Genomic DNA, 56913 nt, shown 5'->3' with positions numbered 1-56913 from the left:
TATGCTAAAGATGATCGTATCGGTCCGATCGCCGGCTGGCCACCGCATCAATCAGAAGTTGAAAGTTTAGAGATTATTCAAACAGTTTTTGCCGCTCGAGAAGTTTACGCCATTACCCTAAAGGATGATTTAGCAAAAGGTCAGGACCATGTCATTGGCATGGTAGGATTACTTATTGGCGAAGATAGTAATTTTGCTATTGCAAAAGATGAAGCAGAATTAGCCTATTGGATTGGTGTCCCTTATTGGGGGAAAGGTTTAGTCCTTGAGGCTTCTAAAGCTGTGATTAAACATGCTTTTAATCACCTTGGGATGCGTGCATTATGGTGTGGTTTTTATGAAAATAACGCCCAGTCTTTTAGAGCACAGGAAAAATGTGGCTTTAAGATCATTCGCACGGAGGAGAATCAATATAATCAGTTTATGGATGAGTATCGAAAAGAGCATATTAGCTTCTTATCTAAAGAAACATGGCGAGGCTCTCGATAATAGTGATAAAAAAGCGAAGGTTTGTTAAGACCTTCGCTCTTTATATAGGGATGTTTATTGGGAATTAGTGTTTGTTATTTTGAATTTTGCATTGTATAGCTTGTCATTAAGTTTTTATAATCAGAGATATATTTGGTAAAGAGCGCTCCTAATCCTTCCACATCATTACGCCAATCTCTATGCAGCTCACAAGCAACGCCAAACCATGACATCATCTGGGCACCATTGGCGATCATTCTCTCCCACGCAGCATCACGCGTTATTTGATTAAATGTTCCTGAAGCATCTGTAACGACAAATACGTCATAGCCTTCTTCTAATGCAGAAAGGGCAGGAAAGGCAACACAGACTTCGGTGACAACGCCGGCAATAATGAGTTGTTTTTTTCCTGTAGCTTTAATCGCTTTGACAAATCCCTCATTATCCCAAGCATTGATTTGACCTGGTCTTGCGATAAATGGGGCATTAGGGAACATCTCTACTAGCTCAGGGATTAAAGGACCATTAGGACCATCTTCAAAGCTGGTAGTTAAAATTGTCGGGAGATTGAAATATTTGGCAGATTCAGCAAGCGCTAGAACATTATTTTTAAATTTATCAGGCTCAATATCACGGACTAAGGATAATAATCCCGCTTGATGATCAACAAGTAACACAACAGCATCTTCTCTATTTAAACGAACGTACTCTTTTTTCATAATCTTATTCCTTATATGATGGTATTTAATGAATATCTAAGAAGCAGAGTAGCATCTGATAGTGCGGAGAAAATATAGGCAATTGTGAAAACAGTAATGCTTGTCAGTCATCAATCTGTTTTAATAAAACATTAGAACGAGAAACAGAATAAAAGTGAGGTTGTATATGGGAAATATGCCAAAATTAGAGACAGAGCGTTTGGTATTACGTCCGTTGGTATTAGATGATGCCCTGCGAATTTTTCATAATTTTTCGCAAGATTGTGTAACAGAATTTTATGATCTAGCAACCTTTACTCAAATAGAAGAAGCGATTGATTTGATTAAAATTTGGAATCAAAGAACCGCTTCAGGTGAAGGTTTACGTTGGGCAATTGCTTATAAAACATCGCCAGAATTCCTAATAGGAACCTGTGGTTTTCATAATTTTTCTAAAGAGAATAATCGTGCTGAGATCGGTTATGAATTATCCCCAGAAGAGTGGGGGAAAGGTTTAATGACCGAAGCGATTCAAGGTATTATTGCCTATGGATTTGAGACTCTAAAGCTTCATCGTATAGAAGCTTTTATTGATCCTTTAAATCATGCATCACGAGCATTGCTGCATAAAAATGGAATGCAAACAGAAGGCATTTTACGAGATTACTTCTTTGAAAAAGAGCGATTTGTAGATGCAGAAATGCTCTCCATTTTAAAGTCAGAATATCAAGTCGATTAAAATACCATTAAAAGATTTGCTTTATTCTACGATTTAGGCACGACTTTTCTTAAATCTTTTTATGAATATCAATCCGGCGAATAATGGTATCCATTTTCTCCGGATTTGCTTATTTCTTGATAGGTGTTTATTGAAATAGCATTACGGCAAGAACAATCATTAAGAGAAATGGGTAAGCACGGGCATAGATCTTATCGGGGATAAAATGTTGGATTTTAGCCCCTATTTTAATGCCGATCCAAGCGCTCAAAATTAAAATGCCAGCAGCTTTGAGGTAGAGAAACCCTAAAAAACCACTCCCAAATTGAAGCCCTTCTGAGGTGGAAATTAGAAGGTAAACGATAGTGGTAGTAATCGCCATCGGCAAGGTTAGGGGATTTGCCATGGCTGCGGCTTCTTGCATTAAGGCGCAGCGTTTTCGCATCAGTGGAACCGTCATGATACTTCCGCCAACACCAAGAAAAGCGGCGATTGACCCAATAAAAACACCTAAAATAGCATCATATTTTCTTTTAAGATTGCGAGCCATATTGGGGTTTTGAGTGGTAAAACTTTTAGAAAAAAGAGCATCTAAGATTGTGATTGCAAGATAGATAATAAAGATCCAGCGAATCCACTCTCCTTGAACGATGGATGCAATAAAAGCCCCTAAACATCCGCCAAGAGAGATGCTAAAGAGGAGTGGTTTAATAATTTGCCAATCAATCAACCCTTTTTTATGGGATTGAAAGCTTGAAATAGAGGCGGAAAAAATCATAATAAGGGCAGAGGTGGCCACCGAGATCTGCATGGCATAGAGTGGAATATCCCCATCAGGATAGTGTAATAAAAGATAAGTATAAAGAAGGGGAACCGTTACAAATCCGCCACCAAACCCAAAGAGGATAGTGGTAATGCCCGAAAGAATGCCAAAAAAGATGAGAATCGTCATAAGTATCCGTAAGTTTTTGTTTAAAAGCAGTTCGCTTGAAGAAATGGGGATAAGTCTTATCGTGAAACAGGATTAAGAAAGCCTTGGATGTCAATTGTGGGCAAGAGATAGTAAAAAGCGTGTAAGCATTCCTTCTCGCCGCAAGAGCAACATTTTTAAACCAAAGAGGCTATATTTTAGAAAAAAGCAGCTCGGCTTTCATTCGAGGATTAGACAACTATTATCGAATTTATGCCATAATAAAGGCTAGAAAGGGGATGGGTATTAACGATAAGCGCAATAAGGGGAGAAAATCGTATGATTCATGAATTAGAAGATACCCCAAGAAGGGTTGTGGCTTTAGCGACAGATTATGAAGACGGTACTTATCTAAAACCTCATGCCCATCGGCGCTCACAGTTTCTTTATAGTATGCAAGGCATGATGGAGGTAGAAACGTCTGCGGGTAAATGGTTGGTATTGCCTTATCGTGGTGTTTGGATTCCTGCAGGAGAGATCCATTCTGTGATGATGCTAAATGCATCCACTAGAAGTCTGTATATTGATACTACTGAGGAGATGATACGAGGAGATATCTGTGAAGTCGTGACCGTTTCCCCTTTATTGCATTCATTACTGCTTGAGGCTGTAAAATTACCCCGTTTATATGATCTTTCAGGAAGAGAGGGCGCATTAGTCACACTTTTATTGCATGAAGTTCATTTAGCAAAATCACTCCCTTTTTATACCCCTTTACCTAGTCATCTAGGGTTACTTTCGCTGTGTCAGGCATTTATCCAAAACCCTACAATAACAAGTTCTCCCCTTGAATGGGCAAAGAAGCTTAATCGTTCTCCTCGCACCTTTACCCGCTTTTTTCAAACAGAGCTTGGGATGACATTTAGTGAGTGGAGGCAACATGTGGTGTTAATGTCTGCATTGATAAGGTTAGGAAAAAAAGAGCCGATCACAACAATCGCTTTAACACTTGGTTATGAGAGCCCTAGCGCTTTTTCGGTAATGTTTAAAAAAGCGCTAGGAACTTCTCCTAGTGAGTTTATCAAGTAGGTTAGAGCATTATGTGCTTATGGATTTTGCTTAATCGGAAGAAGCTGAATCATCATCGCAATGCCGGCAAATATTAAGAGCGCAATGCCAAGGGATGTCATCATTCCTACAAAGATTAATCCAAGTCCAATGAGGCAATAATAGATAAAACCTAAAATTGCCCCTGCCGTGCCTAAGGTATGTTGATAGTTTTTTAAAACAAGCGATAGAATATTTGGAATCGCCATACTATAAGCAAGCATAATGCCGGTCATAGGGAGCATAAAAAGCCAGCTAGATTCAAGCATTAATAATAAAATCGCAGAGATCAAGGCCAGTGTAGTAGCGAGGGAGATTAATTTTTCTCCGCTTAGCTGATAGCGATTGATTAAGCGATTATTTAAAAAAGCACCTAAGAAAGTCCCAGAGCCTAATAAGATGCCACTAAAGCCATAGAGCCTATTATCTAATTGCAATGTTTCAAAAATAAAAGGCGCTAATTGATAATAACTAAAGAGCATAATGTTAAAGGCGGCGATTAATGAGGCATATTGCCAAATCATACGATCTTGCATCATCGCTTTTAGAGTTTGCCAAAAAGGATGGATGATATGATTTTCTGGCATGGTTTCTGGTAACTTTATCAAAGACCAGATCAAAAGCACTGTACCGATAGCGGTTAAGAGCGAAAAAACAGCATGGTAACCGCCTAGTTGTACCATGAGAACGCCTAAAATGAGTCCTAAAATAGGGCTTATTGCCAGCGCAATGCCAATAAGGGAAAAGATATAGCGGAGTCTATCCCCACTAAATTGATCTCGAATTATCGTTTGAGTGCCGATAGAGCCGATGGCTGCGGCAAATGCCATAAGAATCCTTGCGCTAAGGAGTAATGTGAAATTGGGTGACAATAGCGCAAAAATGGTGGCAAAGATATAGAGCGTGAGCGCAATCATCGTAGTCTTTCGCCGGCCGATTCGATCCGATAGTAATCCCCATACGGTAACGCCAAATGCAAAAGCGATAAAGTAGACCGATAGCGTTTGTGCCGCAATACTTTGTGAAACGGTAAATCCCTCAGCAATGAGTGGTAGTGCAGGACTATAAATAGTTTCCACAATTTGGGGAAACATTACTAGCATTATTAAGAGTAATAGCGGTAATTGCTGAGTGAATGTTGCTTTGATGTTGTTGTTCACAATAACCTCTTCTAGATATTTATTAATAGATAAAAAAATGCATGGTTTGCATGAGCGACTATCGTAATGAGTTTTGAATTTGCGTATTATTTATAGAAAGACTATTTATGTTTGTAATCGGACAAGAATTCATGAGGAGATTTATATGGCGTGGATAGAATCAGATGCAAAGTTTGATGCAGATAAGATGATGCAGCCCATTATCGGAATCGCCTCGAAGCTTGTTCGGCATGATTCAGGGCTTCATCAGCATCAAAAAGGGCAGTTCCTCTTTTCAGAAAAAGGGGCGATGACTATTATTTTAGGGGATTCAATGTCGGTCCTACCGCCACAGCGTCTTGCATGGATTCCGCCCGGGCTTATCCATCGGGTGCAATTGCGGGAAGTTGTGAATTATCGCTCGATCTATATTGATGCAAGCATTTTTACGCATCTTCCAAAGGGTCATACAATTTGGCATGTGACCCCTTTGTTGCGTGCAGTATTAGAGATGATTGCGCTATCAGATTGGGATACCAACTGGGAGCTTGGTACCCGAGAAAACCATTGGCTTCAAGTATTATGGGATGAGTTAACCTTTGGTAAAACAGAAAATATTCAACTTCCGTTACCAGAAGATTACCGTTTTCAGAAACTTAATTTTTCTGCATTACCACCAGAGCTTAAGGAATTGACGAAAATAGTGGGCGCTAGTGAAAAGACGATTACACGTATTTTTCAGAAAGAGACCGGTCTAGGTTATCAAGCGTGGCGCCAGCAGTGGCGATTACTCAAAGCCATCGAGCTTTTAAGTGATGAATTGCCCTTAATGGATATTGCAATTGAATTAGGATTTTCCAATGATAGTGCTTTTGCGCAGTTTTTTAAAAGAATGACTGGCAAAACGCCGAAGCAGTATTTGTAATAATAAGAGTTGTTATAATATTTTAATCCTCTTAAAAAGAGAAAATGCCAAAACGGATGATTTATACTAAAATAGAGCCTCGACCATGATAAAACATGGGACTTACAGATAGTGTTTAGAGAGATCTATGGGCTATTTGGGATGATTAATGAGGATTTAAAATGTCTAAGAAAAAAGGACAACAAGGTAGCGCGCAGATTGCCGGCAATCGCCGCGCTTATCATGATTATTTTATTGAAGAAAAGATTGAAGCCGGTGTTGAGCTTCAAGGCTGGGAAGTAAAGAGTCTACGAGAGGGGCAAGGGCAGCTATCAGAAGCGTATGTACAAGTTAAAAATGGAGAGGTGTTTTTGATAGGATCAAGAATTACGCCATTACTTTCTGCTTCTACCCATATCTTTGCCGATGATACAAGAACTCGAAAGCTCTTCCTTCATCGTCGAGAGATTGACCGCTTAGTAGGTGCTGTGGATCAAAAAGGATATACCTTAGTGCCATTAAGCCTCTATTGGAAGAAGGGAATGGTGAAGGTTGAAGTTGGCCTTGCGAAGGGTAAGAAAGACCATGATAAGCGGGCAACGATTAAAGAGCGTGACTGGGATCGTGAAAAACAGCGCTTAATGCGCCACGAGCATCGCTAGTTTTCAGAAAAGCTATAGAAAGAGAGGTTTCTATAGCTTTTTTTTGTAATGATCATAATAATGAAGGTTTCATTAACGATAAATAATAACGAATGGGGAGTAGAGAATGAAAAAGATTGTTTTTCTAGATCAAGGAACATTAAGCCGTTTTAAGTTGGATTTTAATTTTCCATATGAATTAACCAATATTGATAATTGCCCGAAAGATGAAGTAGCTAAGGCACTCGAAGGGCATGAGATTGCGATTACTAATAAAGTTGTGATTGATCGAGCAGCAATGGTTGCAAATCCTCAATTAAAACTTATTGCAGTTGCGGCAACAGGTTATAACGTTGTAGATATTGCGGCAGCGAAAGAGCTTGGCATTATGGTTTGTAATGTTGCGGGGTATAGTACAACTGCTGTTGCAGAACATGCTTTTATGATGATGATCTCTTTGATGCACCGTTTACCGCTTTATGAACCCCGAATGCGTGATGGTGAGTGGCAGCGATCTGAGTTTTTCTCAATTTTTGGGGCGCCTATCTTTGAGCTTAAAGGCAAGACGTTAGGGATCTTTGGTAAGGGAAGTATTGGGTCTCAGTTTGCAAAGTATGCACAGAGTTTTGGCATGAAAGTCCTCTTTTCAGAGCGTCAAAATGCAAGCGAAGTTCGTGAAGGGTATACGCCATTTGAAGAAGTTTTAACATCAAGTGATGTTTACTCGCTTCATGCACCCTTAACGCCAGAGACTAAAGATATGATTTCAGAGGCAGAAATTGCGCGCATGAAAGATGATGTGATTTTGTTAAATGTGAGTCGTGGTGGGTTAATTAATGAGGCTGCTTTAGCAAAAGCTCTACGTGAAGGACGCGTTGGTGGTGCAGGCGTTGATGTTTTAACAACAGAACCGCCAAAGCCTGATAATCCATTACTTGCAAACGATTTAGGAAACTTTATCATTACACCACATACCGCATTTGCAAGTGAAGAAGCGCTCGATCAGCTTGTGGCTCTTTTAATGAATAATATCAATCAGTTCGTTGCGGGAAAACCGATAAATATCGTTAACTAAAATAAGGAAATAGTAATGTTAGCAGAAGCCTATATGGGAATAAAACATACGCATATTATGTTGGCCGCTTTTTCAATCATCTTTTTTAATTTTCGTTTTTGGAAATATTTTTTAGTAAAAAGACCGAAATGGACACGCATCGTGCCGCATGTTGTTGATACGTTTCTTTTGTTAACAGGGATTTTATTGGCTGTAACATTAAGCATTAATCCATTTAGCGCAAATGGTAGTTGGCTTGGTGTTAAATTGCTTTTTGTCGTACTCTATATTGTCTTTGCTTTCTTCGCAATGAGACAGCGTTTGGTGCTTTCTAGTCGTTTAATCGCTTATTTAGTGGCTAACTTTATGGCAATGGGCGTTGTATATATGGCGCTCATGAGACCATATCTGTTTTAAGATGTTGAGAAACGGGGATTGTGAATAAAGAGTTTGCAGAATGTTGCGAGCGATCTAATATGATGTATACTACACATCTTAGTTAAGCGCCCATAGCTCAGCTGGATAGAGTACCTGGCTACGAACCAGGCGGTCGGAGGTTCGACTCCTTCTGGGCGCGCCATATAGATAACCCTAATGAAGCAATTCATTAGGGTTTTTCTTTGCCTGTTATTTCCTATTGGTCGTTTTGCTTAGTATGGATTTTTACGAAAGGTGAAGGAGGAGGGTTTCTAGCAGGTGTTAAAATCTTTTTAAGGCTGATGCAGGGCTGGGGAGAATGCTTGCAGCTTTTTATCAATCCCGTGCCAGCAATGATGAACCTACTTCTATTAAAATAATGATCTCAATGAGAAAAACAACAATGCCGGCATATCAACAGTGAAAAGTACATGATCATTCTATCCGGCATCATGCAAAGTGTATTTGGATCGATATTAAGACTCAAGAAGAGAGTGAAAGAATATACTTAAAGCTAACTCACTGCTAGCGCATCAGTAATGAAAAGCACATGATCATTCTATCCGGCGTCACGCAAAGTGTATTTGTATCAATATTGAAATCTAAGAAGAGGGAAAGCGGAAATCTTGAAAATTCTTATGCCGGCACTTCAGCTATCAGAATCACATGATTGTTCTATCCGGCATCGTGCAAGCGTATTTGGATCAATATTAAGACCTTAAGAAGTGAGTGGGAGAAAATACTAAAAACTAACTCAAGACCGGTATATTGACAGTGAGAAGCACATGATCGTTCTATCCGGTATCATGCAAGCTATTTTGAATAACTTTTAATCGAAGTTTGACAGGATTTTCAAATGATGTATACTACTCATCTTAGTTAAGCGCCCATAGCTCAGCTGGATAGAGTACCTGGCTACGAACCAGGCGGTCGGAGGTTCGACTCCTTCTGGGCGCGCCATATAGATAACCCTAATGAAGCAATTCATTAGGGTTTTTCTTTGTGTTTATATTTCAATATTTATTGGCTTTGTTTGGGAAATATGGTCGTTGAAAGTAAAGCGGTGTATGTACAAATCAGCAGCATGATGTTGAGTAAAATGGCTGTTACGCCTTCTCATTACCGATGTGCAAGAATCTGGTTCAGTAGCCTTTCAATCGACTATTATAGGTTTGACTACATAAGACAGATAAATCGATGAAGCATTAAAAAAGCCCACATTTTGTGGGCTTTTAAGTGTTAGTTTGTATTTTTAGGGAGATTATTTTTCAATCAATTCATATTTATAACGTGGGCGATCACCAATACGATAGTAGAGGAAATCTTGTTGGTATGAATCTAAGAATTTTTGGCGAGCTTCGGCGCTATCAAACCATCTTTCTGCACTAAAATCACTTCCTAAAAGATTCTCTCTAAGGTAAGTAGAATGCTTTGGAAGAGTCATTTTTACACCATATTGCTTGTTCATTTTCCACTCCGTAATTTTTAATAATCTGGAATCTATTTCGCTGCCAATTGTTATGATTATAAAACAATCCGGCATTTATAATCTATCTTCGCTTAGTGTAGCAAGTTAACCGCCGGTCATCGACATAATTCGTTGAATTTTTGTAGCATCCGTTGTGAATTCATGTTTGTGGGGTTTAAGGTCAACAGCTTTACGAATGGCTGTTTGTAACTCTTCATCTGTGCAGTTATCTCGTAGCATTTCTCGAAGAGGGAAGGCTTCTTCTTGTCCTAAGCACATATAGAGCGTGCCATCTACAGACATACGAACCCGGTTGCAAGCATCACAAAAATGCTGACTCATAGGGGTAATAAGACCAAAGGTGAATGAGCCATCGGGGGATTCATAATATTTAGCAGGACCTTGTCCTAGTGATTTTGTAGAATCGATTAAGCCATATTTGTGACGCAGAGATTCAAGGAGTATTGTTAAATCCTCACCTTCTGTATTTTGCCCCGTGCTTCCCATTGGCATCGCTTCGATAAGGCGTAAGATTAACCCATTATCCATACAGAATTTAATCATGGCATCAATGTCTTTATCATTAACACCAATCATTGGCACCATATTGATTTTAATGGTTTCAAAGCCAGCATCTTTCGCCGCAAAAATCCCCTGTTTTACTTTTTCTATACAATCATTGCCGGTGATCTGATGCACGGTTAAGGGATTGATAGAATCAAGGCTAATATTTAAGCGATCAAGCCCTGCGGCTTTAAGTCCTTTTGCATGTTTTTCAAGCTGCGTTGCATTTGTGGTCATGGAGAGATCTTTAATAGTTGGGATCTCTTTTATGTGGCGAATAAGCTCAGTCACATCTTTGCGAAGAAGTGGCTCGCCTCCTGTGATTCTATAATGGTCGGTTCCCATTGCTGAAAATGCGGAAACAACACGAATGATCTCATCGAAGGTGAGCCAGTTTTTGTTAACCTCAAAGCCTTTAAATCCTTTAGGAATACAGTAAGTGCAACGCAGATCACAGCGATCTGTGACTGAGATTCGCACATAGTCAATTTTTCGTCCGAACTGATCAATTAACATCTGATTCTTCCTTGAATATACTGTTGGTTTAAAGGTTAAGATCTTGAATACATTTCGCAATTGTCTCAATTTTGCGCATCTGTGTAAATTCTTTCCGATAAACAAGTGCCACTTTTCGGGTAGGAACTGGTTCTGTGAAAGGAATATAATGCAAGAGCTCCCCTAGATGGTCATCTGTTAAGGCGTACTTAGGCAGTACAGAAATTTGATGCCCTGCAGCCACAATATTACGAATCGTCTCTAAAGAGTGGTGATGAGAATTTGTCGCATTAATCTCTTTACAGCGATCTAATACCTGATCTCTAAAGCAGTGTCCTATATTGAGAAGTAAGGGATCATACTCATGGATCTCATCCGGAGAAATTTCTGTTTTCTCATTAAGCGGATGATTTTTTGGGGTAATCACATAGAAAGGCTCTTCATAAAGCTCGATCACTTCAAAAGTAGGATCAGCAATTGGAAGTGCTAAAATCGCCGCATCAATTTCCCCTGTTTTTAACATCGGTAGCAAGCTATCTGTCATGTTTTCAAAGAGGTTAAGCTGTAAATCTGGTGCGGCTGCTCGTAATGATGGAATCATTTTCGGGAGTAAGTAAGGCGCGATCGTAAAGATGATGCCAAGGTTGAAGCGACCATCGATCGAATCGGATTCTTTACTAAGAGATAGGAGTTCATCAACGAGTTCAAAAATTCTTCTAGCCTTAGGTAGTGCTTTTTCGCCTTCAGGGGTGAGAAGAACTTCATTTGTGGTTCGCTCAAAGAGCGATACATCCATAGATGCTTCTAAGTTCTTAATACCAATGGATAAAGCAGGTTGAGAGATGAAGCATTTTTGAGCTGCACGCCCAAAATGTCTCTCTTCAGCAACAGCGATAAAGTACCGAAGTTCATTTAATTTCATGCGTTATTCCCATAAGTAAACATTAATATAGTGAATGATTTACATACTAACACATTTGCATTAATGTAATTTTAAATAAACATTTCAAATCCTATTTTTAACCGTCATAAAAAAAACAAAAAATGCAGGGGTTAGCGTAGCGGACTTATTGCACGAAATTGAGAAAAATCGGGTATAATGGGAACAATTTCTTTCTTTTTAATTTCCTATCAATTTTAGACTACATATATGTGAGCGATAACTATGAAACTAATAGATGAGTTTAGAGAAACGTCGGCACTAAATGGTGCCAATCAGACGTATGTCGAAGAAATGTTTGAGTCCTATCTTGAAGATCCTACTACTGTCTCAAAAGAGTGGCAGGATTATTTTGCGCAGTTTAAGGGCGAGCAAGATATTGCACAAGGACCTATTAAAAGAGCGTTTGAAGAGATGCGACGACAGCACGGTCATTCTCAAGGTGGCAGTGTTGATGAGGCATTTTTAGAAAAACAAGTTGCGGTATTAAACTTAATTGGGGAATATCGCCGTAGAGGGCATCAAGTAGCAGACTTATGCCCTCTTCATTTACGTGAACTTCCCAATGTTCCAGAGTTAAACCCTGGCTTTTTTGGTTTAACAGAAATGGATATGGGAACGGTTTTTAGAACAGGCGGCTTAGCTGGTAAATCTGAGATGACGCTTCGTGAGATTCTTGATACTGTTCAACGTACTTATATCGGACACATTGGTGTTGAGATTGAGCACATCACAAAAGATGAAGAGCGTATCTGGCTTAGAAAGCGACTTGAAGAAGTTCAAGATAACTACCGCTTTACAGATGAAGAGCGCAAAGAGACGTTAAAAGAGCTTGTCGCAGCCGATGGTTTAGAGCGCTATCTTCATACCCGTTATGTGGGGCAAAAACGATTCTCATTAGAAGGTGGGGATGCATTGATCCCAATGCTTCATGAGATGGTTGTGGGCGCTTCAAATTTTGGTGCAGAAGAGATCGTTATTGGTATGGCGCACCGTGGGCGTTTAAACACGCTTGTGAATATTTTAGGTAAAGCGCCTAAATTACTCTTTGATGAGTTTGATGGTGTACCTACCTTTACTAAAGGTTCTGGGGATGTGAAATACCATATGGGTTTCTCTTCATCAGTACAAGCAACGCCTAATAACCCACCAGTGCACCTTGCATTAGCGTTTAACCCTTCTCACTTAGAGATTGTTAATCCTGTGGTTGAAGGTTCTGTTCGTGCGCGTTTAGAGCGCCGTATTTCTGCCGGCACACCTATCGGGCAATTACCCTTTAATACGGTATTACCAGTATTAATTCATGGAGATGCAGCATTTGCAGGCCAAGGGATTGTACTTGAAACACTTCAAATGTCACAAGTTCGTGGTTATACAACAGGGGGAACCGTTCATATTGTTGTTGATAACCGCGTTGGATTTACAACTTCAAATCTTTTAGATGCGCGTTCTTCAGAATACTGTACAGATGCTGCAAAAATTGTTCAGGCGCCAGTACTTCATGTGAATGGGGATGATCCTGAAGCGGTAAAACATGTGATGCAATTAGCATTAGGTTACCGTAATACCTTTAATAAAGATGTGGTGGTTGATCTTGTTTGTTACCGTAAACTTGGCCATAACGAAGCAGATGAGCCAAGTGCAACACAGCCAATGATGTATAAAAAAGTGCGTAAACATGCAACCCCTGCACGTATTTATGCAGATCAGCTTATTGCTAAAGGCATTATTACAGAAGATGATTTCAAAGCGTATACAAAAGAGTATCGTGACAAACTTGAAGAGGGTAAACCTGTAGGTTTCCCAACGGTTGAATCAATCAATAGTACCTATAAGCAAAAATGGGAAAAAATCTCAAAAATGCATGACCGCTTCGATGAAGAAGGTCCTGTAGTTCCAGAAACAGGTGTTGTCACCTCAAGAATTACAGAGATTGCACGTATTATGGATAAGCTTCCTGAGGGCTTTAAGTTACACAATCGAGTGCAACGTATTCATGAAAACCGGCTCAAAATGGGAGAAGGTGAGATTGAAATGGATTGGGGCTTTGCAGAAATCATGGCTTATGCAACGCTTTTAGAAGAAGGTTACCCAATTCGTATTACAGGGCAAGATTCAGGTCGTGGAACATTCTTCCATCGTCACGCGGTTTATCACAACCAAGAAGATGGTAATACCCATATTCCGTTGCAGCATTTAACTCATGATCAAGCGAACTTCACGGTTATTGACTCGATCTTGTCAGAAGCGGGAGTTCTTGGTTTTGAATTTGGTTATGCCGCGACAGAGCCCAATGCACTTGTGATTTGGGAAGCGCAATTTGGTGACTTTGTGAACGGCGCGCAAGTTGTGATTGACCAGTTTATTGCCGCAGGTGAAACAAAATGGAATCGTTATAATGGTTTAGTGATGCTTTTACCACACGGTTATGAAGGTCAAGGACCTGAGCATTCATCTGCAAGACCTGAGCGTTTCTTAGAGCTTTGTGCTGAGAATAATATGAGTCTTGTGGTGCCAACAACGCCAGCACAAGCATTCCATATGTTCCGCCGTCAAATGCATCAAGATTATCGTAAACCACTTGTTGTGATGACGCCAAAGAGTCTTCTTCGCCATCGCCAAGCAGTCAACGTTCTTGAGGATTTAGCACAAGGAACATTCCGCTCTGTGCTTCCTGAGATTGATGCCATTGATGCTGCGAAAGTAGATCGTGTTGTGATCTCTGTAGGTAAGATTTTCTATGATATTAGAGATCGTCGTGAAGCGGCTAAAGATGAGAAGACAGCAATTATTCGTTTAGAAGAGATCTATCCATTCCCAACGAAAGTGCTAGCAGCAGAACTTGCAAAATATCCAAATGCAAAAGAAGTGATCTTCCTTCAAGATGAGCCTTTGAATCAAGGTTATGCAACATTTGTTCGCCCTTACTTAGAAGATATTGTTGTGGCAACAAAAACATTAACCTTTGTAACAAGACCCGCAGCAGCAGCGCCAGCAGTAGGTTACAGCCATGTTCATGCGGCACAAGAGAAAGCGCTTTTAGATGCAATCATTCCATTAGCCGAATAATTGGGGTTTTAGAAGAGGGTAAGCGAGTACCATTCCGCTCGCTTACTAATTCATAAAATCGATATAAAGCTATTTAAAGTTCACAATTTAAAAAATTAAACTTATTTATTAAGCTTCAGAATTATTTTACATAGGAGAAAATCCATGAGTATTGAAATTAAAGTTCCGGTATTACCAGAGTCAGTTGCAGATGCGTTGTTATCAGCATGGCATAAACAGGTTGGCGATTTCATTGAGGAAGGTGAAAATCTTGTTGATCTTGAAACTGATAAAGTTATGCTCGAAGTTCCTGCGACAGTTAGTGGCGTGATCAAAGAGATCAAAGTTGAGGAAGGCACTGACGTTACAGAAGGTACTGTACTTGCAATTATCGAAGAAGGTGCAGCGCCAGCAGGGGATGCAGCGCCTGCTGCAGAAACAAAAGCAGAAGCAGCGCCAGCAGCGGCACAAGCAGAATCAAATGACGATGTAGGTATGTCACCGACCGTTCGCCGTTTAGTGGAAGAGAATAAATTAGATATCTCAAAAATCCCAGCAACAGGTAAAAATGGTCGTCATTTAAAAGAAGATATCGAAAACTTCATGAAAAATGGCGGTGCAAAATCAGCATCGGCAAAAGCACCATCAGTGGCAGCAGTACCAACAGGTGAGCGTGTAGAAAAACGTGTACCAATGACACGTTTACGTGCTCGTATTGCAGAGCGTCTCCTTGATGCAACGAATACAACCGCAATGCTGACAACGTTCAATGAAATTAACATGGAACCTGTCATGAGTATGCGTAAGAAGTATCAAGATCGCTTTACAAAAACACATGGTGTGAAGCTTGGCTTTATGTCATTCTTCGTAAAAGCTGCGGTTGAAGCGCTTAAAAAATACCCAGCGGTGAATGCATCGATTGATGGTAACGATATTATCTATCATGGTTATTTTGATATCGGGATTGCAGTATCATCACCACGTGGACTTGTCGTACCAATTATTCGTAATGCAGACCAATTAAGCTTAGCGGATATTGAAAAGCAAATTATCGAGTATGCAACAAAAGCAAGAGAAGGTTCATTAACACTTGAAGAGATGACCGGTGGAACATTCACGATTACCAATGGTGGTGTATTTGGTTCAATGCTTTCAACACCAATTATTAACCCACCACAAAGTGGTATTTTAGGTATGCATAATACTTATGAGCGTCCAATTGTGAAAGATGGTCAAATTATTGCAGCGCCAATGATGTATGTTGCACATTCATATGACCACAGAATTATCGATGGTGCAGAAGCGGTTGGTTTCTTAGTTTCTATTAAAGAGTCGCTTGAAGATCCTGCAAGCATGCTTTTAGAGCTGTAATTCTGACCTGATACTTCATAGAAATATTAAAATATTAAATGGATCCTTTATTATTTTAAATGATGATAAAGGATCTTTTGTAAGGAGAATATATAGATGGCAGCGAAAGAATTTGATGTAATTGTAATTGGTGGTGGTCCTGCAGGTTATGTAAATGCTATCCGCGCAGCGCAGCTAGGTCTTAAAACAGCGTGTGTTGAGAAGTGGATTGGTAAATCAGGAAAGCCCGCGTTAGGTGGAACTTGCTTAAACGTAGGTTGTATCCCTTCTAAAGCTCTCTTAGAATCATCAGCGCTCTATGTTAATGCAAAAGATGCATCAGCTGAGCATGGTATTACGGTAGGTGATATCAAGATGGATCCTAAAGGTATGATCGAGCGTAAAGATAAGATCGTTACTGAATTAACCTCTGGTATTGCAATGCTATTCCAAGCGAATAAAGTAGAGTGGTTACAAGGTGCTGGCAAACTTCTTAAAGATAATGTTGTTGAAGTTACAGATCATGAGGGGAAAGTTGCAACCTATAAAGCGAAAGATGTGGTTTTAGCAACAGGTTCGGTGCCAATGGATATTCCATCAGCAGTGGTTGATAATAAGCGTATTATCGACTCAGAAGGCGCACTTAACTTAACAGAAGTGCCAAAACGTTTAGGCGTGATTGGTGCCGGTGTTATTGGTTTAGAGATGGCGAGCGTTTGGTCGCGTTTAGGCTCTGAAGTTGTGATTTTTGAAGCGATGGATAACTTCCTTTCAGCAGCTGATCAGCAAATTGCTAAAGATGCCGCGAAACACTTTAAGAAGCAAGGCTTAGATATTCGTTTAGGCGCGAAAGTGACAGAGTCTAAAGCAAGCGCGAAAGACGTTGTTGTAAAATATGCTGATAAAGATGGTGATCATGAAGAGAAATTTGATTATCTTTTAGTAGCTGTTGGTCGTAAGGCATTTACAGATGGCATCGTGGATGAAGCTGTAGGTCTTGAGATGGATGGTCGTTTAGTTAAAGCAGACGATAACTGTAAGACTAATATTGCCAATGTTTGGGCAATCGGTGACTTAGTTCGTGGTCCGATGCTTGCGCATAAAGGATCGGCTGAAGGGATTGCTGTTGCTCAGCGTATTGCAGGGCAGTATGGCCGTGTTAATTATGATGCAGTGCCATGGGTAATCTATACGCATCCTGAAATTGCTTGGGCAGGAAAAACGCAAGAGCAATGTAAAGCAGATGGTATTGATGTTGTGACAAGTTCATTCCCATTTGCGGCATCAGGCCGAGCGAAAGCAATGGGTGCAACGGAAGGTTTAGTTAAAGTCATTGCAGATGCAAAAACGGATAAACTTCTTGGTGTTCATATTGTTGGGGCAAATGCTTCAGAGTTAATTCATGAGGCAGTGATTGTTCTTGAATTTGGCGGTACTTCTGAAGATCTCGCAAGTACAATGCATGCTCACCCAACTTTAGCAGAAAGTGTAATGGAAGCAGCACACGGCATTCATAAAAGTGCAATTCATATGATGAACCGTAAATAATCATTTAGTAAAAGATTGTTTAAAAATAAAAAGCGTTTCCTTTGGAAGCGCTTTTTTTATAGTGATATAGCCTTAAGAAAGGCTATTTTATAGTGAAATCGGTTTAAAAGTGACTGAATCAGGTTGCCGGCGCATTGGCTATGAGAAGCACAGGAATAGTTCTATCCGGCATCGTGCAAGCTTATTTGATACATAATCTGTACCCTTAATATTTTTAAAATAGTGTTTCTTAGACCGAATCAACTATATTTTATTAAGTGTCTATTTTATAGCCAAAAGATAGTAGTGGTAAGAGAAATCATTATTTCACAAATTTCTTGAGATCTACCCATTTTTTTGAAAGAAAAGACCGCAAAATGGCTTGTAACTTCTTGAAAAGATCTAATTTTTTGTGAATGAGCAATAATGCTTCAATAAAATTAGGGGATCTGTTTGACATCCCCTATGGATAATACTATTATAGCCTCCTGTTCTCGAGGACGAAGTCTAAAAGAAACAGTTTGGTCCCTATCGTCTAGCGGTTAGGACACTGCCCTTTCACGGCGGCAACCGGGGTTCGAATCCCCGTAGGGACGCCAAATTATAAGCCTACTGATTTTATCAGTAGGCTTTTTTGGTTTTAGAAGGCTGATCGTTTAGATAGTAAAATCTGGTTTGATAGTAAAATCGGTTTAAAAGTGACTGAGTTAGATTGCCGGAGTATCGGTTATGAGTAGTGTAAAAACAGTTATACTCGGCATCGTGCAAGCTGATTTGATTCCCACGTTGTCTTGTTTTTACTTTTAAGATAGTTTTTCTTGAACCGAATCGACTATAAAGTCGCTTTAACAGCACGGAGCTAGATTGCCTGCAGGTTTATGATAAGACACGTAAGAGTTGTTCTCTTGGGTATCATGCCAACAAGCTTGATTCACATACGGCTCTATTTCACTATTTAAAATGGTGATTCTTAAACCGAATCGTCTATGGAAGTTTGAAAACGGACGATTATTGATGTTGATTGAAAAATATTCATTATAAATTTTGACATTCTTCGCAATTAGTCATATTATAGTCGCCTGTTCACGAGGAATAGCTTCCAAAAGAATAGATTTAGTCCCTATCGTCTAGCGGTTAGGACACTGCCCTTTCACGGCGGCAACCGGGGTTCGAATCCCCGTAGGGACGCCAAATACAAGCCTACTGATTTTATCAGTAGGCTTTTTTGGTTCTATAGCGTATAAAATTATTGCGTTATAATAGAACCTGCGATAATAAGTAGCGCATTAATCATTATGGAGTTTTGATGTGCTGTTATAAATGATATGACAATGATATTTAATAGAGCAGTAATATCAAAATGATATTAAAGATGGGAGTGATAAGATGGCAAAAGTATTTATCTGTAAGGTTGATGATCTTGAAAAAGGCGAAATGCGCAAGTTTGAAACGGAAGTGGGGGAGCTGCTGGCATTTAATCGTAATGGTGAATATTTTGTAACAGATGATATGTGTACTCATGCTACAGCATCTCTTTCCGAAGGGGATTACTTTGATGATACGGTAAGTTGTCCGAAGCATTGGGGGGAATTTAATATCATGACAGGAGAAGCAACGGCTGCGCCTTGTAAGAAGCCTCTTCGTACCTATCGAGTGATGGTTGAAGAGAGTGATGTTTATATAGATAGCGAATTAGAAGCAGTAGATGCTATTAATTAGAAAGCAGTTATTGATGCATGCAACAGATGAAATGAGTGAAATAGGCTTATTTTAATATTGATATCGATGAGATAGTGTCGCCTATTTCATTTGCTGAAATTTAAAACCTCTATCGAAGATGATGATTTGATAGAGGTTTTTTTAAGACTTCAATATTTTTATTGATAATAGATATTTAATATTATTCGTTAAATTTTACAAAAGAGCGAATAAAGGCTATACATTAATTGACGCTTTATAAAAATAAATATTAAGGTCAAGGAATAACCAAAAAATGAGCGTCCACCTTGATCGAAGATAGAACTTAGGAGGAGAGGATGTTTACATTTATTGGGGGTATATTATTATTGATCCTTGGGTATTTTACCTATGGACGATATGTTGAGAAAGTCTTTGGAATTAAGGAGCGCCCAACACCGGCTTACACAAGTAGCGATGGGGTTGATTATGTTCCTATGAATACAGCAAAGAATTCTTTAATTCAGCTTTTAAATATTGCCGGTGTAGGTCCTATTTTTGGCCCTATTTTAGGAGCATTATATGGGCCTGTGGCCTTTTTATGGATTGTTTTTGGCTGTATCTTAGCGGGCGGAGTACATGATTATTTAACAGGAATGATCTCTATCCGTAATCGGGGCGCCCATCTACCAGAGCTTGCCGAGAAGTTTTTAGGGAAGGCGATGCGCCATATTGTAAATGCGTTTGCACTATTATTGTTAGTGCTTGTGGGAACGGTCTTTGTGTCAGCGCCAGGGCAGTTACTTTATGATCTAATGGGTGGAAAGGTTGGAATGGCGCTTATTGTCTCTGTAATCTTTATCTACTATGTATTAGCGACACTATTGCCGATTGATAAAATTATTGGCCGTTTTTATCCAATTTTTGGCATGTTATTAGTATTAAGTGCTGTGGGGATTGGTGTGGGCCTTATCGTCACAGGGGAAGCTGCAAATATTCCGGAGCTAACATTAACGAATCTCCATCCTGGTGGTTTAGCGATTTTCCCTCTTCTCTTTTTAACTATCTCGTGTGGCGCGCTATCAGGTTTTCATGCTACACAATCACCTATTATCTCTCGAACGACACAAAATGAACGTCATGGGCGTAAAATTTTCTACGGAATGATGATTGCAGAAGGGGTTATCGCGATGATTTGGGCGGCGGCTGCAATGGCGATGTTTTATGATCCTACAGCCCCATTTGGCGCTGGATTAAGTACGGTTCTTAAAGAAGGCGGACCTGCGTTAGTGGTGAGTAAAGTTGCGGTCATGATGTTAGGTGGTTTTGGCGGTACTATTGCTATTTTAGGGGTGATTATTTTACCGATTACCTCTGGAGATACAGCCTTTAGAAGCGCTAGAATGATTATTGCTGACTATCTAAAAATTGGGCAAGAGAAAATTACTCGTCGTTTATGGATTGCATTACCGATGTTTGTAATCTCGGCAATTTTATTACAACTAGATTTTAATATTCTATGGCGTTATTTCTCATGGGCGAATCAGTCAACCGCAGTGATTGCACTTTTTGTTGGGGCTATGTATCTCTATATTAGTCATAAAAATTACTGGATTTCATTATTGCCAGGAATCTTTATGTTAATGGCTACAACAACCTATATCTTAGAACAGCCTATTGGATTTGGTTTATCGACAGAGATTTCTCAAATCGGGGCGGTGATTATCTCGGTAATATTAGTTGCGCTCTTCTTTTGGCAGGCAAAGCGTCAAAGAGCATTAGATATGCCACTGGAAGAAGATTTAACAGGATGGGATGGCTCAGCGCCAGAAGGTTATGGCTTTAATTGTAAGGGACTTTAATTAAAGCTTACTTATAAAGATAGAAATGGCATAGAGAGAAAGCTTTGCTCTTTCTACTAAAAAGCTCTCGAAGTTTTCGGGAGCTTTTTTATTCTCAAAGTCATTAACGAAGAATTTTTTGCACCTGAATTTGTAATGCCGGCACTACTTCTTGCTTGAACCACGGGTTTTTCTTTTGCCAAATGCGATTGCGGGGAGATGGGTGGACTAGGGGGAAGTATTTTGGAAGGTATTGTGCGTAGTGATGGACGATGTCAGTCAATGTTTCTTTAGGAGAAGTTGCTAAGTATGCGTGATTGGCGTAGCTACCAATGATAATTGTCAGTTGGATATTTGGCATTAGTTCCAATAGCTTTGGGTGCCACTTTTCAGCAAAACCTTTACGCGGAGGAAGATCGCCAGATTGACCTTTGCCGGGGAAGTAAAAATCCATCGGTAAGATCGCAAAGAGGTCTGTATCATAAAATGTTTCCCGTGAAACTTGTAACCATTCGCGTAATTGATCACCGCTTGGATCATTCCAGTAAAGTTTAGTCTCTTCGGCAATTCTTCCTGGCGCCTGACCGATAATTAAAATCTTCGCCTTCGTGGATGCACTGTAAAGAGGGTCGATTCCTTGCTTAGTATAGACTTGATTCATCGGATCTTCTTTGATCGCTGTAAAGATCTTTTTGAGGGGCGTCATTAGGAAAACTCCTTTTATAATAAAATCAGTTTCAGAGCCTGCCTATTTGCCATCATGCAAGCTGCTTTGTTTCATAAGCGGTATTTTTTACTTTTAAAATATCGTTTCTTCATTTTAAAAGATCTATCTTGTAGCGGGAAGGAATGCGCGTATTCTTCTTACTATCTCGTGCCCGCAATTTAAGTCAAAGGCTTTTCTAGCCTTATTTCACTATAGTGCTTCTTAAATAGAATCACTTATATTCTCTTATTAATGACTCTTCTTTAAAGCATAGAATAATTTTGCAAGATTTTGAATATTATCCGTAATAATTTCTGGAGAGTGCGCCGCAAAACCAAAGAGTAGCGCTTTTTGCGATAAGGGCTTTGATCGGTGCCTATCTAAGGATTGCGGCCCAAGGTTAAGCGTTTGGCAAGCCTCCAGTAGGTAGGGAAGGTCTTCTGAGTTTTTAAGCCAAGCGACACTATGAATCCCGGAGTCTGTAGGAGGAATGATAAGATCATCTGCAAAATGTTCTTGAACGCTTGATCTTAAGGTGTTTTTTCGCTCTAAACATGCACGGCGAATTCGGCGAACATGTTTGGCATATTCCCCCTCTTTAATAAAAGCTGCTAATACTGCTTGCTCTAAAAAAGAGTTACAAGCATCTGCGTAATATTTGGCAATTTTAAAAGGTTCAATTAAAGCAGTCGGTAGTGCCAGAAATCCTAAGCGAAATCCCGGATAAAACATCTTAGAGAAGGTGCCGGAATAGATCACGCGGTTCATGTGATCTAATCCTTGCAAGGCTTGAATAGATCTTGATCGGTAGCGAAACTCCCCATTATAATCATCTTCAAATATCCAACGATTGCCGGCATTTGCCCATTCTAGTAGTTGTAAGCGCCGAGATAGGCTCATGGTTGTACCTAAGGGGAATTGATGAGATGGCGTACTGTAGATCAATTTACTCTTAGGATAATGTTTTTCGGCAAAAGGGATATCTGTTCCTTCTTCATCCCCTTTTACCCGATTAACTTTAATATGCCGGCTTAAAAAAGCGCCAAGAGCGCCATCATAGCCAGGATCATCGAGAATAACCTCATCATATGGGTTAAGAAGCACTTGAATCGCAAGATTAATGGCTTGTTGGGTGCCATTGACGATCATAATGTGATCTGCCGTAGTTTGAACGCCTCGTGTTGCCGTAAGGTAATTAGCAAGCGCTTCTCGTAACGGGAGATAACCCATCACATCGTTATAGCAAGTGATCTCTTTGTGTGAATGGCGAGAGATTCTCCCTAATAATCGGCTCCAAGTTGTTTGCGGAAAGAGATCAGTACAACCCACGCCTACCTTAAAGACCATAAAAGGTTTTTGTCTATTTTGATAACTTTTCCATCCTGATTGTAGCTGTGAGATTGCATCACTAATTTGAGGTGCTTCGACTGGCTTTGCCGATGGTGGGATATTTTGCGCGTTGGTAATGAGTTGATCAGGTAATGCTTGAATAGCATAAGGGACGACATAAGTGCCAGATCCTCTTCGAGTTTCAAGATAGCCTTCATCGATGAGCTGCTCAATCCCTTGTAAAATGGTATTGCGAGAAACATGCATCATCTCAGAAAGATGCCGGCTAGAGGGAATTTTCGTCCCAGCAGGGAGTTTGCCACTTAAGATTGCTTGATGAATCGCATGATAGACCTGCTCATTGAGCCGACCTTCTTGAAGCTGTAATTCTGGAAAAATGGCTTTTTGTCGCATATTGTCCTCTTTAAAAAGTGGATCTATCAAATATCTGAAAAGTGTCTCTTACAGGGAACCAATGATCTCATTATGATGAATATTGTCCGATTTAGGAAACTTTAAATAACAAGCGATCAGGAGTTTATAATGAGTGAGCAAAAGAACGTCGTCATTAGTTATGCAACACAAGCGGATTTTGCTGCGTGGTTGCCCCTTTGGCAAGGATATCAGGAGTTTTATGAGGTGAGCCTTTCTGAGAAGGTCACCACGACTTCTTGGAATCGTTTTTTAGATCCGCAATATGATCAGCATTGTATTGTGGCAAAAGTAGGGGATGAGATAGTGGGCTTTGCGCATTTCTTATTTCATTCATCTACTTGGGCGGTTGGGGCATATTGTTATCTTGAGGATCTTTTTGTCTCCCCCACAGTTCGTGGGCAGCAAGTGGGTAAGCAGTTAATTGAATTTTTAACAGAGGTTGCTAAATCTCGACATTGCGAAAGAGTCTATTGGCACACGCAAGAGACTAATCACCGTGCACAGCGCCTATATGATTGGATTGCTGAAAAGCCTGGGATGATCAAATATCTTATTACTTTGCCATAAGGCGCGTTATGAGTGTAAATCTTACCTGATTTTGTGTGGTGCATCTCTTGTAAGATTTTGATGATTAACGATTTCCTATCAGTTATGGTCAGTTGTGGGAGGGCTTTTGTTGAATAAACAATCGCTCTCTTTTTTGTTTTTAAGACGATATGGAGCGTTTAGTTGAGCGATCATGCCATTGTTGAGATTTGAGATCAAATAGTTTTCATTCTTATTTGCATTGAGGTATTGATAAGTTATCATGAAAGTCCTTTTCATCTGAGAGAGATTTTCAACGATGTCTATTTTTGATTCCCGCGTAAATTATAAACCTTTTGAATATCCCGGCATTTATCAGTTTACAGAAGCGATTAATAATGCATTTTGGGTGCACAGCGAAGTAGATTTCACCGCAGATACGCAAGATTTCCATTCCCATTTAAATCAAGCTGAGCAGTCAGCGATTAAAAATAGCCTACTTGCCATCGCGCAGATTGAAGTGGCGGTAAAATCTTTTTGGGGCAATCTCTATCACCATTTTCCAAAGCCAGAATTTAATGGGTTAGGGAGTACTTTTGCAGAGTGTGAATTTCGTCATTCAGAAGCCTATTCACGCCTGTTAGATGTTCTTGATTATAACGATGAGTTTGAAAAGCTCTTAGAAGTGCCGGTTATTAAGGCGCGCGTTGAGTATCTTTCAGAGGCATTACAGTTTTCTAATAACAGTGATGATCGCCAAAAGTATGTGATCTCTTTAATTTTATTTTCTCTTTTGATTGAAAATGTCTCTCTCTTTAGTCAATTTGCGATTATTTTGTCCTTTACTCGCTTTAAAGGCTGGATGAAAAATGTCAGTAATATTATTGCGTGGACTTCGATTGATGAGCAGATTCACGCAAATGCCGGCATTTATATTATTAATATTATCCGTAAAGAATTCCCCGATTTCTTTGATGCTGAAATGGTTACTCATGTTCGGGAGGTGGTGCAGCACTCTCTTAAAATTGAGGGAGAGATTCTCGATTGGATCTTCTTACAAGGAGAGATTGAGACGGTGAAAAAGCATGATCTTTTAAACTTTATGAAGTTTCGTGTTGATGAGAGTTTAGTGCAGATCGGTTTTGAAAAGATTTATCACATTAGTCATGAAGATTATCAACCGATGGCTTGGTTTGAAGAGGAAGTATTTGCTAATAGCCTAGATGATTTCTTTGCTAAGCGTCCCACAGATTATACAAAACATGATAAGAGCATCACGGCGGATGACCTCTTTTAGAGGATAAAAATTAATTTTATCCCATTTTGATAAATACCTGCATGACAAGATAAAGCCCATAAATGCCGGCAATTATTGCAAGAAAGCGTGCAGGATTTTTCGGAAATAAATCCGCTTGAAAAGAGATGAAATGTAGATGGCTTTAGTAGTAAGAAAATTTTGATGCTACAAGAGAAGAAGATTATGTAATGCCGGCAAGCAATCAAAAAAAAGTATGTAGGATTTACGTCGGCAATGAATCAGCTTTAAATGAGATAAAGCTATTAACAGCTTTAAACGAGATAAACGAATAACCTTTTTAGTGACATAACGAATGATGAAAAATTATTTATTACCTTTTGAAACCGAAGAATCCACGATTGAACATGAAAAGCTTTGGTGGCTCAACTCAGAAAGTGAACAGATCTTAAATCGCGGTTATCTCTTAAAAGGGGAAACGGTTAAAGGCGCTATTCACCGAATTACAGAAGCTGCAGCAACAAGATTAAAGCGCCCAGAACTTCAGCCTCAGTTTGAAGAGATTATAGAGCGTGGTTGGATGAGTTTAAGCTCTCCTATTTGGGCCAATATGGGAACAGAGCGAGGATTGCCGATCTCTTGTTTTAATGTCAGTTTGCCAGATCGCATTGAGGGGATTACCCACAAACTTGGGGAAGTGATTATGCAAACCAAGATTGGCGGCGGCACTTCTGGTTATTTTGGGCATCTTCGTGAGCGGGGAAGCGCGGTTACGGATAATGGTAAAAGTAGTGGCGCTGTGAGTTTTATGAAGCTCTTTGATACGGCGATGGAAACGATCTCTCAAGGCGGCGTTCGCCGTGGTGCTTTTGCCGCTTATCTTGATATTGATCACCCTGATTGTGAGGAGTTCTTACAAATTCGCAATATTGGTAATCCCATTCAAAATCTCTTTTTTGGCGTTTGTATTCCTGATTATTGGATGCAGGAGATGATTGATGGCGATCGTGAAAAACGGCACCTATGGGCGAAGGTTTTAGAGAGCCGCCAAGAGAAGGGCATGCCCTATCTCTTCTTTTCCGATAATGTGAATCGTCATAAGCCGCAAGTCTATAAAGATCATAATATGCGCATTAATGGTAGCAATCTCTGTACGGAGATTATGCTTCCTTCCAATATTGATGAGTCATTTATCTGCTGTTTATCCTCGATGAACTTAGAGCTTTATGATGAATGGAAAGATACAAAAGCGGTGCAATTAGCGATTCATTTCTTAGATGCGGTGTTGCAAGAATTCATCGATAAAACAGAAGATAATTATTATCTTGGGGCGGCAAACCGTTTTGCTAAACGCCATCGTGCCATCGGACTTGGGGTTTTAGGCTGGCACTCTTATTTGCAACGTAACCGAATTCCTTTTGAGAGCATGCAAGCAAAGATGCTAACGGGGGAGATTTTTAAAAAGATGCAAACGCAAGCAGATGAAGCGACGAAGGAACTTGCCTTAATGTATGGTGAGCCAGAGCTCTTAAAAGGTTATGGTCGCCGCAATACAACCACAATGGCGATTGCACCAACAACCTCTTCTTCTGCCATTTTAGGGCAGAGTTCACCAGGAATTGAGCCATTTAGTAGTAATTACTATAAGGCAGGATTATCAAAGGGGAACTTTATGCGTAAGAATCGCTATCTTAAAGTTTTACTAGAAGAGAAAGGACTCGATAATGAAGAGACATGGCGCACCATTATGCTCGCTGGCGGCTCTGTTCAGCATTTAACGGCACTTACTGAAGAAGAGCGCGCGGTCTTTAAAACCTTTAAAGAGATTAGTCAGCTAGAGATCATTCAGCAAGCGAGTATTCGCCAGAAATATATTGATCAAGGGCAGAGTATGAATATTAATATTCCGGCAGCGCTTCCGATTAAAGAGGTGAATCAGCTGTTGATTGAAGCTTGGCGATTAGGGATTAAATCAGTCTACTATCAGCGTAGCCAAAGCGTCGCAAAAGAGATGGTGGCAAGTTTAGTTGCTTGCTCGAGCTGCGAAGCATAAGTTTTAATTTATCTAAGAGAAGGCAAACCCACTTTAATCGTGGGTTTTTTATTGATCTTTATATATTACTAATAATTTAGAGATTGTTTGTTAATATGTGACTAATGTCACTCTTTTAGTTTAGAATAGAGAGTCTATATTTTATTTGAAGATTAAATCGTGGGAGAAGCGATGACAGAACTTGTTTTTGGTTCGCTAGTGTTTTTGCCAGGGATATTGAAAGTATTAATTTTAGGCTTTTTTATCTGGTTGTTTATCCGAGGGTTTTATCGTAAGAAACTCTATTCTGGGGGAATTTGGCATCCTAATTTAGTAGATATTAGTGTCTATTTTGTTTCACTTTATGTGAGTCACCTAATCTTTCTATTTTTACAAGGTTAATCGATGAAAGCAGCTTTAAAAAAATATTTAATGACGGTTATTGCCGCATTTGTATTGATTGTAACAGCTTACCAATTATGGAATTTTTATGTATTAGGCGGCTGGACGCGTGATGGTAAGATCCGCGCTGATGTGATTCAAGTCTCTTCTCAAGTTTCGGGAAGATTAGTTAATTTGCCGATTGTTGATAATCAGTTAGTGGAGAAGGGAGATCTTCTATTTGAGATTGAGGCCATTGATTACGAGATCAATTTACGTAACGCACAAGCGCAGTTAGAGCAGCTCCGTATTCGTCAAGAGCAAGCAGAATTACAATATAATCGCCGAACAGAGTTAGGGAATGTGGCGGCAATCTCTAAAGAGCATTTAGAAGAGGTGAAGTATAATTTAGACCTGTTAAATGATCAGGTGCAACAAGCAGAGATTGCGGTTGAAAAAGCGACATTAGATTTAAGCCGCACAAAAATCTATGCCGAAGTCAGTGGCTATGTCACCAATTTAAATATTCGTGTGGGGAATTTTATTCCAGCAGGGCAACCTTTATTTGCTCTTGTCGATAAGCATAGCTTTCATGTTGTGGGGTATTTTGAAGAGACTAAACTTCCCTATATTGAGGTCGGGCGTAGAGTCGAAATCATCCCTTATAACGGTGGGGAGAAGATGTATGGGCATATTACAGGTTATGGCCGAGCGATCTTCGATCAAAGCGCGCAAACAGGTGAGCAGTTGTTGCAAGCTGTTAAACCCAATTATCCTTGGGTCACCTTAGCGCAGAGAATCCCTGTTAAAATTGTGTTAGATCTAGATGAAGCGGCACTAGATGCGCATAAATTGATTGCAGGGACAACGGTTACGGTGATTGTTTTGGATGAAGATTAATGAAACAAGCTAAAGTAAAAGCGCCGTCTATCAATAGCGTTGATCAGATTGAAATAAAGTCACCAAGCTTTTTAGCAAAGCTTGGAGCATATTTTGCCGGGCTCAATTACTCTTATGGACTGCGCGTTGTTATTGGCGTTGCGATCGCATGGTTTATTGCCTTTAGGTTGCAAACAGATAAGCCTTATTGGTCTATCATGACGGTTGTGATCGTTACTTTGCCTCTTCAAAGTATGCTAGTGGAGCGCTTTATTGCCCGTTTAATCGGGACTTTAGTCGGGGCAATTATGGTCAATGTGATTGCCATGTTTGCGCTAAATGATCAGTGGTTATTTACGATCTATATGGGATTATGGCTCTCTCTTTGCGCCTATCTTGCAACGGCTAAAAGCCCTATGACGACCTATTGCTTTGCGCTTTGTGGTTATACCTCGGCAATTTTAGGATTTGCGCTCTCTATTTCACCATCGGGCTATATGGTATTTCAGATCTCCCAAGCACGAATTTTAGAGATTTTAATCGGATTAGTCGTTGCCTTTTTTGTCTCGATGTTATGGCCGGCATATCTTGAGCGAATTGCTATTAAACAAAAGCTAAGATTACAGCGTGCTGCTGTGCGTAGGCTATATCAAGCGCTATTAACGCCGGATTATCCTCAAGAAGAATTTAATAAGCAGTATGAAAAAATTCTATTAGGTTTAATGGATTTTAGAGATCTTATCTTTCAAGAGTTTTTATCAGTCTCAACATTAAGAGAGGATAACCAAGCAGTTTATCGTTACACCTATCGTTTAATAAGAGCTGTTTCAGGCATATTGGCGTTACATTTTATTAAGAAGGATTTATTAAAAAAAGCAGCGCTTAAAGCGCCATTAGAATCTTATTTGCATGCTTTAAATAGTTGGTTTTCATCTCCGAGTACAACTTTAAGAAAGCTCGATAGCCAGCCAAAAGCCCCCAAAGTTTTATTAGATCATCCTAAGGGGCGTATTTTTGTTGAAAAACTGAGTGAAAAATTTCAGGATCTCTATAGTACAAAACTTGAGAAATCTTTAGATGAGTCGCTCTATATTCCGAGTCGGAAAATCTATTATAGTGATAAAAAAGAGGCGATTATTAATGCTGTGAGAACCTTTGCCAGTATTATGCTAGGAATGTTTATCTGGATGGAAACGCAGTGGGATGTTGGATATATCTTACTGATACTGATTGGTATTCTTTGTACATTAGGCGCAACCTTTCCGATGGCGACAAAACTCTTAACGATCACCTTTATTGTCTCTATCTTTGTCACAGTTCCCCTCTCTTTTGTCTTAAAGTTTGGGATATTAATCAATGTCAATCACATCATTCCGGCAATGATGGTGGTTTTACCGTTATACCTATTTGCGGCAATGTTACAGGTAAAGTCGATGTTAGGATACCTGATTGGTTACAGCTTTTTGATGGGCTCGGCATTTTTAATTGGTTTTTCAAACCCTATGACTTATAACTTTGAGGCTTTTGCTAATCAGGTTTATGCATTATTAGCCTCTTTAGCCATTATCTTAGTGATCTTTCATCTTATTCGCCCAAGTAGTGATACTGTGAAGATGCAGCGAATGAAGCGAGAGATTGCCATAAGATTTTCTGAGCAAGTCAATCAAACGACTGATCGTTCTATTAAAGATTTTGGCGCTTATTTAAGTAGTGCCGTGCAGCGGATTAAAACGGTGCCAGCGATGCCTGCAAAAACAGAGTTTTTAGCTTATGGCTTTTTGGCAAGCGTTATTTTAAAAGAGCAACGCAGGATGGAGATGCAGGGTATTGCTTGGGATCTGCCACTCTCTTTGCAGCAATCGATTGAAGATGAACGCATTAAAGATGCGCTAGAAGAGACTATTCAATTAGAAGCAAATGCACAAGGAATTCCTAAAAGTGCTTACTGGATTTTGCGCTGCGCACTGACCTCTTTTAATGATTTCTTAGAGGCGCAAAAATAATCTTAAAAGCTCATTTATCACTGTCAACTGCTTATTAAAAACCTCGTAGATTTAAAATCTGTGAGGTTTTTTTTGTGGGCCTATTGTTGGTAGAAAATTGAAGATTTAAAGTTTAAATGATGAATTAACCTTCTAATAGTAGAGTTAATTTTCTTTTGTTTGAATGTTTTGTAAATAAACATTTTTATAGGTTTACATAAAGTATTTTATAGTGTTGATAACGCTAGTTAAAAGGGGGCTTTGAGGAAGAGCTGCCTATTTCCCCTAGTTAATAATAAATCGTTGAGGGAATATTTTATGAAAGATCTTGTTTTTGGATCACTCATTTTTTTACCCGGAGCATTTAAAGTCTTTGTTGTCGGTTTTTTTATTTGGCTAATTGTTCGGGGTTTTTATAAAGATCAATTATATGCCGGGGATGTTTGGCATCCAAATCTAGTAGACATCAGTATCTACTTCGTTTCGCTTTATGTTAGTCATCTGATCTTTCTATTGTTACAAGGTTAAGTATGAATGCATCTTTAAAACGTTATTTAATAACAGTGATTGCGCTTTTTGCGTTAATTCTTACCGCTTATCAACTCTGGAATTTTTATGTTCTTGGGGGTTGGACGCGAGATGGCAGAATTCGAGCAGATGTTATAGAAGTATCCGCGCAAGTTGCAGGAAAGCTCATAGATCTACCGATTAGTGATAATCAATTAGTGCAAAAAGGGGATCTATTATTTCGGATTGATCCTATTGATTATGAGATTAATCTCAAAAATGCAAAAGCTCAATTAGCGCAGCTTAAAATTCGCCAAGAGCAAGCATTACATCAATATCATCGCCGGACAGAGTTAGGCAGTGCGGCTGCGATCTCTTTAGAGCATTTGGAAGAAGCAAAATATAGTTTAGATCTCTTAAATGATCAGGTAGAGCAAGCGGAGATTCAAGTTGAAAAAGCTGAGCTTGATTTTAGCAGAACAAATATCTACGCCGCAGAGAGCGGTTATATTACGAATATGCAATTAAGAGAAGGGGATTATATCCCTGCTGGAACGCCTTTATTTGCGCTTGTTGATAGTAATAGTTTTCATGTGGTGGGATATTTTGAAGAGACAAAACTCTCTTATATTGATGTGGGGCGCCGGGTGGAACTTCTTCCTTATAATGGGAACCCCAAAATGTATGGTTGTATTACCGGCTTTGGGCGCGCGATTTTTGATCAAAGTGCACAAACAGGAGAGATGTTACTGCAATCGGTGAAGCCTAATTATCCATGGGTCACATTAGCACAGAGGGTTCCGGTCACGATCGCCTTTGATCATTCTTTAAAGGAGATTGATACTCAAAACCTGATTGCCGGAACAACCGTAACGGTTGTGGTATTAGATCAATGGTGCGAAGACTTAGAGCCTCAATAATATTTGGATTAATGACCATATAAAAGGATATAGCATTAATAATGAAAGGCGCTTTTAGAAAAATCAGTTGGCAATCTATGTTGCAATATCTGGCGGGATTGAACTATTCGCATGCTTGCCGGATGGTGCTAGGGATGGGATTGGCCTGGTTTATTGCTTTTCGCTTACAGACTGATAAACCTTATTGGGCAATGATGACAGTTGCAATAGTCACGCTACCGATGCAAAGGATGTTAGTAGAGAATTTTTTAGCAAGATTTATAGGCACAGTTTTGGGGGTAATCTCTGTTAATATTATTGCGGCATTAGCCTTAAATGATCAATGGCTCTTTGTGATCTATATGGCGATTTGGCTTGCGATCTGCTCCTATCTTGCAAGCTCTTTAAGCCGGCTTTTTACCTATGGTTTTGCATTGTGTGGTTATACAGCTGCGCTAATTGGATTTACCCTTTCCGTAGCACCTTCTTCTTACGCGCTTTTTCAAATCTCTCAGGCAAGAATTTTGGAGATCTATATTGGATTAGCGACCGCTTTTTTTATTTCGATGTTGTGGCCAGCTTTTTCAGAGAGAATCGAGATTAAGCGTAAACTTCGTGAAAAGCGAACTCAAGCTCGTAGGCTTTATCAATCTTTATTAACGGTTGATAATGATCATCACTTTTTTTATAAAGAGTATCGAGCGGCGTTATTGGGATTGATGGATTTTCGAGATCTAATATTTTATGAGTTTTTATCAGCTTCCAGTAATTCGGCAGAAAATACTCGGCTATATCGTTATGGACATCGATTATTACACGCTATCTCCGGCATTTTACTGTTAGATATGTTAAAGCGAGAGTTGCTGAAAGATGTTCCAGAAGTAATGACGCAATATCTCTCTGATTTAAAACGCTGGTTTTCCTCAGCAAGTTTATCGCAAGGGAAATTAGCCCATAAGCCAAAAGCGCCTAGTCAATTACTCCAAAACGATAAGGGGCGACATTTTGTAGCACTTTTAGATGAAAAGTTAGATGAGATATTAAGTGCCCAATATCGTTATGAGCATGGGGAGACTTCATCTAAAGCGGTGATGGGTGGCACGGAAGATGTGGCAGACTTTCCTAACTTAAAGAGAAGGACATTCTATATTCCAGGATTTAAGGTCTATTATAGTGATAAAAAAGAAGCGCTATTAAATGCGGTGAGGACTTTTCTCTGTATTATGACAGGGATGTTTTTTTGGATGGAAACACAGTGGGATTTTGGTTTTGTTCTACTGATTTTAATCGGTATTATCTGCACAATTGGTGCTACTTTATCGATGGTGACTAAAGCAATCACTATGATGCTAAGCGCGATGATGTTAGTCGCTATTCCGATAAGCTTCATTTTAAAATTTGGAATTTTAATTCAAGTATCCACTATGGAAGTGGCGATGCTGATTGTGTTGCCGATCTATTTTATCGCGGCCTTATTGCAAGGGAGATCGGTGAAGGGGATATTAATAGGTCTTGGTGTGTTAATCTTTTCTCCGATGTTAGTCTCTTTTTCAAATCCTATGGAATTTGATATTAGTACTTTTGCCAATACCTCCTTGACGATGGTGGTTGCCTTTGTCATTTTATTATTAATGTTTAATATCATTCGCCCAAGCTCGAGTGAGGCGAAATTAGCGCGAGTACGATTGAGTATTTTTAAGCAATTTAAGCGGTTAATGCAGCCAGAAGGAGCTTCTCAATTCACATTAAAAAGACCTCAAAAAATCCATCAGCATTTAGCGGCTAATATTTCTGAAAAATCTCTAAGAGATTATGAGGCTTATGTTTATAGTGCGATCCATCAAGTACGATTATTGCCCGATAATACAGAGAGATCTCTCTTTGTGATTTATGCTTATCTAACATTAGCGATTTTAAGAGGGCAGTTAAGATTTAAGCATCGTGGCGAGCTGTGGTATTTGCCAGCAGAATTATTGGCAGCATTAGAAGCTGAAGATCTAGAGGCCGCCTTAGTGATTGTGATGGTGCAAAAAGAGAAAGGTAATGAACATGAAAAGCTTGCTTATTGGGAATTACAATGTGCGTTAATGGCGTTACAAGAGTTTTTAGGAACGAGCGCTGAAAAGTAAGCTTATCTAATCATAGGGGGCGCCTAATAAGATTACCGATATTGGTCGGTAGGCAAAATATTGGCAGATAAAAAACCCACTTTAAGTGGGTTTTTAGTATATTCATCATTCTTAATAAGAGATCTGCTTTATAGCGAAAAATCAATGATAGGACCATTAGGCACAATACCTGATGGATTAAGTGATGGATGGCTCTCATAGTAGTGATGTTTAATGTGAAACATATTCACTGTCTCTTTAAACTCGTCTCTAGCATAGAGCTCACGAAGGTAACGCCAAATTTCTGGGAAATCTCTTAATTGCTGACGGTTACATTTAAAGTGGCTGTAGTAGACTGCATCAAAGCGAATGAGCGTTACAAAGAGGCGAATATCTGCTTCAGTGAGTTGATTACCGACTAAAAAATGCTTCCCTTTAAGATGATTCTCAAGGTAATCAAGCGCTGAGAAGAGCTCTTGATAAGCAATATTATAAGCCTCTTGTGTTGTCGCAAAGCCGCAGCGATAAACGCCATTATTAATAGAGTTATAAAAGCGATCATTCATGGCATCAATTTCGCTACGAAGGTGCTCCGGATAATAATCGCCGGCAATAGCGCCAACATCATCAAAAGCATTATTAAACATGCGGATAATTTCTGCAGATTCATTGCTAACGACAGTATTATTCTTCTTATCCCAAAGAAGGGGAACGGTTACTACGCCGCCATTTTCTTCATAATTTGGATCGACTTTATGATAGAGCTCATATAGGAATTTTGCATGATAGAGTGGATCTTCTTCAGCTCCATTTTCAGCTTCAAAGTGCCAACTCTCTTTTCCCATGCGCCAATGGACAACGGTGATTGGAATAAATTCTTGTAACCCCTTTAAGTTACGCATAATAAGCGTGCGATTCGCCCAAGGGCAAGCAAGGCTCACATAGAGATGGTAACGATCTTTTTCTGGGGTAAAACCGCCTGAACCAGAAATGCCGGCACTACCATCTTTAGTAATCCAGTTCCGAAACAGACTCTCTTTGCGCTTAAAGCTTCCTTTTTCGACACTATTCATCATGTGTAACTCCTCGATTATTGTGATTAATATTGAATTAAAATCATTGTAGCATTGCTAATAGGTGCTTGAGATAGGAGAAGATCATTTCTCTCATGCCTACGATTCATCAATCATAGGCATGGATATTTCTGCGTGTTTGGAGATTAATCATGATATTCCCTGTCTTTTTTGTAGCGATACGTTATATTTAATAGCTTCATTTCACAGGTTTAGTTGAGGTAAAAGTGTTAAATATTAGTTCTGCAAAAATAGAGAAGATGATTATTCATCAGGTTGGTAATAAAGGGCGTGAAGAGGGTTGCCTCTTTTCTGAAACGAGTATTTTGCCAAGTGAAACTATTGAATCTTTATTGTTAGAACATTACCTATTGCCTCTTAGTGAGCTTGATGAAGTGTATGAGTTTAATCATGATCCTCGTAGCGATGGAGATAGTGATGCAGATAGTGATTTAGATGAGAGTGAGAGCCCTATAGATTCCATCCCAGAGATCAATGAGCAAATGCCGGCAAATATCATTGCCGAGCTTTCATCGAAGGTTTTTGAGCTTGAGGATTTTACACAAGAGATCTCCGTTAAAATTGCCGAGCATCTTTATAGTGTCACAAGTCACCCGAATATCTCTGGGGGGGATTTTATTATTATTCTCTTTTCCAATATCTTTGTGAATGCAGATGTGATCTCAGCGCTTGGGATTTTTAAAGTAGAATCTAAAGATGATTATCTTGATATCTTTGACAATAATGGCACATTAGAATTTATTGAGAAAGAAGGGATTTCGCTGAAAGATATTCAAAAAGGCGCGTTGATTTTATCCCATGATGCTTCTGTTTTAGCCATTGATAGCAATAAAAAGCGCACGAAATATTGGCACGAAGATTTCCTTAATCTTCAGCCAAAACAGACAGAGCTAGCAGAGTTAAGAGCAAGTAATGCGCTCCTTCGGGGCTTAAGTAAGCGTATCGAAGCGCCAGATCAGCGTTTAGAGTTTAATCGTCATTTAGAAGCGCACTTAAATGAGCATGATGAGATTCGTTTTAGGGATCTTGAAAATTTCTCCCGCAATTATGTCGAAGAGCAAGATATTAATCGGGTTTTTAAATCGGTGCAGAATAAGTCAGGCTTTGAGATTGATAAAAACAGAGCAGTGCCGAGTGATCAATTTCGTGAAGAGTCCCAAAATTACATGAAGAAGATGCGAATTTCTAATGGCATTGATTTAGTGATTAGTAATCAAGATGCCTACCTTAATGGGATTACCATCGAAGAGACAGAGAAAGGTTTCCGGGCGGTGATTGATTTTGATATTTATGAATCCGTGGAAGAAGAGCAATAATTTATTATTAAAGGAACATTTTATGCTAAAACTCATCGCCGAAGATTATATCGATCCAGCAAAGATCGAATTTGTATTACCGTTATATGAAGAGCTTGTAGAGAAAACAAGACAAGAGCCTGGTTGCATCAGTTACGAGCTTTGCCAAGACCTTAAAAATCCTGGGCACTTTGTCTTTATTGAAGCTTGGAAGGATTATGATGCATTAGATGCACATGTCGCTTCTGAGCACTTTCAGCGCTTAGTGCCACAAATTGATGCTTATACCGTTGGAGAAGCGAGATTCACGCATTTAGAAAAAAGATTCTAAAAGATTTCTTTGAGTGAAGCTCCCACGAGAGTTTACTTTAAAGTGATTGAGCTATCAGAAGAAAAAGCCGTGACATGATCTAACAAAATGATGAAGTGGCGATATAAAGCTACTCAATAAAGGCTTTGAGAGCTTCATAGTAGCTTTGCTAAATCCCCCAATATTTTGATTTTAATTGGGGGGAATTGGCAAATACTATTTAGTATATGTATCTATGCGAGATATTGATCCTTAATTATTTTAAGAAGTTTGCTCTTTTCTAAATAGGACTGAGGCACTTGCAAAGTAACTGTTATAACGCCGGGATGTCTTCCTATTTCAATGGAGCCCGTAACAGTTGCGCGGTTCATCACCTCTTCGACAGGAACATTAAATAATTTTCCGGCACGCTCTAGTCCATTAGTCGTTGCTTCATTAAGCGTCGCTCCTGTGCCAATAACTGAGAGAGGTAATGATTCTTCTAGTTCATTAAATCCCAGCTCCTCTGCCAGTTTTTTAGCGACTTGTCGCTCTTTGTCTGTTAATGGTTTTGCGGTGTAAGGTAAATCTTCTATATTCGGGAGAAGAATTGGGCCTTCAAGGTTAAGGTTTTTTAAAACATGTACTTGTAAATGAGCCGTTCCAGCAACATCGGCAGTATGTCCTGAAATCTCACCATCGCCTTGCATTGCATGCATATCTCCTAGATAGATACCTCCACCTTCAACCTTCACTGGGCAGATCAGAGTTGCGCCTGCTCGTACTCGGCTAATATCCATATGTCCATCTGTGCGATGTTGATCTAATTCTTCCTGTGTTACAGCGTATTCATGACTAGCGCCAACTAGAAAAGAACCAAAATCTCCAGCATTATGGGAGTCGGGAAGTGCTTTCGATGGAGTTGTGCCGAGTTGTCCTAAAAATGGTCTCATACGGGCAATTGTCCCGACAAGATCCGAAGGAGCTAGGCTTACTACGGGGTTTTGGATTGAGTTTTCAGGAGTTCGCATATAATGCTTTCCATCTTTAGCGATGGATTCCGCAACTGATTTAGGTACCGTAACACCGATGTCATTAATGGCATCAAAGACCATGGTATAACCATTTGTTAATTTAAATGGTGCAGCTTCTTTACCACAATTTTGGCAGATAATTGCCTCTTTACCAATTCCTTTTACCGTTGTTTTAGGCCTTAAGGTTCCACAGGAGTCGCATTTTGCTGCAACAAAAGGATCATCATTAAAGCGCCCATTAACAGGTTGATCGCTACCAGATGCAGTTGCAATTGATGTGACATCAATAGAAATAATTTTAATAGCAATAGCATCTCCAATTTCAGCACCTTCTACGAATACTGGCTGAGTGACTTCATGCCCACCTTTGAGTTCTGGCGTTAACATAGGACCCCAGCATCCGGGAGCGGTATGTGCGATGATATGCCCACCATCTTTAACAGGGCCGAGCATCTCTTTCTCGGGATCTAAGATGCCATCCACAAAAGTATCTACTAATATTGTATCTACAGCTTTCTTCATATTAAATCCTCCGATTAACAATTTTAAATCTTGTGTCTATATTCAACATAGCACTTTTAAATTTATTTCTCTTGATGTAAATATTTAATTAGTTAAATATTTCTATAATTTAAATCACCGAACATAGTGCATTTTGTCGCGTTTTCTGTGATGATAGCGTCTCTTAAAAGGTTTACCGGCATTCTACCTTTATCAAATGCCGTGAGGTGCATTGTTATATTTTTATTAGAAAGCTATTTATGAACAGATATCTCTTTAAAGTTTTTATTTTCTTCTCTATATTTATCTCTTCTTTTAGCTTCTCACAGGTCGTAGATGGTAGATATCTCGGGGCTGGTAGTGAAAGTGATGTGATCATTGAAACCAATGATATTGGGCAACAACGTTTTTTAATGAATATCCTTGGAGGTAATGGGCATGTCTGTTTTGATGTCGCCGGTACAATCAAAGGGAATCAAGGGCTTGTTGATGATGAGGAAGAGTTGGGGCAGTGTGAACTTACCTTCACGCAAAAAGGGCATATTCTTGATGTGAATATTGAAACGTATGAAGAATGCCGGCAATATTGTGGCATGCGTGCCACCTTAGAAGGCTCTTACCGTATTCCCCCGCAAGCTTGCACCTTGAATGCGATCGCATTACAGCGCCAAGAGTTTCAAGCTCTATATGATCAAAAGCAATATAAAGATGCCGAGAATATCCTTAATAAACTTCTCAATCAATGTAATTTCTACCTTGATTTCGTAGCGTATGATGCCATTCGCAATGATCTTGCTTTAACCCTTTATCATCAAGATGCTCCAGAACTCTGCATTGAAGTTCTCACCAGCACTATTGCCGTTGATCAAAATGCTTATCTTCCCCCAATGGAGCAAGAGCTTTATGAAGAAATAGAAAAAGCGATTTTGTTTAATTGGGAGTTGTGTGGTGGGGAATAAAAAGGTCATTTCTTTTATTTTGCAGTTTTTGGAATGTTGAATTGTCTGTTTGGGCTGATATATTATCTAAATTGTTATTTAGTAGTTGTTTTTATTTGATCTAATGCAACTAAGATATCTTTGAAAGAAGAAACATGATTAGTCTCAAGAACTCTTTTCTTAATACCATTAAAAAAGTCTTTATTCTTAAAGACTCCTGGGTTTTTTTTTGTATATCTTAAATTATTAGCGCTAAAAATAGCTTTTAAATAAGCTCCGTGATAATGAGCTGTATTCATATTGTTTTGTTTTTTATCCGAAGTAAGAAGGGAAGGGTCATAGGTAGTCACATCGTATTTATGCTTGAATTCTTTGAGTTCTTCACTTAAATTTTCATCTGTAGGAAAGAAGTTATTATTCGCTAGTCCAAAAGTTTCTATACAAATTTTTTGAATTATAATGTTGACAATTACAGTTTTATTTAAGCTGTATTTTTGTATATTACTTTCAATATAAGCTTTTCTTTTGTCGATATCTTCTTCATCAGCATCTACAACAATCCAAAAGTTATCGTAATTATATTCATTTACTTCTTTGATCGCATTTTCAAGATAATTAGTGATGATAGATGGATAGCCGTTCCCACTAATAATATAAAATTCATTATCTTGAGGCGCTTCAGGAGTTCTTTTTTTAATGAAGTTAGTATTTTCTATAATCCAATTTGGATAAATAATTTTTTCTGTTCTTCTACCTTCTACTAATACATATAGGCTCATGATGTAAATACACCTTCTTCATAGACGTCTGAGTTTATTAAAGAAAGGAAAGCATCATGTCTAGATGTATTTAGATTTAAGTCAATAACAGGGTCATATGATTTAATTATGCTTTTATCTCTAGCTATTACTTTCCAGCTATCCATAGATATATTATTAATAATATATGGGTGATGGCTAGTTAATATAAACTGGATATTTTGGTTATATTGTTCAAAAGAAAGCATATCAACAATTTCATCTAGACAATTAATTCCTAATCCGTTTTCAAACTCATCTATGAGGAAAACAATATTTTCATTTGAAAGATAGAAAAAGCAGAGGAGCATCAGAGATTTGGACATACCAGAAGACAGCTTGTCTCCAGAGATAAGATTTTTATTATCTATTTCTTTAATTAAAATTAAATATCTAGTCGCACTTTCAGGATAAATGAATTCTTTTACGGTTATGCTATCAACAAAGGGGAATATTTCTTTATATCTATCAGTAATGTCGGAAAATACTTGGGGAATATGCATTTCGCAGAAATGTAATTTTTTTTCAATACTCCAATCGAGTTTTTTTAATTCTGATATATTAATGTCAGTATTTTGAAGGTCTACATCTTTTTTTCGTTTTGGGGATATATGATGAATGTTTAATCCCTCTACACTTAAATAATCATTGTTTAATATAGTTATCCTCTTTATTGCTGAAATAAATTCTACTATTGCAGGCTCGTCTCTAAGAGAATTTAAAGAGCTTTCATTATCGGGAAGCTTTATTTTAATATTTTTTTTATTAAAAATAAAATTGGTGGGGCTTCTTTCAAGTATTTTTTTATCATCGATATAAAACTGCTCGGAGATAAGTTTAGCATCATCATCAGTAACTTTCTTATCTATTGCAGAGAGAAGGTTAGCAATGAATGACTCTCTGGGATCTTTAGATAACTCATCAAAAATATTTTTTTCAATGTAAGAGAACTCACCAAGCCATCTATAGTTAGTGTTATTGAAGTTGATTTTAACTTCCCATTTGAAGCCGTTAATTGATGAACCTCGTAGAACTTTTTTTAAATCAGATATCGCATTCAATATAGATGTTTTTCCAACACCAGAAGGGCCGACTAATAAGGTCATGTTTTGGTCAAAAGTTAAGGGTTCTATTGTAATGCCACCAGTGTAGCTAGCCGAGAAATATTTAATGATCATGATTTAATAGTCCATTGTTTTATAGCTCTTTGAAGAGTATCAATAAGAATAGTATGTAGCAGGATTAAGTACATATAGAGATATTACTGTGTTACTGTATGGATTGGTAGTCATATTTAAGTTGCATATTATCATTAGTGTATAAATATGTTGTAAAATGTCTAACCAAGTTTATTCGCAATTTCTGTAGCTGTGGGATTGTAGTATATCATCAAAGAGCTCGTATTCTTATGATCTATTATTTCAGTTAAATTAAAGGCATAAGTTGTCATGGACAAAATTGAGGAAAGATAACCTCATCTTTTCTCTTTGTGTGTTATTTTGCGGAGTGTTTTCAATACTATTTATTGAACCTAGTAATTGGAATAATTTAATAGTTCCTAGTTTAGGTAGGTGATTATAATTTTTTAAAAATAAAAAAGCCACTTCCTTTCGAAAGTGGCTTTTTCAGCTAGCTGGTGGAGGCGGCGGGAATTTTAGCTCTTTTCCTTTTTGCGGTTATATACGGTAATCTGCGATACTATCTGCTTATTCAAGATATTTCATAAGAGTATTTTAGGGGTTCTTCGGTAGTTTAGGTGACTCTATTCCCGCCAGAAATCCCGCCTAGTCGTGGAGCTGTATTATGTATGTTAGAAAACGTGGTGACCGTTGGCGTGTTGAAGTTGAAGTGATGGTCGATTATGAGCGTATTCGTGATGCTAAGACTTTTGATACAAAAGCAGAGGCTGTTGCCTGGGGCGCTGAACGTGAGAAGGAAATTGCACGTGGTCAATCACGTAAGACAGATTACAGTAAAACTTTTGGTGATGCTTTACTTTATTATTTAGAAACTGAAACCCCAAAAAAAGTATCTCAAAAAAATGAGACGCTACGTATTAATTACTTCCTAAGATGCAAAGAGTTAAATACAGATGTAAAACTACATTCGTTAACGTCAGAGATGATTGAGAAGTATATTGCACACCGTCTTAAAAAGGTAATGACTTCAACCATTAATAAAGAGATCTCAATTATGCGTTCAGCAATTCGAGTTGCTACGCAGAATCGTTGGATTGATCATAATCCTTTTGAGGGAATATCTCAGCTTAAAGAACCACCACCACGTAATCGTAGAATATCGCCGGCTGAAGAATCTCGGATTTTAGAAGCTCTTGATTATGAAGAGGGTATACCGCCAGTTCAAGCCAGGCATCGTGTTGCGATCATGTTTCTTTTTGCGTTAGAAACAGGGATGAGAATCGGAGAGATCAGCGATATGGATTGGAATAATATTTATATTAAAGAGCGATACCTCAAAATTTTGATGTCCAAGAATGGTGATTCTCGTGATGTGCCTCTTTCACGTCGAGCAATAGAGCTTTTAGAAATGATGCGAGCACATTCAAGAACATTGATTCATGATAGAAGCGAAAAAGATGAGTTTGGGCGTGTAATTAGCTATCGTGCGCAGCCGGTATTTTATAAAGATTATCGAGCATCTGCATATAAGGCATCTGCGATATTTAAGAAATATGCTAAGAAAGCGAATGTTTTTGATATGACTTTTCACGATACCAGGCATGAGGCATGCACTAGATTAGCTCGTAAAATTGATGTGTTAGATTTGGCTAAGATGATAGGGCATAGAGATCCAAGGTCATTAATGATTTATTATAACCCGACAGCTACTGAAATAGCTGATCGATTAGGATAGAAAAAGCCCTTAATCTAAGGGCTTCCAGTCGTTATTATCTTTCACAGGGTTCTCTTTTGCTCTTTTAATGATTTGATCATATTTCTTTTGCGTAATCTTCTTGTGAGCTTTAACTCCATTAATTATTAACTCATATTTAGGATAGTAAGAGTACATCAACTTTCTACTGGTATACATTCCCAATAAGAAACAGCCAATAAAGAGCATTATAAGTGCTATATCAATTAACATAGTTTATTTAAAACCCTCTTATCAAATGGAATAATACGAAAAGTAATATAATGCCGGAACAAAATCCAAAGATGGCCAACATACCTAAAAGCAGTTCTTTGAAGTATTTCCAATCTAAAATAATAGGTTCATCTTCCTGGTTAAAGTTATTTGGCCAACCGAAGCGATCATCTTTTCCCATTAATATAAATCTTCAGGTTTTAGTTGGCCTAATAGGCTAATTACAGTTCTTTCTGATCCATTTAGTGTTATTTCTGTGAACCCTTCTTTTAATAATTCTGAGCTTTTAATACCATTTTCATTAAGCAGCTTTAATTGATTTTGCATAACCGCTATTTTTTTTGCAGTTTTCGCATCTACAAAGCGCTTATGGCTGGTTATGAAGCCGAGCTCAATGCCTTCTAAAGGTTCAGCGTATCCTGCGATATTACATTCTATTGCGTGATCGTAAGTTATACCCATAATTTCAATGGTAATAATTTCATCTGATTCAAACTGAAATGCTTCGTATCTAATTGCTGCGCTAATTACTCTTTCATTTGTATTCATCGTTTGTTTCCTTCTTATTCAAAATCAATTTTTATAGGTGATTGGTCATTGATGTGAACAGTTTCAATTCTCCCTTTTTGATTAATTTCAAAACCATCTATTAATTGACTCATAATGCTTAAGGCGAATGCTTGGCCCTCTTTAGTTTTCATGTATTGCGCCAAAAACTGCGGATAATAGACATGGCTTTTTATTATTGTTTTTTTATAATTAAACATAGTGTTATCCTCCTAAAATCTGATCAAATGCACCATGCACCCACATGCCAAACACAAGCATAATGGTTGATGCCAATACTGACTTAATGCTCTGTGAGCCTAATAACCCTAAAACAGCTAAAACCATTAAAAAAACTCCCACCCTAAGCCTCCTTTCTAAGTCCTAAAATATATTCGTTAATCTCATGTTCATAAAATCGAAGATCCCCTTTTACTGTTAGCCTTACTGCTTTAGGGAATCCAGGCGTATGCATGATGTTTTTTGTGAGATGAACGACTGATATATCCAGTTTTTCTGCTACCTTTGCCACTGAGATTATTTTCGTGTCATCATTCTTGGCCCCAATCTCTTCTCGGATCATTTGCCGGAAAAATTCTAAAAATTGTTTGTCTTCCATCATTTCCACTTCCCATTCCATTTAAAGACATAACAGCGTGTAGTTCTGCCGCTTATGCTTGATTTAACTGTTTTGTTTTCGATAAATTCAAAGGTTTTTGTTTTCGGTAAGAGCTTACGTAAGAGCGTGACATCAATTGGTGGTAGATTGCGGTCTCGTGCCATTTTTGCGATATCGTTCAAGTTAATTGCGAGCTCAAATTCTTTGTTGTTTGAGTGATTAATCAAGGAGCTTCGATTATCTAGATTTTCATCACGTTGTAAGTCTTCAAGCAGATACCAGAATTCTTGTACAGGCTCTGGGTCGTGATCCAAGTCTTTTTGGCGATCTTCAGCAATTCGCATAATGAGCTTGGCTGCCTTATCACGGTTTTTATAATCAATGTTGTAGGTTTCTGTGAGGGCTTCTAAAATAGCGAGTAAGAGCTTATGAACATCACGAATACGGGAATGCACAACACGGTCACTATCAATAAAGATGTCTTTGATCGCTTCGTATTTGTCGAAGATGATTTTTAAGATCGATTTCTCTTGTAGAATCGTCTGCAGAAGAAAAGAAGAGACATCATCTATCTCTAATCGCATTAATTTTTCGGAAGCTCTTTTTCCTGCCGGCGTATGATGGTCGCTTGTCATGTGCAGGTAGATAAAGCGAGTAAGTGTCGCTTCATCCGCATCAATCTTCACGTTTTGCGAGACAACAATCGACCCGTAGAATGGTGATTCGTCAGTATCATTACCGTTATTGTTTTTCCCCTTCGTTCTTACTGAGCGGCCGTTAAACTGTGTTTTTGATTCGTAAAGCCAGTCGTCCTTTCCTTTCTTTGCATCTTTCGATTCTGATTGCCCCTCGATGTACGAAGTTGGCATATTTGAGAATTGATTCAGTGTGCGATAACGTCCTGCAGGTGTCGATGTCGTGGGGTTGATCCCTTCGTAGTTATCACGCCCCATCAGCTTCCACATAAATTCGAGTACTGCTGTTTTCCCTGATCCTGCTTCCCCAGTAAATTCTAGAAAAGGGAAGTAGCCAAGTTCGTGGCGTATTTGAGTCGCAAAGAGTGAGCCAAAGAAGTACGCTAGGACAATAAGGCCTCGATCGCCAAAAGCAGTGATATAGTCATCAAGCCATTGCACCGGCTTAATATTTGTTGATGGATTAAAGCTTCCAGGCGTGAATGTGTTTTTGATGTGATAGTTTTTGAAAGAGTAATAATCCTCTTTATTCGGTAAATGGATTTCGCCATCTTTTACCGCGAATTGTGGATAAACGTATCCCTTAGCTTCTGGGCAATATCCTACATAATCAATTGTATGTACCGTTTTTATGTAAGGTGCTTTGAGTTCATAAAGCTTTTCAATTTGATGAGCTTTACCAGAGAAGTTTGCCCCTGGTAATGTATCAATGATTCGGCTGCCAAATTCATTAGGTGATTTAAAATGTTTACCACTAAAGATGCCTCTGTCATTACCACGGGAGTTTTGGATATCAAGATAGAAGCGAGTTTCATCTGTTGCGATTGAGCGCTCAACATAGAGAAAATCAATGATACATGTGCCAATCTGTGTAAGTGAAAGTTCTGGTTCTTTATCTTCCTCCTCATCTTCTTTGTCTTGTAGGCCAGAAGCGTTTTTAACTTCAGCCCAGTAAGTTTTATAATCATGTTCAACAATGAAGGACTGCCATAAATTGCGCTTCCACATTAACAGCGCTTTATTGTATGCGCTTGTTGCTGTGAAAAGGTCGCCATTGTAGTAATAGAGCTCGATATCTTCAGGGGATAACTTATCCTGGATATGGCAATCGTTCCAATCCATTTTTGAACGAGTAAGAGCCACTTGGACATTGGTAAACCCTAACTCTTCAACACGAGCAATCATTTTGGGGATTGCTTCATATCCTGCTTTATTACTATCAAGTGCAATCACAATCGTTGTGAGTTTATCAAGATTTAATGATTGGATGGTCTTTGCCGGGAAGTTATGACAAGTCATTGCAGAAATAGCGCGAATACCATGCTCTTGCAGTGCCAAGGCATCAAAGATTCCCTCAACAATCCAAACATCGCCCCTGCGTTGATTGAATTCTGGTGTAACCCAACCGTATCCAGAGTAGTAAATACCTTTTGGGAAATTGGCTTTGTCACTTCCAATATCTTCGATAATTCTTTCCCAGAAGCACTCTTTATCATTAGCGACAGGGAAATAAAAACGAATTGTAGCAGAGCCTTTACCAGTCTTTCTGTTATAAGCTGTCTCTTGCGTAAAGTTGCCGGCACGAGTTGGATTTAATCCACGTTCATCACTGAGGTAGAATTTAGCGATGCCCTTTGGATCAATTTTTCTTTCATCCCGCATGAAAGATTCAGCTCGTTCAGTCACTGATTTAAATAGCTCAGGGTGAAGCTCACGAATCAATCCTTTATAACCGCAATTATTAATACGGTTACATTGGATTGACCACGGTTCATCACCAACTGCCCATAAATCCTTTTTCCCACAATCAGGGCAAACACCGCCGGCAAAGTTCTCACCGGATTGGCGCATCCCATATTTGGAAGTTAAAACAGAGATAATGCTCTCTCTGAGAGCACTATCCATTTTTCTATGATTCGACATATTAAGCTGCCCTTTGAGCTGTAAGAACCATTGAAGTCTTACTCGCAATTTGTCTGCGAATAGAATTTATCTCCTGGCGTAAGCTCTTCATCTCGATACGCATAAGAATGCCGGGTTTATTATCTTCAACCCATGATTTCACTAGATCGCTATAAAGCTTGATGTTGCGGTTTACTGCGACCACTTCATCAAGAACCGTTGCAACGCTTAATAACTCTTCTAATTCAAAGAGGTTACTTCTGAGTCTTTTTGAAAATCGGATGGCTTCTAATAGCTTTTGCATGATGCTTCCTTTATAATGATTTTAATGTTTACGTGTAGCAATCAACGTCCAAGTAGCTGCTACACTGTGAATTGAGCCACTTCTTATGAAGTGGTTTTTTATTGCTTCTTTTTACTTCTTCTCTTATTCGCTAAAATATTTAGCCTAATTAAATAGACGGCCTGTCTTTTTAGTTCTTTCGGAAGAGCAGAAAATCCTCTTTTATTCATTCGCGCTAATTCTCCTTTGGTAATTTTCATCAAATTAACAAGAGAAAAGTTCTCTCGATTGTTGTCTATAAAAAGAATGGCTTCATCAGCTAAAACAGGTGTATTGCTCTCTTCCCATACTAAGTAGTGCTTTGGTCGCCAATGATTTGGCTCTGCAACCTTAATGTAGGTATAACCATCTTCTCTTTTAATGGCAGCGCCAACTTCTAGTGTGTTATGAGGTCTATGTCCTTTCTTAAACGATCCTGAATTAGCTCCAGTTAGTCCCACTGATCCTTTATTCGCAGGGATATGCCCTGCAGGGAAATACCAAGTATCTTTCGGTCTTAAGAGCCCATTTCTTTTGCAAAATCCACGTATTGCAGCGACTGTTCTATTTTTTTTAAAGTGTTGATTAAATTTTTCAGTGAGCTCTTTCCGTGTCATTGTGCTTTGGTTCTTTTTAAGAAAATCGATCTCTTCTACTGTATATTTCATGATTTATCTTCCAATCCTAAAATGCGCTTTTCAGCTGCGTTATCACCCATGCCAAACTCTATTTGTGCTTTAAGTACTAGCGCGGCATTATCAATAATTTTTTCTGAAATTTTGCACATGGAGTCAGCACGTTTAATCTCACGCTCAAGTGTTTCACTATCAAGATCTTCATTATTTAAGCGCTCAATCTGCTCAAAAAGATGATCATTAAGATTAACTAACTTGTTCTTCCTACCTGTAAATTGACCATTTGCATTACTCATTTTGCTTCTCCTTATCTTCACGCCAGTACTGACCGCACATAGGACAATAAGTACAATAGATATTGACCTTGGTTTTCTTTGGCTTACCGTTTTTAGTTTCTGATAATATTTCCACTGGAATGAATGGCTGCACTCCAGGACCGGCACCTTCTGATAATAAAATGGCTGAATTTACAAACTTGGCTTCACTAGGGTTAATCAATTCTCCTTTTTCCTTATAAAGCTCTAAAATCTTTTCTTCCATTTCAGAAACACATTTACAAAACTCTTTCTTCTTACTCATGCTCTAATTCCTTTTTTTAAGTCTGCATTCTCTTTCGAGAGTTGTTTAATAATGCTCGCTTGCTTTGCTGATTCGATATTTGCGAGTTTGATTTGATAGGCTCTTTCCGTTTCTATCCATTCTTTTGCAAGTGAATAGGGAATCTCTATATCACCGATAATTGAGCGCTGATGCTGTTGCATTTCTTTGCGTTTTGCAGATAGTTCAATAATGTTCATTACTCCTCCTTGTTATCCTCAAGACTTTCTAAATAATCCTCATATCTATGAGAGGCAATTGTTGCGCTAGAAAGCTCTAATGCTTTAGATAATGGGATCATTCGGCAGTTGCTGAATCGCAAACAAAATGCTTTAGCTCTTTCAAAGGTAAATACCTTGGCTTCATTCAATTGATCAGTTGTAATCGAAGGGCTTTGAAACTCTTCTTCAACAAAATCAACACTAAATCCTCTAAACTGAGAAACGATTACATATTCATTGTTTGGAATATTTTCTGTCATTACTTGTGTTCTCCTATAACTCGCCAATTTCAATTAAGTACTGCCTAACTTTGTCTGGGGTTGTACCTGCGTATTCGGCACAATCTTTGACTTTATCGCCGGCTTTCCACGCTAATAAAACCTCTTCTTTTTGCTCTTTGGTCATGACTTACCTACCTAATACTTTGTAAATAAGTGTTTTATTCTCATCGCTAAAATGCTCGTGAGATAAAGTAATAAATTTATGATGGCAGATGGCTTCACTCGTGAAGTTTCCAGTAATAACGATGGGTTTTCCGTTAGCGAGCTTTATCAGCAATTTTATTTTCTCCTCAGTAAGATAATCTGAGTTATCTAATTCAATCAGAATGAGATTTGATTCTTGGATGTGCTTTATCATCCCCGCTTTGGTTCTGTATTCGTAATTCATAACCGTACTTTCACCGTTGGAGAGAGCCATAGAAATTAGGGTCAATAGTGTTGATTTCCCCGTTCCCGCTCCGCCATTAATAATAAGTGGCATTTTTTTGTTCTCGTGATTTAAGCCTTCAAGGTAACTAAGCGCCTTTAGGCCCTCTTTACCAAATACTTTTTTAATAACTTCTCTTGCTTGATTCATGTTGTTTACCTTTTTTAGAGTTAAAAAAATCCCTCGCACCGAAATGCGATTAAATTTAATAAAGTGAAAATTAGAGATTTAAGCTGTTGCTAATGCCTTAAATGATGCCGAAGCGACGATCTCTTCTATGGTTTTGATGTTTGCATCACAGTTTTTGCAATAGTAGATTTTTACCCTTGTTTTGCTCGACTGCGGCGCTGTATATAAGAGATGTGCCGACCCATTACAACCGCTACATTTAAACCTCTGCCTTCTGTCTATCCTCATCCAATCCCTGAGCTATAAAGATTCGAGCTTGTCCGCCTATTGAGCGGCCTTCTTTCTCTGCTAATTCTTTTAATTGCTCATAAATAGAAAGATCGAACCGAATAGAAAGTGTCTTTTGTTCATTTTTCTTCTGTTTATGCACAATCAAACCCCTCTAATATTTAAATTACACCTAAAAACAACCAATGGTTATAATGTAACCAGATGTAACCGCATTGGTTATTTGTGGTTAACTTCTATTTTCAACTAGGAAGCTTCTAAAGTCAAATAATAATTGAAAATAGAAGATTTTACGAGATGTGTTGTTTGATAAAAGGATGTTGGGTAAGGGTTTTTTTATGAGAAATCAAAAAATAAATAAGAATATTGGTCAAGAAAATAAGTTTGTGAGTAATTTTGGGGAAAATTTGAAATCAATTAGAGAAAAAAGAGGCTTAAATAGAAATAGTGCCGCACAACTAGTTGAAGTTTCATATTCCACTCTTCAAGCTTGGGAAGAAAATAGTGGTAGACTTCCTAATGCTTGGAATATGCAGAAGCTAGCAGAAGCCTATAATGTAAGTGTTCAGGATTTATATACTGGAGAAATTTCGGAAATAAAGCCTACCAATATTCATGACACTCTTGGAAATACAGTAGATATCGAAGAGTTCGTATTTATTCCACGTTATAACGTCCAAGCGAGTGCAGGATATGGTGCAGATGTATCGATGGAGAATATTATGCATCCTATGGCGTTTCGTAAGTACTGGATTGATAATATTCTTGGTATTTGTGCTAAATCACTTATTGTAATTGGTGTAAAAGGCGATAGCATGGAGGGTGAGATTAATAACGGTGACATTATCTTAATCAATAAAGAAGATAATACGTTATTAAACGGTATTTACGTGATTCGTATCGAAGGTGATTTGATCGTGAAGCGTATTCAACGCTTACCCGGCGGAATCATCAAAGTGATTAGCGCTAATTCAGCGTATGAGAGCTTTGAGATTGATACGAATAACCCACCATTAGATTTTGAAGCGATTGGCCGTGTTGTTTGGCATGGTCGTAATGTGCATTAGGAGAGGATTAATATGCAAAGAGTATTTCTATTTTTTACGTTTATTTCAACAATAATAGCACTGAGTTTTAATCTCGCATCTGCCCAATTAGTGCGGGAAGGACTAGAAAAATCTGAATATAGTGGCGAGTGGCCATTCGTAGCAGATGAGGTCGTATTAAATTGTTTAGATGGAAATGTAACGATTTACAATTATGATGACGATAAAGAGTATCCTTTGATGCCTATCGATGCACAAACTCGTAAGGTTTTATTTATTGAGGATTCTATCGAGCCAATCTTAGTAAAAGGAGCAGATACCACGGAGATTTTGAACAAGGGAAAGGCGCTTTGTAAGGGTGACAATGCCAGTAATCTACCCGATGTTTCAGACGAAAGAATGACGTTACTTGCGGAAAATAGAATTATTGCGGGGCTCTCTGATCCATTAAGTTTTAAACCCTTGTCACATGAGATTAAAAAAGATGATGATAATATTTTTGTGACAGTGAAGTATCAAGCTAAAGATGACGGAAAGCCAGTGAATGGCATTGTTACTGTTGTCTTTGATTATTGGGGAAGCTTTGTAAGATTTGATAGAGATTAGGCAATTATTCCTTTGGTTTTACCTCGGCTTGTAGTTCAGACACAAACCCATTAGAAGCATCAATTCGATGCGTGATAGTGGTCACGATCCAATTATGATTATCCATCTCAGTCTTGAAGCCCACCAATTTGAGTGGGCTTTCTGCACTTAGTTCGGCATTGCCTCGTGCGAGATTAACGCTCACACTTGCTAAGCTACGCTTTAAGCGTTTGAATTGTTGATCGGCTGCTGTTTTAGCTTCCTTTTCGTTGTTGTAAATCTTTCTAATCTTAAACGGCCGGCGATCTTCTCCAACGATTAAGGTTTGGCGTTTGGCTTTGTCAGAAAGTAGAAATCGAACCTCAACCCCTGTGTATTGGTCACGATCTGAAACCGTGTAGTTATGCTGATCTCCATCTGATCGGTTGTGCGTGATCGTATCCAGGCTTTCCCCTGAAGCCGTCTTGCCGGCACCACGTTCTAAAAAGAGCAGTGTTCCATTTTTTATCGTCGCAATTGCGTCATACTCTTCAGCAATACGAGTGAGAAGATTCGCATCAGACTCGTTTGCTTGCGACTTCTCTTTGATTTTGATCTTTTGGTAAATCTCAGCAACTTTGGATTCTAGCTTATGTTTTTTGGCAATCGTTTCGACAATCTCTTGAATCGTTTTATTCTCAAAGAGTAAGCTTTTACGTTCTAAAAGCTCTTTCTTAAAGTCTGCAGAGTGAGCACCGATGGTAATAATATCGGGTGGGCCAGAGTGCATGACTGAATCAACAATGAACTTGCCCTTATTGATGAGATTAATCCCAAATCCAATGGCAATCTGGATCTCGGCATCACGATTTGGGAGTTCTATTAAACCGTCAGAATCATTAATCACAATCTGCAATGTATCGGCATCAAAGCCTCTGTTTTCAATCAGAGAGATACTATTGATATTATTATTGAGTAAGATAGACGGCATCCCATTAATCGTGATGGCCACATTGGGTTGATTTTGATTTATTACTAACATTTATAGCCCCAATGCACCTTTCATGCCGACAGCGATTTTTGAATAATCCAGGTTGTCATCACCTTCTCGTTTGAAGTTGATCGTGTACTCAATCACCTTTGGTCGTCCGTCGGCGATTTGATGAGTTTCTGATGTTGTCATGCTCTCAATCACATAAAAACCATGCGTTGTGCCGTTCGATTCAATTAACGGGAATGCTAACCCTGAAGCCGCCTGAATCTCAAACGTCTGCAGTGCTAAACGGCCACCTGTCACAAATGGCACTAATGTGCCAGTGATGGTAATTTTATCTTCACCTGGACCAAGATATTGCCGTGCATCTCTTGCCCCAATTCGTTTATTATATGCGTGGTTAAAGTTTTTCTCAGTACTCACTTGAGCGTAGGGCACATTACTTGCCGAAAACAGCGAGAAGCCCCAAATCATTTGCGGTAACATTAGTGTTCATCTCCTATAAATGCTTTGCTTTTGATAGCTCGTGCAATAGCGCCCCCAATTACGTCTGGGCTTGCGTTAGTGGTTGCATGAACCTCAACGTGTACTTCTTGATGATTAGTAGTAGTGATATTCTTAATAGGATTAGCAGGAGTAATGACTAATGCTGCAGTTCCTGCATTCGTTCTCTGTTTCGGTGTGCGTCCGAAAACCCCATCTAGCTGCTCTCCTATTAAGTCACCGGTGTAACTCAAACTATCTGCAAAGTAATCGTATGTATTACCTGCAAAGTTGCCTGTTTTCTTCATCCACTCTGGGGCTTCAAATGAGAAAAGCTCGCGAATCCCGATTATCATCGCACTGATCAACGCAATCATGGTATTGAATAGTTCAACAACAGGTTGCATTGCATTTACAACGGTCTCCCACAAGTTTACAAACCAAGCCTTAATCGTCTCGATGTTATTGCCAATCCATTCAAAGCCACTGATTACTTCTTTAATCGCTTGCATTAACCAAGCAAATGGTAATGTTGCAACATCATAGATGAAACTAAGTAATGGCCCGATATATGGAATCTCATAGATCAGATCGCTAACGCTATTACGAAAGTCTAATAAGAAATCGAGTATCCCTCGGGATGTATTAAAAAAGTTGGTAAACCCACTCGTATCAATAGTAGGCGATACCCACATATTGCCAAGCCACTCAATTCCTTGGATTGCTTTTTCAATTAACCAGGACAATAGTAGAAATGGGGCAGTAGATAACTCATAAATAAAGCTTAACGCTCCACCAATAATCGGGATTTTCTTTAGAATATCGCTAATATTTTTACGAATATTGAGAATGAAGTCGACGCTTCCTCTTAGTAATCCTGTGAACTTATTTGCACCAGTCATATCAAATGCCGGCATAATCCAAGCATTACTAATCCAACTAATGCCCTCAATTACTTTATCAATAACCCATTTTAAGAGAAGAAATGGTGCGGTAGATAGCTCATAAATAAAGCTTAATACTCCTCCAATAATCGGGATTTTAGATAAGAACTCACTGATTCTTTTGCGTAATGTAACAAGAGATTCCAATCCTTTTTGGATATAAGTAACGGGCGCATCAAAGAATGCCTGGAAGAACTCCCAGATTTGATCTTTATAGTAAACAAGAGCGACAACGGCTGCGATAATCGCCCCTATCACAAGTACAATAGGGTTCGCTAAAACAGCCATATTGAAAATGGCCATCGCAATAGATAGTGCTCCTAGCCCTCCTACAACTGCAACAATGCCCGCTGTTACTCTAAAGAGAGTACCGGCAAGCTTGGGATTTTCTTTAATCCAGTCACTGATTTTACGAGTCATCTCTGTGATGGACTGAATGAGTGAACGAATACCGCCAGTTTCAAGCTCTGATACGTTTATTTGTACGGCTTCAATAGCGGACAAAAATCCAACCCAATCACCTTTAACGTTGTCAGACATTACGCCAGCAACTCTTGCGGCTTCTCCTTCAGCGTTATAAGCAGCTTCGATTATTTTGATAAATTCATCATAACCATTTTCATCTATGAAACCGGCAAATCCAGCGGCTGCCTCTTTACCGGCAATATCAGTTAAGTATCCTAGCCTTTGGGCATCTCCCATTTTTTCGGTAGCTTTGATCATATCAATAATGATGTCAGGCATTCCTCGGAAGTTACCTGCAGCATCTTTAGTTTTTATCTTCAAAGTATCAAGTGCTTTAGCCGCTCGACCTGTCGGAGCCGCTAAGTTTACTGCTAATGTTTTAAGGGATGTTCCTGCTTGTGAGCCTTGAATCCCGATATTTCCTAAAATACCTGCCATTGCGGCTGTTTCTTCTAGCGGGATATTGAGCTTGTTGGCAATAGGAGCAACGTATTTCATCGTTTCACCGAGAGTCTCAATACTTGTATTAGTACGAGTAAATACGCTCACTAAAATATCTGAAACCTTATTCATTTCGCTTGGATCTAATCCAAAAGCAGAGAGAATATTAGAACCGATATCTGCAGCACGTCCAACATCAACACCACCTGCTTTCGCAAGATCAAGCGTTGAGGGCAGGGCATCCATAATTGCTTGGGGATCAAAGCCGGCCATTGCATAGAACCCTTGTGCATCCGCTGCTTGTGTTGCACTGGCCCACGTTGTTGCACCTAATTCTTTTGCTTGTTCACGGAGTTTTGCAAGCATAGGATCATCTGCGTTCATACGAGTTAAGGCTTGCACTTTACTCATTTGTTCATCAAAGTTGAAGCCTGGCATCATGAAGCGTGCGCCCACATATGTTGCTGCGGTAGCGGCTCCCGTCATTTTTACGCCACGACCCATCTGCTCTTTGCCACGTTCCATTGCGGCTTGTCTGCGTCTAACTAATCCCATCTCCTTATCCATTTTTGCATTACGCATATCAATGGCTTTGTTGGTTTCATTAATGCGACTTAGTAGCTCTTTTTCTGATTGAATCAATTCATTAGAAACCGGAGCTCCAATTTTAGCGAGTCGTTGTTGCTCGGCTTGAACATCTTTTAAAGCGCCTTTTGTCGATTTTAAGACACTATTATATTGCCCCATATCGGCTCTATAACCTTGGCTTAAGCGCTGTGACTGCTTTGCAATGCCACGAAGCGGGGCAGTGATCTTATCAATGGCCGCTATTTGGACTTTTAATTGTAGATTGCTCATATAAAAAAAGAGTCTGCGATCTTAGTGCGGGAATCTGCAGACTCTTTACCTCCTATTTCTTTTGCTTCGATTCATCCATTGCGGTTTGTTGTCTATCGTTTTCGAGTATTGCTTCACAGTTCCAGATCAGTAGGTCTGTGAGTGACATCTCGATCAAATCGCGATAAGTGAAGAATGGGAATGTTAATCCAATTCCTCTGATTAAATCCTCAACGTAGATGCCTACATCGCTTGTGTCGTTAGAAGCTGAATTTCTGCCCCTGATTCCTGCAAGCCTTTTACTAAATCGTTCAAGTTCTTGGGGAATAAAAACCCCAACACTATATTGTTAATCATGTTTAAGTCCCCAAGACTTAAGCGCTCAACTGATGGCAATGGCCAATCGCTAACTGCAGAGACGAAGTTCATCACTTGCTGTGTATCACCCGATTGTAACTGTGTGATTGAGATTCCTTTCAAGTTCCCGGCTAAAGGTTTTTTGAGTGTGATCTCGGTATATTCCTTCTCGCCGATCATTACTGGTTCATCAAGCTTGAGTGTTACGCCAGTGATAGTTTCGTTGATTTTCTCTTCTTTCTTACTCATGACTATTTCCTATATTTCAATAAATTAACGGATTGAATTAATGCTTTAGGCAATGCCTGGCTTAATAGCCAAGCGCTGCGTTTTCTTCTGCTTTGAGGTCTACACCATTGACGATGAGGACGTTATCGAGCACTCGCTCAACATAGATGACTTCGTTGTTCCAGATGTATTCTGCTGTGATTGCGTTAAGCGTGACTTCACCGCCTGAAAGGTCGCCTTTCTTCAATGATTCAGGATCATTTTCAAGGCTTCCGGTGAAGTTGGCCGTAAATGGAATTAAGTCACAAGTTGATGGATCTTCAATCGCACCTTTGAACTGCAGACGAATATTCCCTAAACCGCAACCCTGTGGAATGAGTGTTTGAATATCAATGCCTTTCGTGGTGAACTTCACTTCCATTGAGCCTTCAAAACCTACTGGAATTTTGAGCGGTCTTGTCATACCCCCTGTTTTAATCTCTACATACTCTTTGGCCGTAGATGGGAGGGTGACCTCTTCCACAGTGCGCCCGATGGGGTCTGCATTGAGATAGAGTTCAAAGTTTTTTAATACGCCAGGTAATCTCATGTTTATACTCCCGCAATTTCGTTGATGAAATCACTTGTAAGCGTGACTTCAAGAGATGGGTTTTCTGCAGGTGGAACAGGGGTAAATTTCAGTTCCCATGCAGGTTTACCATTCATCAGATCGTCCTTACCATTCTTCTTAGGGTGAAGAATAATCTCACCGCCAAGAATACGGCCAGCTCGTTTGTGATCAGATAAACGGTTGTTATAGTTCAAGCGGAAATCTTCCATAATCGCTTTAGTAAGC

The 56913-nt window shown here is 39.0% G+C and carries 61 protein-coding genes and 4 tRNA genes (2 of these 65 running past the window's edge); 31 read left to right on the top strand and 34 right to left on the bottom strand.

The window, feature by feature from the left end; all coding sequences use genetic code 11:
• Positions 1-489: the 3' portion of a GNAT family N-acetyltransferase gene (locus MMG00_RS10135; protein WP_242147960.1), read on the top strand. 69 nt of this gene lie to the left of the window's left edge; the window shows 489 of its 558 coding nt (coding positions 70-558); its start codon lies off the left edge, out of view; the stop codon is at positions 487-489.
• 74 nt (positions 490-563) lie between these two features.
• Here the strand turns inward: MMG00_RS10135 and ycaC are convergent, their stop codons facing one another.
• On the bottom strand, positions 564-1187 hold the full coding sequence (gene ycaC / locus MMG00_RS10130) for an isochorismate family cysteine hydrolase YcaC (RefSeq protein ID WP_242147957.1): 624 nt from the start codon (positions 1185-1187) through the stop codon (positions 564-566).
• A gap of 166 nt (positions 1188-1353) precedes the next feature.
• Between ycaC and MMG00_RS10125 the strand changes: the two genes are divergently transcribed.
• Positions 1354-1905: a GNAT family N-acetyltransferase gene (locus tag MMG00_RS10125; RefSeq protein WP_242147955.1), complete on the top strand. Its 552-nt coding sequence runs from the start codon at positions 1354-1356 to the stop codon at positions 1903-1905.
• A gap of 127 nt (positions 1906-2032) precedes the next feature.
• Here MMG00_RS10125 and MMG00_RS10120 read toward each other — a convergent pair whose 3' ends face one another.
• Positions 2033-2836 carry a sulfite exporter TauE/SafE family protein gene (locus MMG00_RS10120; protein WP_242147953.1) on the bottom strand — a complete coding sequence of 268 codons (804 nt, stop codon included), beginning with the start codon at positions 2834-2836 and terminating at the stop codon, positions 2033-2035.
• Between the two features lie 297 nt (positions 2837-3133).
• Between MMG00_RS10120 and MMG00_RS10115 the strand changes: the two genes are divergently transcribed.
• A complete protein-coding gene (locus MMG00_RS10115; RefSeq protein WP_242147951.1) occupies positions 3134-3883 on the top strand; it encodes an AraC family transcriptional regulator in 750 nt (249 codons plus the stop codon).
• Between the two features lie 17 nt (positions 3884-3900).
• Here the strand turns inward: MMG00_RS10115 and MMG00_RS10110 are convergent, their stop codons facing one another.
• Positions 3901-5061, bottom strand: a complete 1161-nt coding sequence (locus tag MMG00_RS10110; RefSeq protein WP_242147949.1) for a multidrug effflux MFS transporter — start codon at positions 5059-5061, stop codon at positions 3901-3903.
• Positions 5062-5206: 145 nt separating this feature from the next.
• Here MMG00_RS10110 and MMG00_RS10105 point away from each other — a divergent pair, with 145 nt between their 5' ends.
• From MMG00_RS10105 to MMG00_RS10080, 6 genes are all read left to right on the top strand, one after another.
• The gene (locus MMG00_RS10105) at positions 5207-5965 is read left to right on the top strand and encodes an AraC family transcriptional regulator (protein WP_242147947.1); all 759 of its coding nucleotides are present in this window, start codon (positions 5207-5209) and stop codon (positions 5963-5965) included.
• 161 nt (positions 5966-6126) lie between these two features.
• Entirely contained in the window at positions 6127-6606 is a 480-nt protein-coding gene (gene smpB, locus MMG00_RS10100; RefSeq protein WP_242147945.1) for an SsrA-binding protein SmpB, read from the top strand.
• 106 nt (positions 6607-6712) lie between these two features.
• Positions 6713-7660: a D-2-hydroxyacid dehydrogenase gene (locus MMG00_RS10095; protein ID WP_242147943.1), complete on the top strand. Its 948-nt coding sequence runs from the start codon at positions 6713-6715 to the stop codon at positions 7658-7660.
• A gap of 15 nt (positions 7661-7675) precedes the next feature.
• Positions 7676-8056: a SirB2 family protein gene (locus MMG00_RS10090; RefSeq protein ID WP_242147941.1), complete on the top strand. Its 381-nt coding sequence runs from the start codon at positions 7676-7678 to the stop codon at positions 8054-8056.
• Between the two features lie 86 nt (positions 8057-8142).
• Positions 8143-8219: transfer RNA gene (locus MMG00_RS10085), tRNA-Arg, on the top strand.
• Positions 8220-8939: 720 nt separating this feature from the next.
• Positions 8940-9016 (top strand) — tRNA-Arg (locus tag MMG00_RS10080).
• Positions 9017-9317: 301 nt separating this feature from the next.
• Here MMG00_RS10080 and MMG00_RS10075 read toward each other — a convergent pair.
• The 3 genes from MMG00_RS10075 to MMG00_RS10065 all read right to left on the bottom strand — a co-directional run bounded on the left by MMG00_RS10075 (position 9318) and on the right by MMG00_RS10065 (position 11505).
• Complete coding sequence (locus tag MMG00_RS10075; RefSeq protein ID WP_242147939.1) at positions 9318-9524, bottom strand: hypothetical protein; 207 nt, start codon at positions 9522-9524, stop codon at positions 9318-9320.
• A gap of 105 nt (positions 9525-9629) precedes the next feature.
• Positions 9630-10604, bottom strand: coding sequence for a GTP 3',8-cyclase MoaA (gene moaA, locus MMG00_RS10070; RefSeq protein WP_242147938.1), 975 nt, complete (start codon positions 10602-10604; stop codon positions 9630-9632).
• A gap of 28 nt (positions 10605-10632) precedes the next feature.
• Positions 10633-11505, bottom strand: a complete 873-nt coding sequence (locus MMG00_RS10065) for a LysR substrate-binding domain-containing protein (protein ID WP_242147935.1) — start codon at positions 11503-11505, stop codon at positions 10633-10635.
• A gap of 243 nt (positions 11506-11748) precedes the next feature.
• Between MMG00_RS10065 and MMG00_RS10060 the strand changes: the two genes are divergently transcribed.
• The 7 genes from MMG00_RS10060 (at position 11749) to MMG00_RS10030 (ending at position 20987) form a co-directional block, all read left to right on the top strand.
• Complete coding sequence (locus MMG00_RS10060; RefSeq protein ID WP_242147933.1) at positions 11749-14592, top strand: 2-oxoglutarate dehydrogenase E1 component; 2844 nt, start codon at positions 11749-11751, stop codon at positions 14590-14592.
• Between the two features lie 144 nt (positions 14593-14736).
• Positions 14737-15942 (top strand): 2-oxoglutarate dehydrogenase complex dihydrolipoyllysine-residue succinyltransferase, encoded by a 1206-nt coding sequence (gene odhB, locus MMG00_RS10055; RefSeq protein WP_242147931.1) that lies wholly within the window; start codon positions 14737-14739, stop codon positions 15940-15942.
• A gap of 96 nt (positions 15943-16038) precedes the next feature.
• Positions 16039-17469, top strand: a complete 1431-nt coding sequence (lpdA, locus tag MMG00_RS10050) for a dihydrolipoyl dehydrogenase (RefSeq protein ID WP_242147929.1) — start codon at positions 16039-16041, stop codon at positions 17467-17469.
• A gap of 503 nt (positions 17470-17972) precedes the next feature.
• A tRNA-Glu gene (locus tag MMG00_RS10045) sits at positions 17973-18047 on the top strand.
• A gap of 517 nt (positions 18048-18564) precedes the next feature.
• A tRNA-Glu gene (locus MMG00_RS10040) sits at positions 18565-18639 on the top strand.
• A 195-nt stretch (positions 18640-18834) separates the two neighbouring features.
• Positions 18835-19167, top strand: a complete 333-nt coding sequence (locus tag MMG00_RS10035; RefSeq protein ID WP_242147928.1) for a non-heme iron oxygenase ferredoxin subunit — start codon at positions 18835-18837, stop codon at positions 19165-19167.
• 317 nt (positions 19168-19484) lie between these two features.
• A complete protein-coding gene (locus MMG00_RS10030; RefSeq protein WP_242147926.1) occupies positions 19485-20987 on the top strand; it encodes a carbon starvation CstA family protein in 1503 nt (500 codons plus the stop codon).
• A gap of 103 nt (positions 20988-21090) precedes the next feature.
• Here the strand turns inward: MMG00_RS10030 and MMG00_RS10025 are convergent, their stop codons facing one another.
• The gene (locus tag MMG00_RS10025; RefSeq protein WP_242147924.1) at positions 21091-21672 is read right to left on the bottom strand and encodes a uracil-DNA glycosylase family protein; all 582 of its coding nucleotides are present in this window, start codon (positions 21670-21672) and stop codon (positions 21091-21093) included.
• A gap of 249 nt (positions 21673-21921) precedes the next feature.
• Entirely contained in the window at positions 21922-23415 is a 1494-nt protein-coding gene (pdxR, locus tag MMG00_RS10020) for a MocR-like pyridoxine biosynthesis transcription factor PdxR (RefSeq protein ID WP_242147922.1), read from the bottom strand.
• Between the two features lie 129 nt (positions 23416-23544).
• On the opposite strand from pdxR, the gene MMG00_RS10015 reads away from it, so the two are divergent.
• The 9 genes from MMG00_RS10015 (at position 23545) to MMG00_RS09975 (ending at position 34025) form a co-directional block, all read left to right on the top strand.
• On the top strand, positions 23545-24003 hold the full coding sequence (locus tag MMG00_RS10015; RefSeq protein WP_242147920.1) for a GNAT family N-acetyltransferase: 459 nt from the start codon (positions 23545-23547) through the stop codon (positions 24001-24003).
• A gap of 277 nt (positions 24004-24280) precedes the next feature.
• Positions 24281-25258, top strand: coding sequence for a ribonucleotide-diphosphate reductase subunit beta (locus tag MMG00_RS10010; protein ID WP_242147917.1), 978 nt, complete (start codon positions 24281-24283; stop codon positions 25256-25258).
• 316 nt (positions 25259-25574) lie between these two features.
• Positions 25575-27269 (top strand): ribonucleoside-diphosphate reductase subunit alpha, encoded by a 1695-nt coding sequence (locus MMG00_RS10005; RefSeq protein ID WP_242153443.1) that lies wholly within the window; start codon positions 25575-25577, stop codon positions 27267-27269.
• 171 nt (positions 27270-27440) lie between these two features.
• Complete coding sequence (locus MMG00_RS10000; protein WP_242147914.1) at positions 27441-27650, top strand: DUF1656 domain-containing protein; 210 nt, start codon at positions 27441-27443, stop codon at positions 27648-27650.
• A gap of 3 nt (positions 27651-27653) precedes the next feature.
• On the top strand, positions 27654-28529 hold the full coding sequence (locus MMG00_RS09995; RefSeq protein WP_242147911.1) for an efflux RND transporter periplasmic adaptor subunit: 876 nt from the start codon (positions 27654-27656) through the stop codon (positions 28527-28529).
• The gene (locus MMG00_RS09990; RefSeq protein ID WP_242147909.1) at positions 28529-30511 is read left to right on the top strand and encodes an FUSC family protein; all 1983 of its coding nucleotides are present in this window, start codon (positions 28529-28531) and stop codon (positions 30509-30511) included. Before MMG00_RS09995 ends, MMG00_RS09990 begins: the two co-directional genes overlap by 1 nt.
• 297 nt (positions 30512-30808) lie before the next feature.
• Positions 30809-31018 (top strand): DUF1656 domain-containing protein, encoded by a 210-nt coding sequence (locus tag MMG00_RS09985; RefSeq protein WP_242147907.1) that lies wholly within the window; start codon positions 30809-30811, stop codon positions 31016-31018.
• 2 nt (positions 31019-31020) lie between these two features.
• Positions 31021-31917 (top strand): efflux RND transporter periplasmic adaptor subunit, encoded by an 897-nt coding sequence (locus MMG00_RS09980; RefSeq protein WP_242147905.1) that lies wholly within the window; start codon positions 31021-31023, stop codon positions 31915-31917.
• A 41-nt stretch (positions 31918-31958) separates the two neighbouring features.
• Entirely contained in the window at positions 31959-34025 is a 2067-nt protein-coding gene (locus tag MMG00_RS09975) for an FUSC family protein (RefSeq protein WP_242147902.1), read from the top strand.
• A 128-nt stretch (positions 34026-34153) separates the two neighbouring features.
• On the opposite strand, the gene MMG00_RS09970 is transcribed toward MMG00_RS09975, so the two are convergent.
• Positions 34154-35080 (bottom strand): glutathione S-transferase family protein, encoded by a 927-nt coding sequence (locus MMG00_RS09970; protein ID WP_242147900.1) that lies wholly within the window; start codon positions 35078-35080, stop codon positions 34154-34156.
• Between the two features lie 257 nt (positions 35081-35337).
• Between MMG00_RS09970 and MMG00_RS09965 the strand changes: the two genes are divergently transcribed.
• Positions 35338-36414: a nucleoid-associated protein gene (locus tag MMG00_RS09965; protein ID WP_242147898.1), complete on the top strand. Its 1077-nt coding sequence runs from the start codon at positions 35338-35340 to the stop codon at positions 36412-36414.
• A gap of 22 nt (positions 36415-36436) precedes the next feature.
• Positions 36437-36724 (top strand): putative quinol monooxygenase, encoded by a 288-nt coding sequence (locus tag MMG00_RS09960; protein ID WP_242147896.1) that lies wholly within the window; start codon positions 36437-36439, stop codon positions 36722-36724.
• A 212-nt stretch (positions 36725-36936) separates the two neighbouring features.
• Here the strand turns inward: MMG00_RS09960 and MMG00_RS09955 are convergent, their stop codons facing one another.
• Positions 36937-38238, bottom strand: a complete 1302-nt coding sequence (locus tag MMG00_RS09955; RefSeq protein ID WP_242147894.1) for an acetamidase/formamidase family protein — start codon at positions 38236-38238, stop codon at positions 36937-36939.
• 239 nt (positions 38239-38477) lie between these two features.
• Here MMG00_RS09955 and MMG00_RS09950 point away from each other — a divergent pair, with 239 nt between their 5' ends.
• The gene (locus MMG00_RS09950) at positions 38478-39176 is read left to right on the top strand and encodes a hypothetical protein (protein ID WP_242147892.1); all 699 of its coding nucleotides are present in this window, start codon (positions 38478-38480) and stop codon (positions 39174-39176) included.
• Positions 39177-39250: 74 nt separating this feature from the next.
• Here MMG00_RS09950 and MMG00_RS09945 read toward each other — a convergent pair whose 3' ends face one another.
• Together MMG00_RS09945 and MMG00_RS09940 are read right to left on the bottom strand one after the other, a co-directional pair.
• Positions 39251-39934 (bottom strand): RloB domain-containing protein, encoded by a 684-nt coding sequence (locus MMG00_RS09945; RefSeq protein ID WP_242147889.1) that lies wholly within the window; start codon positions 39932-39934, stop codon positions 39251-39253.
• Positions 39931-41130, bottom strand: coding sequence for an AAA family ATPase (locus MMG00_RS09940; protein ID WP_242147887.1), 1200 nt, complete (start codon positions 41128-41130; stop codon positions 39931-39933). Before MMG00_RS09940 ends, MMG00_RS09945 begins: the two co-directional genes overlap by 4 nt.
• Before the next feature lie 625 nt (positions 41131-41755).
• Here MMG00_RS09940 and MMG00_RS09935 point away from each other — a divergent pair.
• Positions 41756-42826 carry a tyrosine-type recombinase/integrase gene (locus MMG00_RS09935; RefSeq protein ID WP_242147885.1) on the top strand — a complete coding sequence of 357 codons (1071 nt, stop codon included), beginning with the start codon at positions 41756-41758 and terminating at the stop codon, positions 42824-42826.
• Between the two features lie 9 nt (positions 42827-42835).
• On the opposite strand, the gene MMG00_RS09930 is transcribed toward MMG00_RS09935, so the two are convergent.
• From MMG00_RS09930 to MMG00_RS09860, 16 genes are all read right to left on the bottom strand, one after another.
• Entirely contained in the window at positions 42836-43057 is a 222-nt protein-coding gene (locus MMG00_RS09930; protein WP_242147883.1) for a hypothetical protein, read from the bottom strand.
• 7 nt (positions 43058-43064) lie between these two features.
• A complete protein-coding gene (locus tag MMG00_RS09925; protein WP_242147881.1) occupies positions 43065-43238 on the bottom strand; it encodes a hypothetical protein in 174 nt (57 codons plus the stop codon).
• Positions 43238-43606, bottom strand: coding sequence for a Y16D family protein (locus MMG00_RS09920; protein WP_242147879.1), 369 nt, complete (start codon positions 43604-43606; stop codon positions 43238-43240). Before MMG00_RS09920 ends, MMG00_RS09925 begins: the two co-directional genes overlap by 1 nt.
• A gap of 14 nt (positions 43607-43620) precedes the next feature.
• Complete coding sequence (locus tag MMG00_RS09915; protein WP_242147877.1) at positions 43621-43824, bottom strand: hypothetical protein; 204 nt, start codon at positions 43822-43824, stop codon at positions 43621-43623.
• Between the two features lie 4 nt (positions 43825-43828).
• Positions 43829-43966 carry a hypothetical protein gene (locus MMG00_RS09910; protein ID WP_242147875.1) on the bottom strand — a complete coding sequence of 46 codons (138 nt, stop codon included), beginning with the start codon at positions 43964-43966 and terminating at the stop codon, positions 43829-43831.
• Between the two features lies 1 nt (position 43967).
• Positions 43968-44225 (bottom strand): hypothetical protein, encoded by a 258-nt coding sequence (locus tag MMG00_RS09905; RefSeq protein ID WP_242147873.1) that lies wholly within the window; start codon positions 44223-44225, stop codon positions 43968-43970.
• Positions 44222-46840, bottom strand: coding sequence for a toprim domain-containing protein (locus MMG00_RS09900; protein WP_242147871.1), 2619 nt, complete (start codon positions 46838-46840; stop codon positions 44222-44224). Before MMG00_RS09900 ends, MMG00_RS09905 begins: the two co-directional genes overlap by 4 nt.
• Before the next feature lies 1 nt (position 46841).
• The gene (locus MMG00_RS09895; RefSeq protein ID WP_242147869.1) at positions 46842-47123 is read right to left on the bottom strand and encodes a hypothetical protein; all 282 of its coding nucleotides are present in this window, start codon (positions 47121-47123) and stop codon (positions 46842-46844) included.
• 98 nt (positions 47124-47221) lie between these two features.
• Positions 47222-47809: an HNH endonuclease gene (locus tag MMG00_RS09890; RefSeq protein WP_242147867.1), complete on the bottom strand. Its 588-nt coding sequence runs from the start codon at positions 47807-47809 to the stop codon at positions 47222-47224.
• Positions 47806-48072, bottom strand: coding sequence for a hypothetical protein (locus MMG00_RS09885; RefSeq protein ID WP_242147865.1), 267 nt, complete (start codon positions 48070-48072; stop codon positions 47806-47808). The genes MMG00_RS09890 and MMG00_RS09885 overlap by 4 nt, the downstream gene beginning before the upstream one ends.
• A complete protein-coding gene (locus MMG00_RS09880; RefSeq protein ID WP_242147863.1) occupies positions 48065-48355 on the bottom strand; it encodes a hypothetical protein in 291 nt (96 codons plus the stop codon). Before MMG00_RS09880 ends, MMG00_RS09885 begins: the two co-directional genes overlap by 8 nt.
• Entirely contained in the window at positions 48352-48573 is a 222-nt protein-coding gene (locus MMG00_RS09875) for a hypothetical protein (RefSeq protein ID WP_242147861.1), read from the bottom strand. Before MMG00_RS09875 ends, MMG00_RS09880 begins: the two co-directional genes overlap by 4 nt.
• Positions 48573-48854 carry a hypothetical protein gene (locus tag MMG00_RS09870; RefSeq protein ID WP_242147859.1) on the bottom strand — a complete coding sequence of 94 codons (282 nt, stop codon included), beginning with the start codon at positions 48852-48854 and terminating at the stop codon, positions 48573-48575. Before MMG00_RS09870 ends, MMG00_RS09875 begins: the two co-directional genes overlap by 1 nt.
• A gap of 13 nt (positions 48855-48867) precedes the next feature.
• Complete coding sequence (locus MMG00_RS14150) at positions 48868-48999, bottom strand: hypothetical protein (RefSeq protein WP_255836706.1); 132 nt, start codon at positions 48997-48999, stop codon at positions 48868-48870.
• A 3-nt stretch (positions 49000-49002) separates the two neighbouring features.
• Positions 49003-49452 (bottom strand): hypothetical protein, encoded by a 450-nt coding sequence (locus MMG00_RS09865; RefSeq protein ID WP_242147857.1) that lies wholly within the window; start codon positions 49450-49452, stop codon positions 49003-49005.
• Positions 49453-49690: 238 nt separating this feature from the next.
• Positions 49691-49861 carry a ribbon-helix-helix domain-containing protein gene (locus tag MMG00_RS09860; protein ID WP_242147855.1) on the bottom strand — a complete coding sequence of 57 codons (171 nt, stop codon included), beginning with the start codon at positions 49859-49861 and terminating at the stop codon, positions 49691-49693.
• Between the two features lie 196 nt (positions 49862-50057).
• On the opposite strand from MMG00_RS09860, the gene MMG00_RS09855 reads away from it, so the two are divergent.
• A complete protein-coding gene (locus tag MMG00_RS09855; RefSeq protein ID WP_242147853.1) occupies positions 50058-50786 on the top strand; it encodes an XRE family transcriptional regulator in 729 nt (242 codons plus the stop codon).
• 12 nt (positions 50787-50798) lie between these two features.
• Positions 50799-51371 (top strand): hypothetical protein, encoded by a 573-nt coding sequence (locus MMG00_RS09850; protein ID WP_242147851.1) that lies wholly within the window; start codon positions 50799-50801, stop codon positions 51369-51371.
• Between the two features lie 4 nt (positions 51372-51375).
• On the opposite strand, the gene MMG00_RS09845 is transcribed toward MMG00_RS09850, so the two are convergent.
• The 6 genes from MMG00_RS09845 to MMG00_RS09820 form a co-directional block, all read right to left on the bottom strand.
• Positions 51376-52371: a contractile injection system protein, VgrG/Pvc8 family gene (locus MMG00_RS09845; RefSeq protein WP_242147849.1), complete on the bottom strand. Its 996-nt coding sequence runs from the start codon at positions 52369-52371 to the stop codon at positions 51376-51378.
• The gene (locus MMG00_RS09840; protein ID WP_255837839.1) at positions 52372-52797 is read right to left on the bottom strand and encodes a phage tail protein; all 426 of its coding nucleotides are present in this window, start codon (positions 52795-52797) and stop codon (positions 52372-52374) included. It abuts the gene before it with no gap.
• Between the two features lie 11 nt (positions 52798-52808).
• Positions 52809-55514, bottom strand: coding sequence for a phage tail tape measure protein (locus tag MMG00_RS09835; RefSeq protein WP_242147845.1), 2706 nt, complete (start codon positions 55512-55514; stop codon positions 52809-52811).
• 222 nt (positions 55515-55736) lie between these two features.
• On the bottom strand, positions 55737-56099 hold the full coding sequence (locus MMG00_RS09830; protein WP_242147843.1) for a phage tail assembly protein: 363 nt from the start codon (positions 56097-56099) through the stop codon (positions 55737-55739).
• Between the two features lie 61 nt (positions 56100-56160).
• Positions 56161-56667 (bottom strand): phage major tail tube protein, encoded by a 507-nt coding sequence (locus MMG00_RS09825; RefSeq protein WP_242147841.1) that lies wholly within the window; start codon positions 56665-56667, stop codon positions 56161-56163.
• A 2-nt stretch (positions 56668-56669) separates the two neighbouring features.
• Positions 56670-56913 carry the 3' portion of a phage tail sheath subtilisin-like domain-containing protein gene (locus MMG00_RS09820; RefSeq protein ID WP_242147839.1) on the bottom strand. It continues 929 nt past the right edge of the window, so the window shows 244 of its 1173 coding nt (coding positions 930-1173); its start codon lies off the right edge, out of view; it ends in the stop codon at positions 56670-56672.

It is taken from the genome of Ignatzschineria rhizosphaerae, from assembly GCF_022655595.1.
In the GTDB taxonomy this organism is placed as follows: Bacteria; Pseudomonadota; Gammaproteobacteria; order Cardiobacteriales; family Wohlfahrtiimonadaceae; genus Ignatzschineria; species Ignatzschineria rhizosphaerae.
The sequence above is the reverse complement of the archived record's forward strand: the minus strand, read 5'-3'. Positions and strand labels throughout refer to the sequence as shown.

Bases quoted from the DNA above. Each gene is read 5' to 3' on its own strand.
- MMG00_RS09880 (WP_242147863.1), bottom strand. From the start codon at position 48,355: ATGAGTAAGAAGAAAGAGTTTTGTAAATGTGTTTCTGAAATGGAAGAA.
- MMG00_RS09875 (WP_242147861.1), bottom strand. From the start codon at position 48,573: ATGAACATTATTGAACTATCTGCAAAACGCAAAGAAATGCAACAGCAT.
- MMG00_RS09955 (WP_242147894.1), bottom strand. From the start codon at position 38,238: ATGAAGAAAGCTGTAGATACAATATTAGTAGATACTTTTGTGGATGGC.
- MMG00_RS09985 (WP_242147907.1), top strand. From the start codon at position 30,809: ATGAAAGATCTTGTTTTTGGATCACTCATTTTTTTACCCGGAGCATTT.
- MMG00_RS09900 (WP_242147871.1), bottom strand. From the start codon at position 46,840: ATGTCGAATCATAGAAAAATGGATAGTGCTCTCAGAGAGAGCATTATC.
- MMG00_RS09890 (WP_242147867.1), bottom strand. From the start codon at position 47,809: ATGAAATATACAGTAGAAGAGATCGATTTTCTTAAAAAGAACCAAAGC.
- MMG00_RS09965 (WP_242147898.1), top strand. From the start codon at position 35,338: ATGATTATTCATCAGGTTGGTAATAAAGGGCGTGAAGAGGGTTGCCTC.
- MMG00_RS09995 (WP_242147911.1), top strand. From the start codon at position 27,654: ATGAAAGCAGCTTTAAAAAAATATTTAATGACGGTTATTGCCGCATTT.
- MMG00_RS09935 (WP_242147885.1), top strand. From the start codon at position 41,756: ATGTATGTTAGAAAACGTGGTGACCGTTGGCGTGTTGAAGTTGAAGTG.
- MMG00_RS09915 (WP_242147877.1), bottom strand. From the start codon at position 43,824: ATGTTTAATTATAAAAAAACAATAATAAAAAGCCATGTCTATTATCCG.
- MMG00_RS09925 (WP_242147881.1), bottom strand. From the start codon at position 43,238: ATGGGAAAAGATGATCGCTTCGGTTGGCCAAATAACTTTAACCAGGAA.
- MMG00_RS09845 (WP_242147849.1), bottom strand. From the start codon at position 52,371: ATGTTAGTAATAAATCAAAATCAACCCAATGTGGCCATCACGATTAAT.
- MMG00_RS10095 (WP_242147943.1), top strand. From the start codon at position 6,713: ATGAAAAAGATTGTTTTTCTAGATCAAGGAACATTAAGCCGTTTTAAG.
- MMG00_RS09960 (WP_242147896.1), top strand. From the start codon at position 36,437: ATGCTAAAACTCATCGCCGAAGATTATATCGATCCAGCAAAGATCGAA.
- MMG00_RS10105 (WP_242147947.1), top strand. From the start codon at position 5,207: ATGGCGTGGATAGAATCAGATGCAAAGTTTGATGCAGATAAGATGATG.
- MMG00_RS09830 (WP_242147843.1), bottom strand. From the start codon at position 56,099: ATGAGTAAGAAAGAAGAGAAAATCAACGAAACTATCACTGGCGTAACA.
- MMG00_RS14150 (WP_255836706.1), bottom strand. From the start codon at position 48,999: ATGACCAAAGAGCAAAAAGAAGAGGTTTTATTAGCGTGGAAAGCCGGC.
- MMG00_RS10115 (WP_242147951.1), top strand. From the start codon at position 3,134: ATGATTCATGAATTAGAAGATACCCCAAGAAGGGTTGTGGCTTTAGCG.
- MMG00_RS10125 (WP_242147955.1), top strand. From the start codon at position 1,354: ATGGGAAATATGCCAAAATTAGAGACAGAGCGTTTGGTATTACGTCCG.
- moaA (WP_242147938.1), bottom strand. From the start codon at position 10,604: ATGTTAATTGATCAGTTCGGACGAAAAATTGACTATGTGCGAATCTCA.
- MMG00_RS10005 (WP_242153443.1), top strand. From the start codon at position 25,575: ATGAAAAATTATTTATTACCTTTTGAAACCGAAGAATCCACGATTGAA.
- MMG00_RS09835 (WP_242147845.1), bottom strand. From the start codon at position 55,514: ATGAGCAATCTACAATTAAAAGTCCAAATAGCGGCCATTGATAAGATC.
- MMG00_RS10010 (WP_242147917.1), top strand. From the start codon at position 24,281: ATGTCTATTTTTGATTCCCGCGTAAATTATAAACCTTTTGAATATCCC.
- MMG00_RS09990 (WP_242147909.1), top strand. From the start codon at position 28,529: ATGAAACAAGCTAAAGTAAAAGCGCCGTCTATCAATAGCGTTGATCAG.
- ycaC (WP_242147957.1), bottom strand. From the start codon at position 1,187: ATGAAAAAAGAGTACGTTCGTTTAAATAGAGAAGATGCTGTTGTGTTA.
- MMG00_RS09945 (WP_242147889.1), bottom strand. From the start codon at position 39,934: ATGAGCCTATATGTATTAGTAGAAGGTAGAAGAACAGAAAAAATTATT.
- MMG00_RS09825 (WP_242147841.1), bottom strand. From the start codon at position 56,667: ATGAGATTACCTGGCGTATTAAAAAACTTTGAACTCTATCTCAATGCA.
- MMG00_RS09905 (WP_242147873.1), bottom strand. From the start codon at position 44,225: ATGATGGAAGACAAACAATTTTTAGAATTTTTCCGGCAAATGATCCGA.
- MMG00_RS10060 (WP_242147933.1), top strand. From the start codon at position 11,749: ATGAAACTAATAGATGAGTTTAGAGAAACGTCGGCACTAAATGGTGCC.
- MMG00_RS10035 (WP_242147928.1), top strand. From the start codon at position 18,835: ATGGCAAAAGTATTTATCTGTAAGGTTGATGATCTTGAAAAAGGCGAA.
- MMG00_RS10030 (WP_242147926.1), top strand. From the start codon at position 19,485: ATGTTTACATTTATTGGGGGTATATTATTATTGATCCTTGGGTATTTT.
- MMG00_RS10120 (WP_242147953.1), bottom strand. From the start codon at position 2,836: ATGACGATTCTCATCTTTTTTGGCATTCTTTCGGGCATTACCACTATC.
- MMG00_RS09975 (WP_242147902.1), top strand. From the start codon at position 31,959: ATGAAAGGCGCTTTTAGAAAAATCAGTTGGCAATCTATGTTGCAATAT.
- MMG00_RS09970 (WP_242147900.1), bottom strand. From the start codon at position 35,080: ATGATGAATAGTGTCGAAAAAGGAAGCTTTAAGCGCAAAGAGAGTCTG.
- MMG00_RS09980 (WP_242147905.1), top strand. From the start codon at position 31,021: ATGAATGCATCTTTAAAACGTTATTTAATAACAGTGATTGCGCTTTTT.
- MMG00_RS10025 (WP_242147924.1), bottom strand. From the start codon at position 21,672: ATGACGCCCCTCAAAAAGATCTTTACAGCGATCAAAGAAGATCCGATG.
- odhB (WP_242147931.1), top strand. From the start codon at position 14,737: ATGAGTATTGAAATTAAAGTTCCGGTATTACCAGAGTCAGTTGCAGAT.
- MMG00_RS10065 (WP_242147935.1), bottom strand. From the start codon at position 11,505: ATGAAATTAAATGAACTTCGGTACTTTATCGCTGTTGCTGAAGAGAGA.
- MMG00_RS10015 (WP_242147920.1), top strand. From the start codon at position 23,545: ATGAGTGAGCAAAAGAACGTCGTCATTAGTTATGCAACACAAGCGGAT.
- MMG00_RS09865 (WP_242147857.1), bottom strand. From the start codon at position 49,452: ATGAATCAAGCAAGAGAAGTTATTAAAAAAGTATTTGGTAAAGAGGGC.
- MMG00_RS09940 (WP_242147887.1), bottom strand. From the start codon at position 41,130: ATGATCATTAAATATTTCTCGGCTAGCTACACTGGTGGCATTACAATA.
- MMG00_RS10000 (WP_242147914.1), top strand. From the start codon at position 27,441: ATGACAGAACTTGTTTTTGGTTCGCTAGTGTTTTTGCCAGGGATATTG.
- MMG00_RS10075 (WP_242147939.1), bottom strand. From the start codon at position 9,524: ATGAACAAGCAATATGGTGTAAAAATGACTCTTCCAAAGCATTCTACT.
- smpB (WP_242147945.1), top strand. From the start codon at position 6,127: ATGTCTAAGAAAAAAGGACAACAAGGTAGCGCGCAGATTGCCGGCAAT.
- MMG00_RS09920 (WP_242147879.1), bottom strand. From the start codon at position 43,606: ATGAATACAAATGAAAGAGTAATTAGCGCAGCAATTAGATACGAAGCA.
- MMG00_RS09930 (WP_242147883.1), bottom strand. From the start codon at position 43,057: ATGTTAATTGATATAGCACTTATAATGCTCTTTATTGGCTGTTTCTTA.
- MMG00_RS09870 (WP_242147859.1), bottom strand. From the start codon at position 48,854: ATGACAGAAAATATTCCAAACAATGAATATGTAATCGTTTCTCAGTTT.
- MMG00_RS09950 (WP_242147892.1), top strand. From the start codon at position 38,478: ATGAACAGATATCTCTTTAAAGTTTTTATTTTCTTCTCTATATTTATC.
- MMG00_RS09840 (WP_255837839.1), bottom strand. From the start codon at position 52,797: ATGATTTGGGGCTTCTCGCTGTTTTCGGCAAGTAATGTGCCCTACGCT.
- pdxR (WP_242147922.1), bottom strand. From the start codon at position 23,415: ATGCGACAAAAAGCCATTTTTCCAGAATTACAGCTTCAAGAAGGTCGG.
- MMG00_RS09850 (WP_242147851.1), top strand. From the start codon at position 50,799: ATGCAAAGAGTATTTCTATTTTTTACGTTTATTTCAACAATAATAGCA.
- MMG00_RS09855 (WP_242147853.1), top strand. From the start codon at position 50,058: ATGAGAAATCAAAAAATAAATAAGAATATTGGTCAAGAAAATAAGTTT.
- MMG00_RS09895 (WP_242147869.1), bottom strand. From the start codon at position 47,123: ATGCAAAAGCTATTAGAAGCCATCCGATTTTCAAAAAGACTCAGAAGT.
- MMG00_RS09885 (WP_242147865.1), bottom strand. From the start codon at position 48,072: ATGAGTAATGCAAATGGTCAATTTACAGGTAGGAAGAACAAGTTAGTT.
- MMG00_RS10090 (WP_242147941.1), top strand. From the start codon at position 7,676: ATGTTAGCAGAAGCCTATATGGGAATAAAACATACGCATATTATGTTG.
- lpdA (WP_242147929.1), top strand. From the start codon at position 16,039: ATGGCAGCGAAAGAATTTGATGTAATTGTAATTGGTGGTGGTCCTGCA.